Source organism: Desulfurispora sp. (genome assembly GCF_052744395.1).
Genome location: NZ_JBRAJI010000002.1, coordinates 56,732 through 103,525 on the forward strand (window position 1 = coordinate 56,732; position 46,794 = coordinate 103,525).

Annotated in this window: 43 protein-coding genes (1 of these 43 running past the window's edge); 26 read left to right on the plus strand and 17 right to left on the minus strand. The window is 56.8% G+C overall.

Annotated elements, in window-relative coordinates; all coding sequences use genetic code 11:
* The 6 genes from rodA to ACUVTU_RS01105 all read left to right on the plus strand — a co-directional run.
* Nucleotides 1-304, plus strand: the 3' portion of a protein-coding gene (rodA, locus tag ACUVTU_RS01080) for a rod shape-determining protein RodA (RefSeq protein WP_445888106.1). Its footprint begins 1,076 nt before the window's first position; only the last 304 of its 1,380 coding nucleotides appear in the window; its start codon lies off the left edge, out of view; its stop codon occupies nucleotides 302-304.
* Nucleotides 305-390: 86 nt separating this feature from the next.
* The gene (locus ACUVTU_RS01085; protein WP_445888107.1) at nucleotides 391-1,149 is read left to right on the plus strand and encodes a M23 family metallopeptidase; all 759 of its coding nucleotides are present in this window, start codon (nucleotides 391-393) and stop codon (nucleotides 1,147-1,149) included.
* A gap of 26 nt (nucleotides 1,150-1,175) precedes the next feature.
* Nucleotides 1,176-2,048, plus strand: coding sequence for a M50 family metallopeptidase (locus ACUVTU_RS01090; protein WP_445888108.1), 873 nt, complete (start codon nucleotides 1,176-1,178; stop codon nucleotides 2,046-2,048).
* A 94-nt stretch (nucleotides 2,049-2,142) separates the two neighbouring features.
* On the plus strand, nucleotides 2,143-4,023 hold the full coding sequence (locus ACUVTU_RS01095) for a TIGR03960 family B12-binding radical SAM protein (protein WP_445888109.1): 1,881 nt from the start codon (nucleotides 2,143-2,145) through the stop codon (nucleotides 4,021-4,023).
* A complete protein-coding gene (locus ACUVTU_RS01100; RefSeq protein WP_445888110.1) occupies nucleotides 3,998-4,672 on the plus strand; it encodes a TIGR03936 family radical SAM-associated protein in 675 nt (224 codons plus the stop codon). The genes ACUVTU_RS01095 and ACUVTU_RS01100 overlap by 26 nt, the downstream gene beginning before the upstream one ends.
* Nucleotides 4,673-4,721: 49 nt before the next feature.
* Nucleotides 4,722-6,401, plus strand: a complete 1,680-nt coding sequence (locus ACUVTU_RS01105) for an Rne/Rng family ribonuclease (RefSeq protein ID WP_445888111.1) — start codon at nucleotides 4,722-4,724, stop codon at nucleotides 6,399-6,401.
* Nucleotides 6,402-6,451: 50 nt separating this feature from the next.
* On the opposite strand, the gene ACUVTU_RS01110 is transcribed toward ACUVTU_RS01105, so the two are convergent.
* On the minus strand, nucleotides 6,452-7,123 hold the full coding sequence (locus ACUVTU_RS01110; protein ID WP_445888112.1) for a 4Fe-4S binding protein: 672 nt from the start codon (nucleotides 7,121-7,123) through the stop codon (nucleotides 6,452-6,454).
* A 252-nt stretch (nucleotides 7,124-7,375) separates the two neighbouring features.
* Here ACUVTU_RS01110 and ACUVTU_RS01115 point away from each other — a divergent pair, with 252 nt between their 5' ends.
* The 3 genes from ACUVTU_RS01115 (at nucleotide 7,376) to rpmA (ending at nucleotide 10,199) form a co-directional block, all read left to right on the plus strand.
* Nucleotides 7,376-9,475, plus strand: a complete 2,100-nt coding sequence (locus ACUVTU_RS01115) for a PAS domain-containing protein (protein WP_445888113.1) — start codon at nucleotides 7,376-7,378, stop codon at nucleotides 9,473-9,475.
* Between the two features lie 127 nt (nucleotides 9,476-9,602).
* Complete coding sequence (gene rplU / locus ACUVTU_RS01120) at nucleotides 9,603-9,914, plus strand: 50S ribosomal protein L21 (protein WP_445888114.1); 312 nt, start codon at nucleotides 9,603-9,605, stop codon at nucleotides 9,912-9,914.
* Between the two features lie 18 nt (nucleotides 9,915-9,932).
* Nucleotides 9,933-10,199 carry a 50S ribosomal protein L27 gene (gene rpmA / locus ACUVTU_RS01125; protein ID WP_445888115.1) on the plus strand — a complete coding sequence of 89 codons (267 nt, stop codon included), beginning with the start codon at nucleotides 9,933-9,935 and terminating at the stop codon, nucleotides 10,197-10,199.
* Nucleotides 10,200-10,710: 511 nt separating this feature from the next.
* Here rpmA and ald read toward each other — a convergent pair.
* On the minus strand, nucleotides 10,711-11,850 hold the full coding sequence (gene ald / locus ACUVTU_RS01130) for an alanine dehydrogenase (RefSeq protein WP_445888116.1): 1,140 nt from the start codon (nucleotides 11,848-11,850) through the stop codon (nucleotides 10,711-10,713).
* Between the two features lie 93 nt (nucleotides 11,851-11,943).
* Nucleotides 11,944-13,338, minus strand: coding sequence for an amino acid permease (locus ACUVTU_RS01135; RefSeq protein ID WP_445888117.1), 1,395 nt, complete (start codon nucleotides 13,336-13,338; stop codon nucleotides 11,944-11,946).
* Nucleotides 13,339-13,596: 258 nt separating this feature from the next.
* Between ACUVTU_RS01135 and ACUVTU_RS01140 the strand changes: the two genes are divergently transcribed.
* A complete protein-coding gene (locus ACUVTU_RS01140; protein WP_445888118.1) occupies nucleotides 13,597-14,664 on the plus strand; it encodes a helix-turn-helix domain-containing protein in 1,068 nt (355 codons plus the stop codon).
* Between the two features lie 717 nt (nucleotides 14,665-15,381).
* Here the strand turns inward: ACUVTU_RS01140 and ACUVTU_RS01145 are convergent.
* The 3 genes from ACUVTU_RS01145 to acs all read right to left on the minus strand — a co-directional run bounded on the left by ACUVTU_RS01145 (nucleotide 15,382) and on the right by acs (nucleotide 19,029).
* Nucleotides 15,382-15,594: a hypothetical protein gene (locus ACUVTU_RS01145; protein WP_445888119.1), complete on the minus strand. Its 213-nt coding sequence runs from the start codon at nucleotides 15,592-15,594 to the stop codon at nucleotides 15,382-15,384.
* 127 nt (nucleotides 15,595-15,721) lie between these two features.
* Entirely contained in the window at nucleotides 15,722-16,984 is a 1,263-nt protein-coding gene (locus ACUVTU_RS01150) for an L-lactate MFS transporter (protein ID WP_445888120.1), read from the minus strand.
* 98 nt (nucleotides 16,985-17,082) lie between these two features.
* Nucleotides 17,083-19,029, minus strand: a complete 1,947-nt coding sequence (gene acs, locus ACUVTU_RS01155; RefSeq protein ID WP_445888121.1) for an acetate--CoA ligase — start codon at nucleotides 19,027-19,029, stop codon at nucleotides 17,083-17,085.
* Between the two features lie 355 nt (nucleotides 19,030-19,384).
* Between acs and ACUVTU_RS01160 the strand changes: the two genes are divergently transcribed.
* The 8 genes from ACUVTU_RS01160 (at nucleotide 19,385) to ACUVTU_RS01195 (ending at nucleotide 27,157) form a co-directional block, all read left to right on the plus strand.
* Complete coding sequence (locus ACUVTU_RS01160) at nucleotides 19,385-21,130, plus strand: sigma 54-interacting transcriptional regulator (protein WP_445888122.1); 1,746 nt, start codon at nucleotides 19,385-19,387, stop codon at nucleotides 21,128-21,130.
* Between the two features lie 201 nt (nucleotides 21,131-21,331).
* Nucleotides 21,332-22,774 carry an OB-fold domain-containing protein gene (locus ACUVTU_RS01165; RefSeq protein ID WP_445888123.1) on the plus strand — a complete coding sequence of 481 codons (1,443 nt, stop codon included), beginning with the start codon at nucleotides 21,332-21,334 and terminating at the stop codon, nucleotides 22,772-22,774.
* Nucleotides 22,755-23,939, plus strand: coding sequence for an acetyl-CoA acetyltransferase (locus ACUVTU_RS01170; RefSeq protein WP_445888124.1), 1,185 nt, complete (start codon nucleotides 22,755-22,757; stop codon nucleotides 23,937-23,939). Before ACUVTU_RS01165 ends, ACUVTU_RS01170 begins: the two co-directional genes overlap by 20 nt.
* 6 nt (nucleotides 23,940-23,945) lie before the next feature.
* Entirely contained in the window at nucleotides 23,946-24,176 is a 231-nt protein-coding gene (locus ACUVTU_RS01175; protein WP_445888125.1) for a hypothetical protein, read from the plus strand.
* A gap of 34 nt (nucleotides 24,177-24,210) precedes the next feature.
* On the plus strand, nucleotides 24,211-24,648 hold the full coding sequence (locus ACUVTU_RS01180; protein ID WP_445888126.1) for a MaoC family dehydratase N-terminal domain-containing protein: 438 nt from the start codon (nucleotides 24,211-24,213) through the stop codon (nucleotides 24,646-24,648).
* Between the two features lie 32 nt (nucleotides 24,649-24,680).
* Nucleotides 24,681-25,106, plus strand: coding sequence for a MaoC/PaaZ C-terminal domain-containing protein (locus tag ACUVTU_RS01185; RefSeq protein ID WP_445888127.1), 426 nt, complete (start codon nucleotides 24,681-24,683; stop codon nucleotides 25,104-25,106).
* A gap of 26 nt (nucleotides 25,107-25,132) precedes the next feature.
* Nucleotides 25,133-25,960 (plus strand): SDR family NAD(P)-dependent oxidoreductase, encoded by an 828-nt coding sequence (locus tag ACUVTU_RS01190; RefSeq protein WP_445888128.1) that lies wholly within the window; start codon nucleotides 25,133-25,135, stop codon nucleotides 25,958-25,960.
* Between the two features lie 54 nt (nucleotides 25,961-26,014).
* The gene (locus ACUVTU_RS01195) at nucleotides 26,015-27,157 is read left to right on the plus strand and encodes an acyl-CoA dehydrogenase family protein (protein WP_445888129.1); all 1,143 of its coding nucleotides are present in this window, start codon (nucleotides 26,015-26,017) and stop codon (nucleotides 27,155-27,157) included.
* 46 nt (nucleotides 27,158-27,203) lie between these two features.
* Here the strand turns inward: ACUVTU_RS01195 and ldhH are convergent, their stop codons facing one another.
* From ldhH to ACUVTU_RS01215, 4 genes are all read right to left on the minus strand, one after another.
* Complete coding sequence (ldhH, locus tag ACUVTU_RS01200) at nucleotides 27,204-29,369, minus strand: L-lactate dehydrogenase (quinone) large subunit LdhH (RefSeq protein WP_445888130.1); 2,166 nt, start codon at nucleotides 29,367-29,369, stop codon at nucleotides 27,204-27,206.
* A 4-nt stretch (nucleotides 29,370-29,373) separates the two neighbouring features.
* Nucleotides 29,374-29,910 (minus strand): LutC/YkgG family protein, encoded by a 537-nt coding sequence (locus tag ACUVTU_RS01205; protein WP_445888131.1) that lies wholly within the window; start codon nucleotides 29,908-29,910, stop codon nucleotides 29,374-29,376.
* A gap of 98 nt (nucleotides 29,911-30,008) precedes the next feature.
* Complete coding sequence (locus ACUVTU_RS01210) at nucleotides 30,009-30,863, minus strand: phosphatase PAP2 family protein (RefSeq protein WP_445888132.1); 855 nt, start codon at nucleotides 30,861-30,863, stop codon at nucleotides 30,009-30,011.
* 226 nt (nucleotides 30,864-31,089) lie between these two features.
* Nucleotides 31,090-31,344 carry an FmdB family zinc ribbon protein gene (locus ACUVTU_RS01215; RefSeq protein WP_445888133.1) on the minus strand — a complete coding sequence of 85 codons (255 nt, stop codon included), beginning with the start codon at nucleotides 31,342-31,344 and terminating at the stop codon, nucleotides 31,090-31,092.
* A gap of 205 nt (nucleotides 31,345-31,549) precedes the next feature.
* Between ACUVTU_RS01215 and ACUVTU_RS01220 the strand changes: the two genes are divergently transcribed.
* The 7 genes from ACUVTU_RS01220 (at nucleotide 31,550) to obgE (ending at nucleotide 38,944) form a co-directional block, all read left to right on the plus strand.
* Nucleotides 31,550-32,089 carry an RNA polymerase sigma factor gene (locus tag ACUVTU_RS01220; protein WP_445888134.1) on the plus strand — a complete coding sequence of 180 codons (540 nt, stop codon included), beginning with the start codon at nucleotides 31,550-31,552 and terminating at the stop codon, nucleotides 32,087-32,089.
* Nucleotides 32,076-33,227, plus strand: coding sequence for an anti-sigma factor family protein (locus ACUVTU_RS01225; protein WP_445888135.1), 1,152 nt, complete (start codon nucleotides 32,076-32,078; stop codon nucleotides 33,225-33,227). Before ACUVTU_RS01220 ends, ACUVTU_RS01225 begins: the two co-directional genes overlap by 14 nt.
* Before the next feature lie 159 nt (nucleotides 33,228-33,386).
* Nucleotides 33,387-35,387, plus strand: a complete 2,001-nt coding sequence (locus ACUVTU_RS01230) for an oxidoreductase (protein ID WP_445888136.1) — start codon at nucleotides 33,387-33,389, stop codon at nucleotides 35,385-35,387.
* Nucleotides 35,388-35,469: 82 nt separating this feature from the next.
* Entirely contained in the window at nucleotides 35,470-36,087 is a 618-nt protein-coding gene (locus tag ACUVTU_RS01235) for a PadR family transcriptional regulator (protein ID WP_445888137.1), read from the plus strand.
* A 4-nt stretch (nucleotides 36,088-36,091) separates the two neighbouring features.
* Nucleotides 36,092-36,871, plus strand: coding sequence for an enoyl-CoA hydratase/isomerase family protein (locus ACUVTU_RS01240; RefSeq protein ID WP_445888138.1), 780 nt, complete (start codon nucleotides 36,092-36,094; stop codon nucleotides 36,869-36,871).
* A gap of 169 nt (nucleotides 36,872-37,040) precedes the next feature.
* Nucleotides 37,041-37,619 carry a Spo0B domain-containing protein gene (locus ACUVTU_RS01245; protein ID WP_445888139.1) on the plus strand — a complete coding sequence of 193 codons (579 nt, stop codon included), beginning with the start codon at nucleotides 37,041-37,043 and terminating at the stop codon, nucleotides 37,617-37,619.
* 44 nt (nucleotides 37,620-37,663) lie between these two features.
* A complete protein-coding gene (gene obgE, locus ACUVTU_RS01250; RefSeq protein WP_445888140.1) occupies nucleotides 37,664-38,944 on the plus strand; it encodes a GTPase ObgE in 1,281 nt (426 codons plus the stop codon).
* A gap of 115 nt (nucleotides 38,945-39,059) precedes the next feature.
* Here the strand turns inward: obgE and proB are convergent, their stop codons facing one another.
* Nucleotides 39,060-40,184 carry a glutamate 5-kinase gene (gene proB / locus ACUVTU_RS01255; protein ID WP_445888151.1) on the minus strand — a complete coding sequence of 375 codons (1,125 nt, stop codon included), beginning with the start codon at nucleotides 40,182-40,184 and terminating at the stop codon, nucleotides 39,060-39,062.
* Between the two features lie 110 nt (nucleotides 40,185-40,294).
* Complete coding sequence (locus ACUVTU_RS01260; protein WP_445888141.1) at nucleotides 40,295-41,857, minus strand: methyl-accepting chemotaxis protein; 1,563 nt, start codon at nucleotides 41,855-41,857, stop codon at nucleotides 40,295-40,297.
* A 325-nt stretch (nucleotides 41,858-42,182) separates the two neighbouring features.
* On the opposite strand from ACUVTU_RS01260, the gene ACUVTU_RS01265 reads away from it, so the two are divergent.
* Nucleotides 42,183-42,650, plus strand: coding sequence for an HPP family protein (locus ACUVTU_RS01265; protein WP_445888142.1), 468 nt, complete (start codon nucleotides 42,183-42,185; stop codon nucleotides 42,648-42,650).
* A gap of 35 nt (nucleotides 42,651-42,685) precedes the next feature.
* On the opposite strand, the gene ACUVTU_RS01270 is transcribed toward ACUVTU_RS01265, so the two are convergent.
* The 5 genes from ACUVTU_RS01270 to ACUVTU_RS01290 form a co-directional block, all read right to left on the minus strand.
* Nucleotides 42,686-43,396, minus strand: a complete 711-nt coding sequence (locus ACUVTU_RS01270; protein WP_445888143.1) for a FadR/GntR family transcriptional regulator — start codon at nucleotides 43,394-43,396, stop codon at nucleotides 42,686-42,688.
* Between the two features lie 102 nt (nucleotides 43,397-43,498).
* Nucleotides 43,499-43,729 carry a hypothetical protein gene (locus tag ACUVTU_RS01275; RefSeq protein WP_445888144.1) on the minus strand — a complete coding sequence of 77 codons (231 nt, stop codon included), beginning with the start codon at nucleotides 43,727-43,729 and terminating at the stop codon, nucleotides 43,499-43,501.
* 95 nt (nucleotides 43,730-43,824) lie between these two features.
* Nucleotides 43,825-45,660, minus strand: coding sequence for an aldehyde ferredoxin oxidoreductase family protein (locus ACUVTU_RS01280; RefSeq protein WP_445888145.1), 1,836 nt, complete (start codon nucleotides 45,658-45,660; stop codon nucleotides 43,825-43,827).
* Between the two features lie 70 nt (nucleotides 45,661-45,730).
* Nucleotides 45,731-46,312 (minus strand): 4Fe-4S dicluster domain-containing protein, encoded by a 582-nt coding sequence (locus ACUVTU_RS01285; protein ID WP_445888146.1) that lies wholly within the window; start codon nucleotides 46,310-46,312, stop codon nucleotides 45,731-45,733.
* Between the two features lie 102 nt (nucleotides 46,313-46,414).
* Entirely contained in the window at nucleotides 46,415-46,648 is a 234-nt protein-coding gene (locus ACUVTU_RS01290) for a DUF378 domain-containing protein (protein WP_445888147.1), read from the minus strand.
* Between the last annotated feature and the right edge of the window lie 146 nt (nucleotides 46,649-46,794).

Genomic DNA, 46,794 nt, shown 5'->3' on the forward strand with positions numbered 1-46,794 from the left:
GGGGGAAGAATTCGGGCTGCTGGGCGGCCTGCTGGTGCTGGCTCTTTTTGCCCTGCTGCTCTACCGGGGCAGCCGGGTGGTGCTGGTGGCCCGGGACAGCTACGGGGTGCTGCTGGCCACTGGTGTAGTGTGCATGTTTGCCTTTCACGTGCTGGTCAATATCGGCATGACGGCCGGAGTGATGCCGGTAACCGGCATACCGTTACCCCTGTTCAGCTACGGGGGCAGCAACATGCTGATGAACCTGGCGGCGCTGGGGCTGCTGATGAATGTCTATATCCGGCGCAAAAAACTCATGCTGTAAATCTGGCATAAGTAACCTCCCTGCCTCGTATTATTTGTAAAGGCGAGATGTACAAGCAATGCTTTTTCATGCAGGGAGGGATACCTTTGACCGGTCCGGAAGAGGAAAGAAACTATTATGATGCCTACTGGAAAATGGCCCGCCGCTACCCCCGCTCGCCGGGCTGGGATGGCTTTTCCGCCCCGCCCGGTCGCCGGGGAGGTCGTCTCTGGCTGAAAATTCTGGCCGCCGCCGGTGTGCTGCTGGTGCTGCTGTATGTCCGGCAGTGGGACAGCCCGGTGGGAGAACAGCTGCGGTTGGGGCTGCGCTACATTCTGACCACCGAGGTAAACCTGCAGCCGGCTCTGCAAAAGGCCGTGGAACTGGGCCTGCAGATGACCGGCACACCGGCACCCCAGGCTGGACCCGATGCTGCGCCGGCGGTGCAAACCATGGGTCCGGCCGGAGTACAGCTGCTGGTGCCGGTTTCGGGCCGGGTGGTGCGCCGTTTTGGCTGGCAGCAGGACTCGCTGGACAACCTGGAGAGATTTCATCCCGGTATTGATATTGCTGCACCGGCTGGCAGTGAAGTCAAGGCGGCCCTGAACGGCAAGGTGGAAAAGATTGCCGAGGACCGGCTGCTGGGCCATTATGTTTTGCTGGACCACGGTGGGGGTACTTATACCCTGTATGCCGGACTGGCCAATCTGCGGGTGGCGGTCGGGCAGTATCTGGCGGCCGGGCAGGTGCTGGCCGAGGTAGGGGACAAAAACGCTGCCGCTTCGGAACAGGGTTTGCATTTTGAACTGCGCCTGAAAGGCAAGCTGGTTGATCCGCTCACCTGCCTGCAGATCCCGGCCAGGTAGCGGCGCGGGGCGGGAGGTGGGTGCTGTTGTTTCTGGGCAGAATCTGGGGAGTCGGGATTTATGTCAATCCTTTCTTTCTGCTGCTGCTGGGCCTTTTTTTTGTGGCCGGGGTGCTGGCCAAAGGATTGATTGCTTTTGGTATCGTGCTGGTGCATGAGCTGGCCCACTGCCTGATGGCCCGGCGACTGGGCCTGCAGGCGAACGAAGTGGAACTTTTGCCCTTTGGCGGGGTTACCCGTATGGGCAGTGAACTGGTGCGGGAGCCCGGGCGGGAAATGCTGGTGGCGGTGGCCGGTCCGGCCAGCAATCTGGTACTGACCATGTTGGGGGTGGCGGCGAAAAATTACGGCTTCTGGCACCACGAGCTGGGGCCGTTTTTTTTGCAGTGCAATTTGCTGATCGCGGCCTTTAACATTTTGCCGGCCCTGCCTTTGGACGGGGGACGGGTTTACCGGGCCTTTCTGGCCCGCCGGCTGGGCGTGGCCCGGGCCCCCCCCCGGGCCCCCCCGGCCGGGCCCGGGGGGGGGGCGCTGGTGGGCCTGTGCGGTCTGGGCGGGCTGTGGCGGCGGTATAACCGGTTGGAGCTACCGGTAACGGGATTGTTTCTGTTTTACGCCGCCACCCGGGAGCTTACAGCGGCACCCTATGTTTACTTGCTGCAGCTGGAGAGCAAGCGTGAACAGTTTGCCAAATTGGCCGTCCTGCCCTGCCACGGGCTGGCGGTGCTGGAACAGGTGCCGCTGGGCCGGGTGGTGAGATGTTTTTTACCGGAACAATACAACCTGGTGCTGGTCTTTAACCGTACGGGCCGGCTGCTGGGCCTGCTGGGTGAGGAGCAACTACTCCAAAGTTTCTGGGCGGGAGAAGTGGACCGGGCGGTGGGTTCGCTGCTGAATTAGCCGCTCTGCTCCAAGGGAACCAGTTTTTGCTTTAAAAGATTTTGCCAGGTGGTTATAATAAAATTAATGCCCGAAAAACAGGAGTGAAAGAGTTTTGGATTTGTCGGAAAAATTGTCCGGGGTGCTGCCGCTGGTGGAAAAGCCCGCCCGCTATATTGGGGGCGAATGGAATTCCATTACCAAGGAATGGGAGCATACAGCCGTAAAAATAGTCTTTGCTTTTCCCGATGTCTATGAAGTGGGCATGTCGCACCTGGGCCTGCAAATTCTCTATCATGTGGTGAACCGGCGGGCCGATGCTCTGATGGAGCGGGTTTTCGCTCCCTGGCCGGATATGGAACGGCAGATACGCCAGCAGGCGATTCCCCTGTTCAGTCTGGAGAGCAAACGGCCGCTGCAGGAATTCGACATCATTGCTTTTACGCTGCAGTATGAGATGAGCTTTACCAACATTGTCAATATGCTGGATCTGGCCGGTCTGTCGCCCTGGGCGGCCCGGCGTTCCGGACGGCCGCTGGTGATTGCCGGTGGACCCTGTGCCTATAACCCCGAGCCGCTGGCCGAGTTTATCGACGCCTTTGTGATTGGGGAAGGGGAGGAAGTGCTGGGGGAAATCATCGATCTCTGCCGCGAAATGGGTCCGCCGCAGGGATCGGAGGACAAATTAAACCTGCTGCGCCGCCTGGCCGCCCTGCCCGGCGTATATGTCCCCGCTCTGTACCGGGAGGAGGAAGCACCGGATGGTGTACGCCATGTGGTGCCGGCCGATGCAGCGGCGCCGCCCCGGGTGGTGAAGCGGGTGCTGCGCGATATGGACGCCGCGCCCTATCCTTTAGAGCCCGTGGTTCCCTACCTGGCAGCCGTGCACGACCGGATGATGCTGGAGGTGCAGCGGGGCTGTACGCGCAGCTGCCGTTTCTGCCAGGCCGGAGTGATCTACCGCCCGGTGCGGGAGAAATCTCCGCAGGTGCTCACCGAACAGGCCCGCGCTCTGCTCAAGTCCACCGGCTATGATGAAGTGTCCCTGACCTCACTGAGCACGGCAGATTATTCCCACATTCGGCCGCTGGTGGATGAACTGCTGGGCTTTCTGGGGCCGTGCGGTGTTAATGTATCCCTGCCTTCCCTGCGGGTGGATGCTTTCAGTGTGGATCTGGCCAGAAAGGTACAGCAGGTGCGCCGTTCCACCCTGACTTTTGCTCCCGAAGCGGGTACCCAGCGGTTGCGCGATGTGATTAACAAAGGGGTAACCGAGCAGGATTTGCTCACCGCCGTGGACGCGGCCTTTGCGGCCGGCTGGCAGGCGGTGAAGCTTTATTTTATGCTGGGGCTGCCCACGGAAACCGCAGCCGACCTGGATGGTATTATTCATCTGGCCAGAGCAGTCCTGGAGCAGGGGAGAAAGCACCGCGTACCCAAAAATCGCTTGCGAGTAACCGTCAGTGTATCCTGCTTCGTGCCCAAAGCGCACACCCCCTTTCAATGGGAACCGCAGGACAGCCTGGAACTGCTGAAACAAAAGCAGGCTTACTTGCGGGAGAAATGCCGGGACAGGCAGATTACCCTGAACTGTCATGATCCATACCTGAGCATGCTGGAGGCTGTGCTGGCGCGCGGTGACCGCCGGCTGGGCCGGCTCATCCACCGGGCCTGGCAAAAAGGGGCGCGTTTTGACGGCTGGAGTGAATGGTTCAATCCGGAAATATGGCAGGAGGCCATGCAGGAGCTGGAGATAGATCCGGCCTGTTATGCCGGGCGGCGTTATCAATATCAGCAGGTGCTGCCCTGGGAGCACATTGATGCCGGGGTGAGCAAAAAGTACTTGATGGCCGAGCACAGGAAAGCTCTGGCCGGCCAGCTGACGCCGGACTGCCGCAGCGGGCGCTGTACGGGGTGTGGACTTTGCCCGGCTCTGGAGATTCGACCGGGTATATTGGGGGGCGAGCAGGTTGTACCGCTATCAGCTGATCTTTAATAAGGAAGGTTTGCTCAGGTATGTGTCGCACCTGGATTTGATGAAAACCTTCATGCGGGCGATGCGGCGGGCTGGACTGCCTCTGGCCTATTCCCAGGGATTCAACCCCCACCCCCGCTTCTCCATTGCGGCCCCCCTGCCGGTGGGCGGTGCCGGCCAGCGGGAGCTGGCCGAAATGGAACTGACCAGCTCTTTGCCGCCGGTCCAGATCAGAGATGAGCTGAACCGGACACTGCCGGAGGGTCTGCGCGTGCTGGCTGTGGAGCAGTTGCCCGACCGTCATCCGTCGCTGATGTCTCTGGTGGAGGCAGCCGAATACGAGGTTTATGTCCAACTGCCGGGCATGCTTCCTTCCGAACGGGTACAGGATGGGATCAGCAGCCTGCTGGAACAGGAGCAGGTGTTGATTATCCGGGAAAAAGAGGGCCAAAAGCGCCAGGTGGACATCCGTCCCGGTATCCGGGAGGTGGCGGTGGTCAAAAATGGGGATGGCGAGCTGGTTTTGCACATGCATCTGGCCCTGGGCAGCCGCCTGAATGTGCGGCCGGAAGAGGTGGTGCAGGCCCTGGCCGGTTTCTGGCAGGTGGACATTCCTCCGGGCAGTGTGCTCTGTACCCGCAAACGGCTGGATTTACGGGCGGACGTCTGAACAACTTTGCTCCGGGCCGACTTTTCTGTTTTTAAGGCAGGTTTTATTTATGTTGAAAGAAATTCTTATTAATGTTGGGGAAGAAGAAACCAGAGTGGCCGTGCTCGAGGACAGGCAGCTGGTGGAGATGTATATTGAGAGGGCGGTCAGCCAGCGCCTGGTGGGAAACATTTTCAAGGGTCGGGTGGAAAATGTTCTGCCCGGCATGCAGGCAGCCTTCGTGAATATCGGTTTGGAAAAAAACGCCTTCCTGTATGTGGAAGACGCTGTACCGGCCCGCGCTCCGGAAGGGCAGCCCGCCCTTTCGGGGGCCAACATCGGCGATATTTTAAGACCGGGACAGGAAGTGATCGTTCAGATCGTCAAAGAGCCCATCGGTACCAAGGGTCCCCGGGTGACCACGCACATCACCCTGCCCGGGCGCTATCTGGTGCTCATGCCCACGGTGGACTACATCGGCATCTCCCGGCGCATTGAAAGCGACCGGGAGCGGGAACGCCTCAAAGATATGGCCGCCCGGCTCAAGCCCGAAGGCATGGGCGTGATTGTGCGTACGGCGGCCGATGGTGTGGAGGAGGAAGAACTGCGCCAGGACGTGCAGCTGCTCAGCCGGCTCTGGCGCAAGATCCAGCAGCGGGCGTCGCACGGACCAGTACCGGCGCTGCTGCACCGGGATCTGGAGCTGGTGCAGCGCATTCTGCGCGATGTGTTTACCGAGGATGTGGCCCGGCTGACCATTGATTCGCGTCCGGAGTATGAAAAGGTGCTGGATTTGCTGGATATTACCGGTCCCAAGCTGAAATTCAAGGTCTTTCTGGATGAAAGGGATGATTTGTTCCGGCGGTACGGCATTGAGGCGGAACTGGAAAGGGCCCTCAAGCGCAAGGTTTGGCTGAGGTGCGGCGGGTATATTGTGATCGATCAGGCCGAAGCCCTGACGGCCGTGGATGTAAATACCGGCAAGTTTGTGGGCTCCACCAACCTGGAAGATACAGTACTGCGTACCAACCTGGAGGCGGCGGTGGAGATTGCCCGGCAGCTGCGCCTGCGCAATATCGGTGGTATCATCATTGTGGATTTCATTGACATGCAGCAGGAGGAACACCGGCGGCAGGTGCTGCAGGTGCTGGAAGAAGAAATCAAGAAGGATAAGACCAAAACCAACATTCTGGGCATTACCCAGCTGGGACTGGTAGAAATGACGCGCAAAAAGGTCAGGCCCAGCCTGAGTGAGGTGCTGCAGCGCCCCTGTCCGTACTGCGACGGGCGGGGCAAGGTACTCTCCGAGGAAACTGTGGGTATTCACTTCCGGAACTATATTTGCGATCTGGCCCGGCGCACCAGTGCCGATACCATCCTGGTAGAGGCCCACCCCCTGGTGGCGGCGCGGCTGATCGGTAGTGGCGGGGGCAACCTGCGCGATCTGGAGCACCGGACGGGCAAGAACCTGTACATTCGCGGTTGCCAGGGGCAGCACATTGAGGATGTTTCGGTGCGCCCGTTGTACGACCAGGCCGATATCCAGGCCAACACCCTGCCGGTAACACCGGGGCAGGTTCTGGAAGTGCGGATTGAAGAGCCGCATGCCGTCAACCTGCACGATGGTATTGCCCGTCTGGATGGTTTCATCCTGGATGTGGAGGGAGCCGGCTCCCTGGTGGGGGAAGTGGTGCCGGTGGAAGTGTCCCGGGTGCATCGCACCTACGCCCGGGCCCGCCTTTTGAAATAAAAAAGATCGCCTTTCCGCGGGGAAAGGGCGATCTTTTTTTGTGAGCTATATTATGCTGCCTGACAGCTGTCCCCCGGTTTGGCCTCAAAGCTGAGCGCTTTTTTCGGACACGCGGCCACACAGGATGCGCATTTGATGCAGTCGCGATCGCCCAGCACGCCCTCCTGGCGGAATTCGTAAGGTTTGAGCTGCATAGGACAGGCTTTGCTGCACAGCTTGCAGTTGACGCAGCTGGTTTCAATGCGCAAGGCTTTATCTTTTTTAGTCAGCAGATTGGCTATCGTGCCCATGGGGCAGATCAGGCACCAGGTGCGGGGGCTGTAAAGCACCGCCAGAATGATTCCCACGATGGTGGTGACAGTCAGGATGCGCACCAGGGCCAGACCCATGGCCGGCAGATCACCCCAGCTCAGGTACCACTGCAGGCCCATCATGGAAAAGATCATGACCACCATGAAGGCGCGCAGGGGCCAGCGGCGGAATAGGCCGGGTATCGGGCGTTTGGCGCTGAGCTTATCCAGGAGCAGGTCAAAGAAACTGCCCCGGGGACACATCCAGTTGCACCAGGCCCGGCCGTTGAACAGCGCGATGCCTACGGCCCCCACCATACAGCCCAGCAGGGCGAAGCCCAGCAGAGGCTGGAACCAGCCTCCAATGAGCACCAGGGGCAGGCCCAGCCAGGTGATTTTTGGCCATTGGCGCGATTTTGTTGGGGTAGACATAGTTTAACCTCCTTTTATAATTAAAATAAATTACGCTAACAATGTTAACAGCGAAGTTATTTATATATTAATTGCAAAATATTACGCTGTCAATATAAATAGAATAAAGATTTTTTCATACATGATAGATATTTTTGCTAATTCAGGTAGGTTACGGCAGGAATAATGATATATAATCAAGAAATAACAGACTAATGCCTCAATTAAAAATAATGGTAATATATCGGGGTGAGGAGAGTGGGAAACAGGCTTATGGGTCGATTTCCCTGGCATTTTGTGGGGATGGGCCTGATACCGGTGCTTGCTCTGGCCGTATTGACGCTTTATTTCGCCCGGCAGGGGAATTACTTTGATCTCCGCCTGATCTGGGGGCCGGTGATCAAGGGGCTGCTGATCTATACGCTGATCACCATACTCAGCGTCTGGCTGGTGGGCTGGCTTTTCTGGCGGGAGACCTGGCAAAGTGTGACCGCCTACCTGCCGGCCGGCTATCCGGCTGGCGGCCCACAGGTTAGCTCTACCCTGGAGCAGGAGGGAAAACTTTTTGACTACTCCTCCGGGTGGTATATGGAGAATATTGTGGATGATTCCAGCAGTGTGGTGGTGGTCCTGGACCGGGAGGGCCGGGTCAGATACCTCAATCACGCTGCCGCACAGCTGGCCGGCGTGACGCGTGAGGAAGCTGCCGGCAGGTCTTTTGCGGAGGTATTTCCTACCCTCTTGCCCGAACAGCAGCTGCCCCTGCTGGCCTTGCAAACCGGGCAGAATTTCATCCGGCACCAGCTGCTGGTCAACCTACAGGGTAAATTTATGGCCCTGGAGTGCGATTGCAGTTTACTGCCCAGCGGGGGCGGGGTGGTGTTCGTAGCGCGTGATTTTACCCAGCAGCGGCTGGTGGAAGAAGATCTGAAAAATATTGCGTTCTCATTTTCCCGCGACTTGAGTGCTTTGCGCGACGTGTTGAATAACCTGCCGGTGGGAGTGATTTCTTTTGATGAGGATCTGCAGATAAATTATGTCAACCGGCGCATGGAAGAATTGTCCGGCAGGAGTGGCCGCAGTTTGCTCCATGCCCCTTTGTACAGTTTGCAGGGGCGGATGTTTGCCGCTCCGGTGGTCCAGCAGCTTCTGGAGTGTACCGATGGCAACGGTAGCGTTTGCAATCTGCGGGTGCTGCTCTCCAGCAAAACCGCCGGACAGTTTCCGGCTTCGCTGAGCGCCCATCCCCAGTACAATGCTCTGGGGCGGCGGCAGGGCATGCTGCTGGTGGTGGAGGATTTGCGCCAGCAGGAAGCCTTTGCCCGGTTTGAGCGCATGGCGGAAGTCGTGTTGCATTCAGTGCAGTCGGTGGTGGTGGCTCTGGACAGTGCGGAAAGGATTATTTTCTTCAATCGGGCGGCCGGGCAGTTGCTTGATATGGACTGGAGGGAGGTAGCCGGAAAACCGGCCGGGGAGGTCTGGCCGCCGGCCTACCGGGTGCTGCTGGAACGCCTGCTGCATACCCTGCACCGGGGAGAGGCTGTTTCAAATGAAGAGGTAGTCTTGCGGCAGGAGGAAAACGAACAGCACCTGATTGTGCACACGGGAACAATTGAGGGAGAATACGGCCGCCAGGGTGTCACCCTGGTTGCACAGGATGTCAGCCAGTTGCGCCGCATGGAAAAGCTGGTGCACGAAAGGGAAAAGCTGGCCCTGATTGGTACTATGGCGGCCGGCATCACCCATGAAGTGAAGAACCCCCTCACTTCCATCCGGGGGTTTGCCCAGTTGATCATTGCCGGCAGGGATCAGGCCCGGGCAGCGGAATATGCCCGGATTATTCTGGAGGAAGCGGATCAGGCGGTACGGGTGGTGACCGACTTTTTGCAGGTGGCCCGGCCCAAAAAACCGGCCGTGCATCCGGTGAATATCAATGAACTGCTGACCGATGTTCTGGCCATTGTGGAACCCCAGGCTTTCCTGAGCAATGTGCTGACCTTTTTAAAGACCTGTCCGGTGCCCTGTCAGTGTCTGGTGGATGCCGGCCAGATCAAGCAGGTGCTGATGAATCTTTGTCAGAACGCCATCCAGGCCATGCCCCAGGGGGGCAGTCTGACCATATCTGCTGAAATCTGTGAACCGGGCCAGGTGGCTGTAAGCATTACCGACACGGGGGTGGGCATGACGCCCGAAGAAATGCAGAAGCTGGGCGTGCCCTTTTATACTACTAGAGAAAAAGGTACCGGACTGGGCCTGAGCATCTCCTACGCCATTGTGGATGCGCACGGGGGCCGGGTGGAGGTGAGCAGTGAAAAGGGGCGGGGAAGCAAATTCACGATAATTCTGCCCTGCCGGCAGGATGCCCTTGTGTAATCTGACCGGATGTGTTAAAATACCGTACTGTAGGTATATATCGACCGCACGGTCGGGGCGGGAAGAAAACAGGCGGCCTGCCTGTGCCCCGGGCCGGCGTGTCCCGCAATTAAAGGGGGTTTTGCTGATGTACGCAATTATTGAAACCGGCGGCAAACAGTACAGAGTACAGGAAGGCGATACGCTGTATGTGGAAAAACTGCCCGCCGAACCGGGACAGGTAGTTACGGTGGACAGCGTTCTGGCGGTGGAAAAGGACGGACAGCTGGTGCTGGGTAATCCTCTGGTGGAGGGAGCCCGGGTCAGCCTGCAGGTAGTGCGGCACGGGCGGGGCGCCAAAATTATCGTTTTCAAGTACAAGCCTAAAAAGAACTACCGCCGCAAAAAAGGACACCGCCAGCCGTTTACCCAGGTGGTAGTGGAGAAAATCCAGGCTTAATTGGGAGGTGTGATATAGATGGCACACAAGAAAGGTGTAGGTAGCTCCAGGAACGGCCGGGACTCCCGGCCCAAGATGCTGGGCGTGAAAAGAGCCGACGGGCAGTTTGTTACCGCCGGTTCCATCCTGGTCAGACAGCGCGGCACCAGGATCCACCCGGGCCGCAATGTGGGGCGCGGGGGCGATGATACGCTCTTTGCCATGATTGATGGCGTGGTTAAATTCCGCAGCCGGGGAGACAAAAAAGAAGTCTGCGTCCTGCCGGCGGAAACAATGGCTCTGTAAAAAAAGCAACCTGTCTGCTTAAAAGCGGACAGGTTGCTTTTTTGGTTCAGGTGGTTACCGATTGGGCCTGCGAATACTGTGGGGTGTCCCGCTTACTTGTTCCCGCCGTAAGGATAACCGTAGTAGGGCATGCTCAGCAACAGCAGGATCAGAATCAGAAAGAGCACGAAGGAATTGTCATAACCTTTGCCACCAAAGCCGTAACCCATTTTTTTGACCTCCTGAATAAATATTTTGGTTTTGCCGTGTTTACCTACTTCTCCTCGCTGCAGGGGCCATAGTAGGGCATACTGAGGAGCAGCAGGATCAGGATCAGGAAGACAATAAAGGTATTGTTGTAGTAACCACCGCAGCCGTAACCCATTACCGACACTCCTTTTTAATAATTTTACAGTTTCTGCTATATCTTATGGAGTAGACCGGGAAGTGGTGCATAGTGAAAAAAAAATTGCCCCCGGCGGGGGCAATCTATATATAAGGGTATGTGTGTGCTGTTGCAGCTTGGAGCGGTTTAGTCAACAAATCCGGCCGGTACTTTCAGCACCTGGCTGAGCGGTGTGTAAGGCAGTCCCAGGGATTCGGCCACCGCCCGGTAGGTCACTTTACCGTCAATAACGTTGACCCCTTTGGCCAGGGCGGCGTCTTCCTTGATCGCCTCCCGGTAGCCCTTGCCAGCCAGTTTTAAGGCATAGGGCAGGGTAACATTGGTCAGCGCGAAGGTGGAGGTGCGGGCCACAGCGCCGGGCATGTTGGCCACACTGTAGTGGATCACCCCGTGTTTGACATAGGTGGGCTGGGCATGGGTGGTCACCCGGTCCACGGTTTCAATGGAGCCGCCCTGGTCGATGGCTACGTCCACGATGACTGCGCCCGGCTTCATCTGTTTGACCATTTCTTCGGTGACCAGCTTGGGAGCGCGGGCACCGGGGATGAGTACTGCACCAATAAGCAGGTCGGCTTCCTTAACGGCAGCGGCAATGTTGTAGCTGTTGGACATCAGGGTTTTGATGCGGGAGCCGAAAATGTCGTCCAGGTAACGCAGGCGGTTGGCGTTTAAGTCTACAATGGTCACGTCTGCGCCCATGCCCAGGGCTATCTTGGCCGCATTGGTACCCACCACGCCGCCGCCAATGATGGTTACTTTGGCCGGCGGTACACCGGGCACGCCGCCCAGCAAGATGCCCAGGCCGCCGTGGTGTTTCTCCAGAAACTGGGCACCAATTTGCACAGCCATACGGCCGGCCACTTCGCTCATGGGGGTGAGCAGGGGCAGGGAACCGTTGGGCAGCTGGATGGTCTCATAGGCAATACCCACCACTTTTTTGTCCAGCAGGGCACGGGTCAGTTCCGGTTCGGGGGCCAGGTGCAGATAGGTGAAGAGCAGTTGCCCCTCTTTAAACAGCCCGTACTCCGGGGGCAGGGGCTCCTTAACTTTCATAATCATGTCCGCGGCGGCGAATACCTCGGCCGGTGTGGCCAGAATTTCCGCTCCGGCGGCAACATAGTCCTCATTGCTGATACCGCTGCCCACACCGGCGTTGTTTTCAATCACAACTCTGTGTCCGGCTTTGACCATGGCCTGTACACCGGCCGGGGTAATGGCCACCCGGTTTTCATTGCTCTTGATCTCCTTGGGTACACCAATAATCATTTCAGAAAACCTCCTCAAAATTTATTCCTGAACTTTACCCCTGCTGGTGGGCAGGGATGTACTTCCGGATGCAGCTTTCCAGCAGGCTGTTAGTTATTTTCTGGCGTAAGCCGGTCTGGTGATCCTTTCTTCCCTGTGGAACCCCAGTCCATAATATGATGCAATCAGCAGTCCGAACCACACCGGACCCACATAGAGAGCTACCCGGGTACCTTCACTGAAGGCCATCATCACCAGCACCAGGGCCAGGAAGGCCAGAGCCAGGTAGGAAGCCACGGGCCACAGCGGCATGGGATATTTGAGCCGGGCTATTTCGTCCGGTGACAGGGATTTACGGTAGCTGAGCTGGGCCAGCAGGATGACCGCCCAGATCCAGATGGCTCCGATGGTGGCCACACTGGTGACATATTCAAAAACTTTGGCCGGTACCAGGTAGTTCAGCACTACGCCGATCAGCAGGAAGGCGGCCGAAACAATGATGCCATTGACCGGAACGCTGGTCTTGCTCAGCTTGCCGAAAGCTGCCGGAGCTTTTCTCTGCAGGGCCAGATTATAGAGCATGCGGCCGGTGCTGAAGATGCCGCTGTTGCAGGAAGACAGGGCGGCAGTCAGCACTACGAAGTTGATGATGCCGGCGGCGGCCGGTATGCCGATTTTGTCGAAGGTAATCACAAAGGGGCTGCCTTTGGTGCCGATTTCATTCCAGGGGAACAGGGACATGATTACGAACAGAGCGCCCACATAAAAGATCAGGATCCGCCAGAACACCTTGTCAATGGCCGAAGGGATGGTCTTCTCCGGGTTCTGGGCTTCGCCGGCGGTGACGCCAATCAGCTCAATGCCCAGGTAGGCGAAGGCCACCATCACCAGGGCCAGGGCCGGGCCGGAGAAACCTTTGGCGAAGAATCCGCCGTGTGTCCACAGGTTGCTGATGCCGAGGGGAACGCCGTGGTTGCCAATGCCGAAGATAATCATGCCCAGGCCGACGATGATCATCAAGATGATGGTGACCACCTTGATCAGAGCGAACCAGAATTCAAATTCTCCGTAAGCTGCCACGTTGATCAGGTTGACAATGGTCATGATGGCCAGAGCTGCCAGGGCCCAGGCCCATTGCGGTGTGCTGGGAAACCAGTAGGTCATGTAGATGCCCGCGGCGGTGATTTCGGCCATGCAGGTGACCACCCACATGAACCAGTAAGTCCAGCCGGTGATGTATCCGGGCAGGGGTCCCAGAAAGTTGTAGGCGTAGGTGCTGAAGGAACCCGCTACCGGATAGGCTACAGCCAGCTCGCCCAGGGCCCGCATGATCACAAAGATGGCCAGTCCTCCCACGAAGTATGAAAGCATCAGTGCTGGACCGGCCGTTTTGATGGCCGTGGCGGAACCCAGGAACAGGCCTACACCAATGGCGCCACCCAGGGCAATCAATTGAATGTGTCTTTCCTGCAGGCCCCGGTGCAGACCTTCATTGTTTGGTGATGCCATTTTCGCTCCCTCCTGAATTGTTTGTTTATATTTTTTGTTGTAAATATAAATTCAATTATAAAGTTTACAAACCTCGGCAGAATTTATTTAATTAATGCCAATAATGAATGGTTATATATGGATAATGTGTTAATATTGCGAATACTACTCTGTATTATTTTGCTGCCGGTAAAAATATTGTAGAATAGATCTGGACCGGGGCAGATCGGGTGGGCCGGTTGCGCCGGCCGAGCAAAACCTGGGACGGGGTGGGAAGTCTTGTACAAGATCCTGCTGGCGGAAGATGAATTGCTGGGAGGACAGATTCTATACCGAACGATCAGGGAGAGCAACCTGCCGCTCCTGGTGGTAGGACAGGCTGGTAGTGGCGGGGTCTGCCTGAAAATGGCCCGGGAGCTGCTGCCCGATCTGGTGGTTGTGGACTATGGTCTGCCCGATCAGGATGGGTTGAGTGTGGCGGCAGAAATAAAAAGGCTGCTGCCCGGTACCGAGGTGATTATTGTCTCCGAGGTGGCCGGACCGGCCATTTACCGCCAGGCCATCCGCACCGGGGTGGCGGATTTTCTGCTCAAGCCGTTTCGCCCCTCTGAACTGACCGAGGCGGTGAGCGGGGCGCTGGACCGCATGAATCCCCTGCTGAAAGGTTGGCGGGGGGCGGACAACATTATCTGGCAGGCGCAGAACCTGAGCGATTATCTGCAGGCGGTGAAGAAACAGGACCGGGAGAAAGTGCGCCGGGCCGTGGACAAAATATTGCAGAACTTCTGTCAGGCGGCCAGCAACCCCTCGTCCGGGCAGCTGAAGGGTCTGGCTTACGATTTGTTGATCATCGGGGCTCATGCCCTGTTGGATGTGGGAGTGGATAACGGCACGCTGGAAAAGGAAGTGCGCCAGCAGATCAAACTGGTGGGTTCCATAGGCAGTGTGGAGGACTGGCAGAGCTGGGCCAGCGAGATGGTGGACATGCTTTGTACCTGCGGGGCGGAGAAAAATCCCGGTACGGAGCATCTGGCGCTGCGCCGGGCTCTGAAATATATTGAACAGCATTATACCGAAGATATCAATTTAAACGATCTGGCCCGCCATGTACACTTGAGCCCGGCTTACCTCAGCCGCATTTTTAAGACCAAGATGAATACCAATTTTATGGCCATATTGAGTGAGCTGCGCATCCAGCGGGCCAGGGAACTGCTGGTTTCTTCCGACCTGACCATTGATGATATCGCCTACGAGGTAGGTTTTAAAAACAGCGGATATTTCGCCCGTGTCTTCAAGAAGATGTCCGGCATGACCCCTTCGGCTTACCGCAACCGGCGGGGCGGCTAAAAGGAAAGGCAGCATCTAAAAACAAAAAGGCACTCCCCCAGGGGATGCCTTTTGCGTGGAGCAGTGACAGCAGAGCGGGTAAACTTTGCGGCTTAGGTCCGGTAGGATTTCCCGGGTGGTTACCTGTCGTTGCCGTACAGGCGGTTTCCCTTTCAAACCGCCCCCGGCCAGAGAGGCCGGAACCGGATTGCCACTTAGTCCGCACTTTAATTCCCGTTCTGCCCCGCCCTGATGGCGGACAGCCTAGAAGTTTTCCTTGACGGTAGGCCTTTTCCTAGCCTCTTTTGCAGCCAGGGTTTCAGGTAAGCTGACACCATCCCCCCTGCGCCACTTCAAGGCGGGCTACACTGCACGCAGTTGCTGCCACGTGCAGGTTCTTCCCGGGCGCAAGCCTTACTTTAGGTAAAGGCCTACCTCCCGGGTCTCCACGGAAATAGGGACATCCATACATGCCCTTGTATGTAGCCCTAAATCCTTAACTCCCAGTACCAGCCCCCGTTGGCATCGAAAGCCAGCACCAGGAACTTCATCGATGTGCCCTTGGCGGATTTTTAGCCCCGCCTTCAGAAAAGGCTTCCCGACTAGGATACTGCGTCACTGCTGTGATGGTTTTTTTCGCTGTGGTTATTATTATACCAGCCAGTTGGTGAAACAGCAAAGATTGCGCCGGGCTTTAGTGAGCCGAATTGGCAGCCGGCGGAGCATTAGCCGGTTTGCTCACTGCCGGCGCGCAGGCATGCTCGCCGGCACGCATTCTGGCACCGTGCTGGCATTGATCTGCCGGCGATACTCCTGCAGCAGGTATTTTTCAGTATCCAGGTCGACCAGAAGGTTTCCGGGCAGTGACCCGGTATAGCGGTAGCGGGGACGGTGCAGGTAATCCCGGAGCGCCTGCTGTTTTTGCTGCAAGCAGGGAAACAGTTCGGGCATAAAAAACACCTCACTGCCTGTTATATGGCGGCACCGGGCCGGTTATGACAGTGAGGTGGGTATTTTTATCCCCCGATTGTTGATAACTTATTAACAGTTGTGGATAAAGTTGTGGATATTTTTATTTTTATGTGGAAGTTTGGGCGGGAACAGTGTTTTTCCTGGCTGTCGGAGCTTTGGTGACAAATGAGAGCAGGGCGGCGATGAGCAGCAGAATTCCCGAGATGATATAGCTGGCCTGGTAGCCGCCGGTCAGGTCGGCGGCCCGGCCGCCAATGATGGGGCCGATCAGGGCGGCGGCTCCCCAGGCGCTGAAGACCAGACCGTAGTTCAGGCCGGCGTGTTTGAGTCCGAAGAAGTCAAAAGTGGTGGAGGGGAAGAGCGAGAGCAGCGAGCCGTAGGCCAGCCCGGTGAGCACGGAACCCAGCAGCAGGGTGAGCGGAGTTTTGTAGTGCGCGAACAGGAACATGTTCAGGGCCTGCAGGGAAAACACAATCAGCATGGTGTTGGTGCGGCCGATGCGGTCCGAAACCCAGCCGGCGATGATGCGGCCGCTGGCGTTGGCTATGGCCAGCACGGCCACCAGCAGGAAGCCCCAGTTGATGCCACCCTGGATCTGGGAGATCTTGGCCAGGTGACCGATAATCAGCAGGCCGGCCGAGGCGGCGAAGCAGAACATGAGCCAGAGCAGGTAAAACTGGGGGGTGCGGATCATTTCGGATGGAGAGTAGTCCGGCCGGGCGGCCACGGCCGCCGCTGCTGCAGCGCGCTTTTCGGGGGGCGGCCCGCCGAAGGGGACAAAGTTTTCCTGCGGCGGAAAGGCCAGCAGTTGGGCCAGCAGGACAATGACGGTGAGGAAAAATACTCCCTCAATGAAGAAGGCCCGCTGCACGCCGTAGGTTTTGATCAGGAAGTTGGTCATGGGGGCGATATAGACCGAAGCAAGGCCGAAGCCCGCTACTACCAGACCGGAAATCTGGCCTTTTTTGTGGGGCTGGAACCATTTCACCGCCGCCGGGGTGGGGGCGGCATAACCGAAGCCCATGGCCGCGCCCACAATTAGACCGAAGCCAATGGTGATCGTGGTGACCGAAGTGGAGAAACTGGCTAAAATCATGCCGCTGCCGGCCAGTATGCCGCCCACCGTGGCTACAATGCGCGGTCCGGCCCGGTCCAGCCAGCGGCCGGCGATAATCATGCAGATGGCGAAAACCACACAGGCCAGGGTGTAGGGAAGCTGGGAAGCGGTTTTGGTCCAGTGCAACTGGTCCACCAGTGCTTTGGCAAAAACGCTCCAGCTGTACAGCACGCCCAGAGCCAGGTTGATGCCCGTACCGGCAAAGGTTACGGCCCAGGCCCGGCCCACACCGGGTTGTTGGGGAGGGGACATATTGATCCATCCTTTCTTAACTTTAGGAATGGGGAAATGAGGCAGGGTGGACGGAAAAGTCGGGTCTGGCTTTTCCGTCCGGAATTAAATGCCGTGCCTTACTCGCTGTACTGTTGTTTCAGTGCGGCGACAACCGAGGGATCGGCCAGGGTGGTGGTATCGCCCAGAGCGCGCCCTTCGGCGATATCCCGCAGCAGACGGCGCATGATTTTACCGCTGCGCGTCTTGGGCAGTTCGGCTGTGAAATAGAGGTCCTCCGGACGGGCCAGGGCGCCGATTTTCTTCACCACATGGGCCCGAATTTCTTCTTTCAATTGATCGGTGCCGGCAATGCCCTCCTTGAGGGTGACAAAAGCCGCCACGGCCTGCCCTTTCAGTTCGTGGGCCTTGCCGATCACCGCCGCTTCGGCCACGGCCGGGTGATCTACCAGGGCGCTTTCAATTTCCATGGTGCCCAGGCGGTGGCCGCTCACATTGATCACATCGTCTACGCGGCCGATGATCCAGAAGTAGCCGTCCTCATCCCACTTGGCTCCGTCGCCCGTAAAGTAGACCTTTTCGCCAAAGCGGCTGAAATACTGGTTGACGTAGCGCTGAGGGTCGCCGTAAACCGTACGCAGCATGGCCGGCCAGGGAGACTTGAGCACCAGGTAGCCGCCGCTTCCCAGGGGAACCGGATGGCCGCTGTTATCTACAATCTCGGCTTCCACACCCGGGAAGGGTACGGTGGCCGAGCCCGGCTTGAGCGGCGTGACTCCGGGCAGGGGAGAAATGAGGATCATGCCGGTTTCGGTTTGCCACCAGGTATCCACAATGGGACATCTTTCTCCGCCAATGTGTTTGTAGTACCACATCCAGGCTTCCGGGTTGATCGGTTCACCCACAGTCCCCAGCAGGCGCAGGCTGGACAGATCGTGTTTTTCCGGCCACTGTGGGCCCCACTTCATAAAGGCGCGGATGGCGGTGGGTGCAGTATAAAGGATGTTAATCGCGTATTTTTCAATGATGGCCCAGAAGCGTCCCCGGTCGGGCCAGTCCGGGCTGCCTTCGTACATGACCGTGGTGCAGCCGTTGGCCAGCGGTCCGTAGACAATGTAGCTGTGTCCGGTGACCCAGCCGATATCCGCCGTGCACCAGTAAATATCGTCGTCTTTAATGTCAAAAATATATTTGTGGGTGGTGCTGACGCCCACCAGGTAGCCGCCCGTGGTGTGCAGCACGCCTTTGGGTTTGCCGGTGGAACCGCTGGTATAGAGGATATACAGCGTATCTTCGGCGTCCATGGGCTCGGCCGGGCAGCCAATGGGCGCCTGTTCCATCAGTTCATGGTACCAGAGATCCCGGCCGGGCTGGAAGTTGATCTCATTGCCGGTTCTTTTCACCACGATGACTTTCTCTACGGTGGGACACTTCTCCAGGGCATCGTCGCAGTTTTTCTTCAGGGGTACAATGCCGCCTCGCCGCCAGCCGCCGTCGGCAGTGATCACCAGTTTGGCCTGGCAGTCGTTGATCCGGTCGGCCAGGGCCTCGGCGCTGAAGCCGCCGAAGACCACGCTGTGCGGGGCGCCGATGCGGGCGCAGGCCAGCATGACGATGGCCAGTTCAGGAATCATGGGCAGATAAACAGTAACCCGGTCGCCTTTTTGTACGCCCAGGTTTTTGAGCATATTGGCGCATTTGGTAACTTCCCGGTACAGCTCCTGATAGGTGAGCACGCGGCTGTCACCCGGTTCGCCTTCCCAGATGATGGCTGCCTTGGTGCGCCGCCAGGAATTTAAATGCCGGTCGATGCAGTTGTAGGAGACGTTGAGCTTGCCGCCGGTAAACCATTGGACAAAAGGCGCTTCCCATTCCAGCACCTTCTCCCATGGGGCAAACCAGCTGACATTTTCCGAGGCCATGCGGGCCCAGAAGGCCAGGCGGTCGGCTACGGCCTCCTCGTAGAGAGACCGGTCCCGGACGGAGGCCCGGGCGGTGAAGTCTGGTGGGGGAGGAAACACGCGGTCCTCCTGGAGCAGTGCGGCAATGGTGGTTTGTTCACTCATTTTTTCAACCTCCCGGTAGTGTGGATTATGTGCCCCCGAATTAAAATAGATATCATAATACCCTGTAGTAAATTATAAGTGCGGCAACTCAAAATGTTTATAATATTCAGATTAGTTACAATATTTTGATGGTGAATGGCTATTCTTTTTGTGTAGACTAGGGAGCAAGCGGCTCCAGGTTGCTGGTGTCCTGAACACGACCATCCGGAGCTGATTTGTAGCCACCGGGCGGATGCTCTGCTCACCAGTGACCCGGCCGGTGAATAGATCGTGAAATAATTAATGATCCCCCTGTTCAAGCCGTCCTCTGCTATAATCAAATTAACAGGCCCAATGGTGCGGGGGTGGATGAACGTTGTATCTTAAAGACATGATTAGAAAAGATGTGCCCTGTCTGCAAAGTGACGACACACTGCGCACCGCGCTGCTGCATTTTCGTACTGCCCGGGTGGACAGCCTGCCGGTGGTGGATGAGGGTGGTAAACTGCTGGGCGTGCTCACACGCACCGATCTTTTTGATGCCTTGCTGGGAGGGGCGGAACTGGAGCAGCCGGTGGAGGGTTATTTCCGCCGCGATGTGGTGGCCGTGCCGGGTCACCTGCCCTATGAAGAGGTCAAGGAGATAGTCCGTACCAGTCCGGTCGGTTCAGCTCCTGTATTGGATGAAAGCGGCTGTTTTCTGGGTATGTTCACCAAGACCAATATGGTGCTGACCCTGCTCAGACAGTCCGACCTGCAGAGTGCCCGGCTCAGGGCCATCCTGGACGCCCTGCCCAATGCCGTGCTGGCGGTGGACAGGTGGCAGCGGCTGACCATGCTCAACCGGGCGGCGGAAACCGTGCTGGGCCTGGATGCCGCCCGGCATACCGGAGAATATGTGCAGGCATTTCTGCCGGGACTGCCAGTGGAAAAGGCGCTGCAGGGACAGCCCTGTCTGGGCCAGCGCATCAACCTGGGGCAGCTTACCCTGCTGGCCAACATCCTGCCGGTACTCGGTGGCGACGAGGCGGGAGCCGTGGTCGTGCTGCATGACCTGATTGAGCTGGAAAAAATGGCTCACGAGCTGGATTTTTGGAAAGATATGCTGGTGGGCGAAAGCACGGTCATGCGACAGCTCAAGGAGGAGATTTACCGGGTGGCTCAAACGGCTTCTACCGTGCTGATCACCGGCGAGTCGGGTACGGGCAAGGAACTGGTGGCCCGCGCCATTCACCGCCTGAGTCCCCGGACCAGGGGACCATTTGTGACGGTTAACTGTGCGGCTATACCCGAAGCGCTGCTGGAAAGCGAAATGTTCGGCTATGCGCCGGGGGCCTTTACCGGGGCCGACCGGGCGGGCAAACCGGGGCGTTTTATGCAGGCTGACGGAGGGACGTTGTTTTTGGATGAGGTGGGCGATATGACCCTGGCTCTGCAGGCCAAGTTGCTGCGCGTACTGCAGGACCGGGAGGTCATCCGGGTGGGTGATACCCGGCCGCGCCGGGTGGACGTGCGGATTATTGCGGCCACCAATCAGGACCTGGGTGCCCTGATTAAACAGGGTCGTTTTCGGGAAGATCTGTTTTTCCGCCTGAATGTGATTGGACTGCAGGTACCACCATTGCGGCAGCGCCGGGCCGATATTGATCTGCTGGTGCGCTATTTTATAGACCGCTGCAACCAGACGCTGGGTGCGGCGGTTACCGGGATCAGCCTGCAGGTGAGGCAGCTGCTGTATGCTTATCACTGGCCGGGCAATGTGCGCGAGCTGGAAAATATAGTGGAAAGGGCCGTGGTATATGCCCGCAGCGGCTGTATCGGCCTGCAGCACCTGCCGGACTATCTGCTGAGCGGGACCGGGCCAACAAAAGGGTTGGCGGAAGATGAGCAAATTGCCGGGGCAGGCGGCAATCGTACCGGCCGTGCCCCTGCCGTACCGGAGCTGGCGGGTCCGGCGTCCTACCGGGAAAAACTGGAGCAGGCGGAAAGGGAGATGATTCTGGCCGCGCTGCGGCGTACCGGTGGCAATAAGGCCCGGGCGGCCCGTCTGCTCAATATGAGCCGCTCCCGCCTGTATACCCGTCTGGAGCGTCTGCAGATCGGCGATAATGTCCTTGAATGAGTACACTATCGTCCTGATTATAATACAAAAGTGTAAGTCAGAATGAATGTTAAAATCTGAATATTTTATATTAACAAAATTGACCGAACCGTCCCGCCTGCTCCGGCGGGATGCTGTTTTTTCAGGCACACTTTGTGCAAATATTTTACTGCCGGAAAGTGGCAGTGGATGTGCAATCCTCAAAAAGGACGGTGAGTAAAATTGTCCGGTATTGTGGCCTATGGCGCTTATGTGCCTTTAGGACGCCTGCCGCGCCGTAGCATTCAGCAGGTGACCGGAGAACCGGCAGCGCCGGGAGAAAAGGCGGTGGCCGGTTATGACGAGGACAGCCTGTCCATGGCCGTGGAAGCGGGCTGGGACTGTCTGGCTCCCCTGGGAGCTGTAACCCCGGGAGTGGTTTATTATGCCACGACCACACCGGCCTATCTGGAAAAACAAAGTGCCGCCACCCTGGCGGGAGCGCTGGATCTGCCGGCCAGCGTGCGCACAGCCGACATCACCGGTTCGCTGCGCTGCGGCAGTAATGCGCTGCTGGCGGCACTGGATGCCGTGCAGGGCGGGGTAGAAACCGCGCTGATAGCGGCGGGTGATTGCCGGCTGGGTGCTCCGCAGGGTGCCTGGGAGCAGGTCAGCGGTGACGGAGCGGCGGCTTTTTTACTGGGCGGGCAGAATGTGCTGGCCGAGTACCTGGGCGGGGTGAGCCTGGCCGAGGATATTTTATCCCAGTGGCGTACGGCGGATGACCGGTTTGTGCGCACCTGGGAGGAACGTTTTTTTATCAGCAAGGGATACAACCGCCTGGTGAAAAAGGCCGTGAGTGCACTCCTGGGACAGCAGGGTTTGCAGCCAGCCGATGTACACCGGCTGGTGCTGTACGGACCCAATCCCCGCTATCAGATGGCTCTGGCCCGCCAGCTGGGTTTCGACCTGTCCCAGGTGCAGGATAGCCTGTTTGCGGCAGTGGGCCTGGCTGGCTGCGCCGGACCGCTGCTCATGCTGGTGGGAGCGCTGGAGGAAGCCCGGCCGGGCCAGCTGATTCTTTTGGTGACTTTCGGGGAAGGGTGTGACGCCCTGTTGTTCCGGGTTACCGAGGCCATCGAAAAGTTCCGGCCCCGTCGGGGGCTGCGCGGCCACCTGGCTTCCCGGCGGGAGATTGGCTACCACACCTATTTGAAGTGGCGGCAGATTATTACCCAGGAATCGCCCCGCCGACCCGATCCCGGCCGGCCATCCGCACCGGGCATGTGGCGGGGAGGCAAACAAAAGCTGGCTTTTTACGGCAGCCGGTGCCAGGAGTGCGGCACACCGCAGTTTCCACCCCAGCGGGTGTGTGTGCACTGTCAGGCTGTGGATAAAATGGTGCCTTACCGCTTTCTGGATCGCCCGGCCAGTATTGTTACCTACACGGTGGATTATCTAACTTTCTCGCAGGATCCGCCGGCAGTATTTGCCGTGCTGGATTTTGAAGGGGGAGGTCGGATGATCTGTGAACTGACCGATTGCGATCCGGCAAAGTTGTTCATCGGGATGCCGGTAGAGATGACCTTCCGTAACTATTACCGGGCCGACGGCATTGCCAACTATTACTGGAAAGCCAGACCCAGGCGACAGGAGGTGCAGCAAGATGGCCGGCAGGGGAATTAAGGACCGCGTGGCCATTGTGGGGATGGGTTGTACCCGCTTTGGCGAACACTGGGACAAGAGTCTGGAGGACCTGATGGTGGAGGCGGCCTACGAGGCCTACGCCAGTGCCGGTGTGGAACCAGGGGACATTGAGGCCTACTGGTTTGGCACCTGCAATTCAGGTTTTTGCGGGATTACGCTCTCCGGTCCGCTGAAAATCCAGTACAAGCCGGTAACCCGGGTGGAAAACTTCTGCGCTACGGGCACCGATGCCTTCCGCAACGCCTGCTACGCCGTGGCCAGCGGAGCCTATGACATCGTGCTGGCCATTGGTGCGGAAAAGCTAAAGGATTCGGGATACAGCGGGCTGGTGATTCCCCATCTGCTGGACGACGGGATGAAGCCCAATTATTCCGCACCGGCTGCCTTTTCCCTGCTGGCACCGGCCTATTTCAAAAAATACGGCCTGGATGAAAAGCAGGGCAAGGAGGTGCTGGCCCGCATCGCCTGGAAAAACCATAAAAACGGCGCCTTGAACCCGCGGGCCCAGTTTCGTCAGGAAGTGAGCATGGAGCAGATCCTGAAGTCCCCTATTGTGGCGGCACCCCTGGGCATTATGGATTGTTCCGGGGTAGCTGATGGGGCGGCGGCAGCGGTAATTGTGCGGGCGGAAGATGCGCACAAATACACAGACAAGCCGATTTATGTCAAGGCTTTGTCCATTGCCTGCGGTCCGGGACACGGCAGCATGCACCAGGACTACGATTTCACCACCATCCGGGAAACCGTGCAGGCGGCCCGGGATGCCTACCAGCAGGCGGGTGTGACCGATCCGCGCCGTCAGATCAGCATGGCCGAAGTGCATGACTGCTTCACTCCTACCGAACTGGTCATTTATGAAGACCTGGGCTTCAGTGAGCGGGGGCAGGCCTGGCGCGACGTACTGGAGGGAGTGTTTGATCTGGGCGGGGCGCTGCCGGTCAACCCGGACGGCGGCCTGAAATCCTTCGGCCACCCCATTGGCGCCAGCGGGCTGCGCATGCTCTTTGAAATGTTCCTGCAGCTGCGGGGAGAGGCTGGACCGCGTCAGATCAAGGATCCGGTGCTGGGTTTGACTCATAATCTGGGGGGATTCCCCTGGCAGAGTGTGGCTTCAGTGTGCATTGTGGGCCGGGAGCTGGGATAAACCGCCATGTGGCTGGAAAGCAGGCAGACAATTTTCTGTTCGCGCCGGGGGATGATGGTGGAAATAACCGAACTGATTTACGGTCAGGGTACCCGCACCTGCCAGGTAGACCGGCAACCATTTCACTGGCAGTGCAGTGAACAGGCCGGTTGCCCGCTGGACGACTGTCCGCAGTATATCAGTTTTTTAGTGCCACCGGAGGGAGCAGAGGGATCGGGAAAGGAACAGGGTTTCTGACATTTTGCAGTGATGTGGCAGGAGGTGCTGGAGTATGGAACAAAAGGGGCTGGTGGGAAGTAAACTGCCGGCATTCACTTTCCAGGTGGAGAAGGTGAAAATTGGCGAATTTGCCCGGGCGGTGGGTGACACGAATCCGCTCTATCTGGACAGCGCGGCGGCCAGACAGGCCGGATACCGGGATGTGCTGGCTCCCCCCACCTTTGGTATTTGTGCCGACTTCTGGGGCAGTATGGACTTCATGTCCCTGTGCCAGTTTTTGCAGATGAACCCGGTACGGGTGCTGCACGGTGAACAGGAATTCATCTATCATGCTCCGGTTTGCGCCGGCGATCAGCTGACTGTGGAGACCGTGGTGGAGAGCGATACAGTAAAAAAATCCCTGCGCCTGGTTGTTTTGTGCAGCACATATGTCAACCAGTTTGGGGAAAGGGCGCTGGAAAGCCGCAAGCTGATTATTGAACGGCTTTGACCGGGACACAACTTTCGGGTGAGGTGAGAATTATGGCCGAGCTCAATCTGGCCGCGTTGCAGCCGGGTGATCCGCTGCCGCCGCTGAGCAAGCCGGCGGTCAGTGAAGTGCAGCTGGTGCGCTATGCCGGCGCTTCGGGCGACTTCAACCCGCTGCACTTTATGGACAGCGTGGGGAAAATGGCCGGATTCGACGGGGTAATTGCCCACGGTATGCTGATCATGGCTTTTGCCGGGCAGGCGCTGACGCAGTGGTTTGGTCCCGGCGCCTTGCGGCGGTTTAAAGTGCGTTTTGTGGGAGTTACCAAATCGGGCGATGTAATTACGGTACAGGGACAGATCGGTGAACGGCAGGAACAGGACGGCCGGCTGCAGCTGCAGTGCGTGTTGACTGCTGTCGGACAGGACGGACAGCCGCGCCTGCAAGGTGAATGTCTGGTGGATGTTCCACTGGATTGAAGTATGAAGATGGGAGGAATCAAGATATGGATCAGATGCTCAAGGATAAAGTAACGCTGATTACCGGCGCCGGCCGGGGCATCGGCCGGGCTACCGCTCTGCTTTTTGCCCGGGAGGGAGCCCGGCTGGTGCTCAGTGACATTGATCCGGTGCCGCTGGATGAGGTGGTGGCCGAGATCAGACAGCAGGGGGGTCAGGCCGTGGGGCTGGCCGGTGATGTGACTGATGCGGAGTTTCCCGCCCGGCTGGTGCAGGTGGCAGTGGATAACTTCGGTCCCTCCATAGACATTCTGGTCAACAATGCCGGCTACACCTGGGACGCAACCATTCACAAAATGACCGACCAGCAGTGGCAGGCCATGCTGGATGTGCACATCACCGCTCCCTTTCGCCTGATCCGGGCCGCCGCACCCTATATGCGCGATGTGGCCGCGCAGGAGAAGCAAACCACCGGACAGGCGCGGGCGCGCAAGATCATCAATATTTCCTCTATAGCCGGGCTGGACGGTAATTTCGGTCAGGCCAACTATTCCAGCGCCAAGGCGGCTGTGGTGGGTCTGACCAAAACCCTGGCCAAGGAGTGGGGACCCTACAATATTCTGGTCAACTGTGTCGCTTTTGGCTTTATTGAAACCAGGCTGACCCAGGCCAAGGAAAAAGGCGAGGTGCTCAAGCAGGGAGACAAAGAGGTAGCCATTGGGGTGCCGGAAAAAATCCGTCAGATGTTCAAGATGATGTGCCCGCTGGGCCGGGCGGCCACCCCCGAGGAAGCGGCAGCCAGCATTCTGCTGGTGGCATCGCCGCTGGCCGATTATATTACCGGTCAGGTGATTCGCGTTACCGGAGGCATTTGATGCCCCAAAGTCCATCCATTCCGGGGGCGCGTGAAGGGAAGGGGATGATCAGCCATGGCCCTGGATCTGTACAGCGGGGACTATCAGATTTTTCGCCAGGCTTGGCGCAAGTTTATTCAGACTGAAATATTGCCTTACTATGAGCAGTGGGAGAAACAGGGGTTGGTGCCTCGCCAGGTGTGGCGGCGGGCGGGCGAACAGGGCTTTCTGTGTCCCTGGTTGGAGGAAGAATACGGGGGCAGTGGTGCCGACTTTGGCTACTCGGTGATTATTGCCCAGGAACTGGCCCGGGCAGGCACCCATGTAATGTTTCCCCTGCACAGCGATATCGTAGTGCCCTACATTCATGCCTACGGCAACGCCGAGCAAAAGCGCCGCTGGCTGCCCGGCTGTGCCAGTGGGGAAATAATTGCCGCTGTGGCCATGACCGAACCCGATGCCGGATCGGATCTGGCGGCAATCAAAACCACGGCCGTCCGGCAGGGGGACCAGTATGTGATTAATGGCAGCAAGACCTTTATTTCGGGGGGCGAAAACTGCGATCTGGTGATTGTAGCCTGTAAAACCGCTCCCGGGGCGGCCAATGCCCGTGCCGGAATCAGTCTTCTGGTGGTGGAAAGCGGTACGCCGGGTTTCAGTCGGGGGCGGCGGCTGGAAAAAATGGGGCTGAAGAGCCAGGATACTACCGAGCTGTATTTTGACGACTGCCGGGTGCCGGTGGAAAATTTGTTGGGGCAGGAAAACCGGGGCTTTGTGTATTTAATGGAAAAGCTGCAGCAGGAACGGCTGGTGGCCGCTGTAGGCGCCCAGGCCCTGGCGGAGAAGATTTTGGAGCAGGTTCTGGAATACAGTAAAACCAGAAAGGCTTTCGGTCAGCCCATCGGCCGGCTGCAGCACAACAGCTTCAAACTGGCGGAAATGGCCACCGAGGTGGAACTGGGACGTGTTTTTGTGGAGCGGCTGGTGGAGGAACACATGGCTGGCCAGCGCATTGTCAAACGGGTATCCATGGCCAAGTACTGGGTAGCCGAGATGCTCAACCGGGTGGCCTATCAGGCGGTGCAGCTGTACGGTGGCTACGGCTATATCGAAGAATATCCCATCTGCCGCGATTACCGGGATGCACGCATCCAGACCATTTTTGCCGGTACCAGCGAGATCATGAAACTGATTATTTCCCGGGAACTGGGCCTTTAGCCCGGTTCCCGGGATTCTATATGGGCTTGCAGCTTGCTCTGGAAGGTCACCACCGTTCCGGGCAGCATTCAATGGCTCTGGCCAGCAGTTCGGCTGTATGCAGGGCTTTTACCGGCAGGCCGGCGCGATCCATTCCGCCGCTCAGCTGCATTGTACAACCCGGGCAGTCACTGGCCACTGTACCGGCGCCGGTTTCACCAATCCACTGCAGCTTCTTGCGCAGCATGCCCGCCGATAGTTCGGGGTACTGCAGGGAGTAGGAGCCCCCAAAGCCGCAGCAGACATCAGCAAAGCGCATTTCGACCAGTTTGTAACCGGCAGCCTGGAGCAAACGGCGGGGAGCGTCCGATACTCCCAGCGTGCGTTTCAAATGACAGGATTCATGATAAGTTAGTTCTTCGCTGGCCGGCGGACAGGTACTTAGCAGCTGCTCTCCTCCGTGTTCCAGAATAAAGGAGCTGACATCGTAAACCCTGTTGGCCAGTGTGGCGGCTGTTCTGGCCAATTTGCCGTCATTGGCCAGCAGCTCGGGGTAGATCTTTTTCCAGGCTGCGGCGCAGGTGGGACAGGGGGTAATGATATACTGGGCCTTTGCATCAGCAAAAGCGGCGATGTTCTGCCGGGCGGTTTGGCGGAATGTGTCGGTGAATCCCGCTTCCCCTGCCGGATAGCCGCAGCAGGTTTGCTCCGCCGGGAACACCATTTCCATCTGCAGGGCGGCCAGTATCCGGGCGGTGGCCACGCCAATGCCGGGGTAGACGAAGTCCGTCAGGCATCCGGCAAAAAAAGCCACCCGGCTTCGGGTCTCGCCCCGGGGTCGGATCAGAAGGTTGGTTTGATCCCGTAGTGGTCTGTCGGCCAGGGCCGGCAGGCTTTTTTCTTTGGTCAGACCGGCCAGGAACAGGGGCAGGTGTCGCACCATGCCATCCTGGGTAAAGGGTTTCTGAGCGGCGGCCGCTGTACGTAACAAGCGGTGGAAAAGCTGCCGGTTGCCCAGCACTTTTCCCAGCAGCAATCGCTGCGCCGGGCCGGGTTTGTTCTGACTGAGGGTGCGCTGGCGCAATTTTTCCAACAGACCGCTGATATCTATCTGGCCCGGACAAAAATCCCGGCAGCGTCCGCACTGGATGCACAGCGTCTGCAATTGGGCAGCTTTTTCCCGGTTCTGCCCCAGGAAAGCAGTTAAAATGGTCCCGATGCCACCAGTATAAACATCGCCGAAAACATGCCCGCCAATCAATCGGTATACCGGGCAGACATTGAGACAGGAGGCGCAGCGGATACACTGCAGGGCTTCCTGGAAATCCGGGTCATCGCGCAGAGCGGTACGGCCGTTGTCCAGAAGAATTACATGGTATTCCTTGGATGTCTGGTGACCTTCCAGATCCACGGCGGGCACCGGCCCGGTGATCATGGTTACATAGCTGGTGATCTGCTGTCCGGTAGCACTGCGGGGCAGGGCCTCGATAATGGGCAGAGCGTCCTGAAAGCTTTCCACTAGTTTTTCCAGTCCTACCACGGCCACATGTATGGGAGGCAGAGTGGTGACCAGGCGGGCGTTGCCCTCGTTGGTCAAAAGCACCAGGGTGCCGGTTTCGGCAATGGCGATGTTGGCGCCGCTGATGCCCATGCCGGCGCTCAAAAATTGCTGGCGCAGGTTTTCCCGGGCCACTTTTACCAGGCGGGCGATGTCGGGCGGCAGCTCCTGCCCGGTGGCCCGGGAAAACACTTCGGCCACCTGCTGGCGGGTCATGTGGATGGCCGGCATGACCATGTGGGAGGGGCGCTGCTTACAGAGCTGGATAATCCATTCGCCCAGGTCGGTCTCGTGGACTGCAATACCTGCAGCCTGGAGGTGGTGGTTGAGGTGGATCTCCTCCGAGGCCATAGACTTGGATTTGACAACTGATTGGACGTTTTTTTCCCTGGCCAGGCGGATGATGTAGTCTACAGCGGCCTGGGCGTCCCGGGCCAGAAAGACCTTGCCGCCCCGCTCCTCCACCCGGGCGGCAAACTGTTTGGCCAGCTCATGCATATTTTTTGCCGCGCTGCCCTTGACAGCCTTTATTTTTTGGCGCAGGGCCTGAAAATCCCGGTTGGCGTAGGCTCTTTCCCTTGATTTAACATAATCATCGGCAAAATTGCCCAGAGCGGTATGCAAATTGGGATTACCCAGAGCGGTAGCAATATCTTTTTTCAGATAATCAACCATCTTGTTAGCCCCTTTCCCACCGATCAATAAATAAAATGATTAATCGTTCCGGCCCGTGTACGCCGATGGTAAGAACCCTTTCAATGTCGGCGGTGCGGCTGGGTCCGGAAACAAAGGCCAGGTATCCGGGTAGTTGCTCCGAGTTTCGGGCCAGATGGGTGAATACATCAACCAGGGATGGGACCAGCCCGCTGGTGGGTACCAGGGCCAGATGTATGGGAGGGAGGGTGGCGGCCAGACGGCTGTCAAGGGATGTGGCATTTTGCACCAGGGTGCCGGTGTCAGCGATGGCCAGATCGTAACAGGCCATGCCCAGATTAGCCCGGGCGGCCGCCTGGCGGTCGCAGGGGATCGTCAGTTCGGATATAGAGGCAGCAATTTGGCCTGTCATGGGATGGGAGTCGACCACTACTGCCGGCTGATTAAGTTCGGCGGTGAATTGCCGGCAAAAGGAAACGGCTTCCTGAGGGTCGGCGACACGGTTTACTTCGGCCGACAGAGCGGCAGCGGCCTGCTTGAACTGATCGTAGAGCTGTAGCATGGCTGATTTCTTCCTCTCTGCGCTGTCTTACTGCTCACAAAGGGGAACCTTGCCCGGAATGGATATGTGACCAGTAAGACTGATGGTCTTACCATGTATTATAACTGTATGTTGAATTTTCGTAAACATCTGATGGTAAGACCAAGGCAGATATTGGCGAAAAGCAGTCCGGCCAGTACATCGGTTACCCAGTGAATGCCCAGGTAGACAGTGGAAAAAACGATGGTCAGATTGACCGGGATCACCAGGGCCAGCAGGCGCTTTTCCCTAATGTGTGCCGCCACCAGAGTGACCGTGGTGGAAATAGAGGTGTGCAGGCTGGGAAAATTGTTATTCAGACCGCTGAAGAAGCGATAAGTGTGATTGAAGGCCGGATAGACCTGCTCAATGAGCAGCTTGACCTGGGGGTTGTAATACCAGGTCTCGTATACCGGCGTGAGCAGATAAAATGGCACTGCCAGCAGATAATTCGTTCCCACAGCGCAGAGCAGGAACAGGGCCAGCCCGGTCCGTTCGGTGAGCATTAAGTAAAGGTACACACCCAGGATCAGAGCCGGAAAAACAAAAATGTAAAAGAAGCTGAGTACACTGGTTAAGAAAGGATTGGCCAGGCTCTGTACCAGAGCCGGCAAATTTCCTTCTACAGCGGCAATCAGGCGGGTTAATTGCCAACCGGCGGGGAAAAATTGTTCAAACCAGGCTACCAGATAGTGCAATCCCAGGTTGTAAAGCATAAAGACCAGCAGCCAGAAGATAATTCGTAAAGGCCGGGGAAAGCTGCCCACATTGACGCTGGGCATGTTGATATTGTTGTAATGATAGCGCAGGTTTATGCTGCCGTTCAGGACGGGTATATTCCCGGCGCTGGCCAGTAGAAAGATCAATCCGCTGGTGAGCATAAAGGTGAGCAGCATAGTAAAAGGAGAGTGGTATATGAGCTGGCTGAGCTGCATAGGACTCGCTCCTTTTCGGCTATGTTATATAAACCGGAAACCGGGGCAATTTCCTGGTTTAGTACCGGCAGTGACATTGCCGGATATTATTATGGGCGGTTGCCCCTTTTTTTACCCAGCACAAAAAAGCCCGGTATATGCAGGTAGACTATACCGGGAAGTCAATGCTCCGTTGGCTGAATAACGATTTTCTATAACTACAGCATTGTTTGCTGTCGGGTTCGCCTCAGTGAACCGGCCCCTGGTCGGCACAGCAGGCACCGGGTGTACATTCTCCGGCATCTTTTTTTCCGGCACAGCAGCGCAGTTCATCATTGGCCGGTTTGCCCACCGCACTGGGGATAAAGGGTGCCGAGATCAGTTTTTGTACCTGATTGCTCTGACACTGCGGGCAGGTCTGTGGTGTATCGGACTGGCTGGTCAGCAGTAGTTTTTCAAAAACATGGTTACAGGACTGGCATTTGAATTCAAATATGGGCATGTAATCTGGCCTCCCTGTAGTTATACTGGTTTGATCGATATGGAAAATACAGGTATCAAATTTTTATTCATAATTATAGCACGCTTTGGTGAGCTTTACATTTAAAGCAGCTAAAAAAATTTTAAGAAGCAGAATGTCAGGCATTAAACCAAATAGTCAACCGCAGCGTCAATTACTTAAAAGATTATATGGCGGGTGACAGTAATTGGCGGATGTTGCCGTGGTGGAAAAGGCCAGGGCGGGAGACGAGGAAGCATTCACCCGGCTGGTGGAGGACTATTCGGCCAGCGTTTACCGCACTGCTTACATGATCCTGCGCGATCATGGAGCGGCGGAAGACGTGGTGCAGGAAGCCTTTATCATCTGTTACAGAAAGTTAGCCGGTTTTCAGGGCAGGGCTTCTTTTGCCACCTGGCTTTATAAAATAGTGGTCAATCTTTGCCGTGATAAAATGCGAAAAAATAAACGAGAGGTGGCTTTGCTGGAAAAGGTGGTGCAAAACGATACCTGGTCCGGTGATGAGGCCTGTACCGATCTGGATCTCAAGCTGGAACTCAAACAGGTGATTGATTCACTTAAACCCGAGCACAGGATTTTGCTGACGCTTTATTATGGTCTGGATATGAGCGTCAAACGGGTGGCCGAAGTGTTAAACCTGCCCGAGGGTACGGTCAAATCCAGGTTGAGCACGGCACGGGCCCTGGTAAAAGAACGTTTGGGAGAGATGCCTTATGCATTGTCATGACTTCAGGCGGCTGATTCAGGAGCAGCTTTCGGGCACACTGGACACTTCCCTGGAAAAAGATTTTCAGCAGCACCTGGAAAACTGTGCCAGCTGTGCCCGGGAGTGGCAGCACTGGTACCGGGCCGAGTTGCTGCTCCGGCAGGGGGTTAAAGAAATAATGGCGGAAATTCCCGTGCCCGGGGAACTGAGCCACCGGGTGCTGGTGGCCTGCCGGAATGTGCCTGCCGGGCAAGCGCCGCGCCAGCGCTCTAGCAGTTTCGCCGGCTGGGTTCCCTATGTGGCGGCGGCAGCTTTGCTCCTGGTGCTGGCTCTGGGCGGGAGTTATGATTGGTTGAAAAAGGAGCTGGTTACCGGTCCCCGGTTGGCCGCCGGACTGATGACCGCCCGAACGACCGGGTCTGAGCAGCAGGTGGACCTTTCCGCGCCGGTGGAAAAGTCATCTCTGACCGATGAAAAACTGGCCGGTCGCCGCCACCAGATCCGGGAGCAGGCGGCAGATGCAGCAATTGGCAGGGAGGAGGGCCGGGACGGCGGACCGGTTGTGGCGGCAGTAACCGGGGGCCCCCAACGGGAGCTGTCCGTTGCTTCCGGGGAGGTGGTGGCCCGAAAACTGCCGGCGGAGACCGGAACCTTCCGGTTGCCGGTGAACCAGGATGCCGGACAACAACCGGTCGCCCTGGCGGTGCAGGAGAAGGCTGTCGTGCAGCGTGGAGCGGTGGCGCGGCCGGTGCAGGCCCTGGCAGCGGCACCGGACCCGGAGGAAGTGGCCCGGCAGCAGGCGGCACCGGAAAGTGAGCAGGTTGGATCGACCGGGGTTCTGCCGGTACCGCTGCGCCAGGAGATTGGTAAGGGAGCCATATTTAAAGTATATCTGGTTCAGGACCAGACAGTTGTCTGGGGCAAACAAACTCTGGCGGCAGCCGGTGCAGCGCCGCTATCCCTGCACCGGGGGGACCAGTTGACTCCGGAGAGGGCCCGGGTATGGCAGTACAACCAGTACCGGGGGGTGCTTTGGGAACTGGATGATGGCTATACCGTGCTGAACTGGCAGCGGGGAGGATTTGTCTACAGTTTGGAAGGTACCCGTTTGGCTGACAGTCCGGGCGAACTGCTGGAGTTCTTCTGGCGGCAGGAGTAAGGATATGGTTAGTGGCCACCGCCTGGCGGTGGCCTTATTATTGTGCCGGGTAAATATTTATTGTGCCAAAGTATTGACTTGTCAGTCAATTTATTGCATGATTATTCTAAACATAGTACAGTGTTATATATTAATAAGTACTGGTAGGGAGTGGTTCAAGTGCAGTATAAATATCTTTTCCAGCCCATTCAAATCGGCCGCCTGGAACTGAAAAACCGCATTGTCATGCCGGCCATCCACCACGCCTATACGCCGGACGGGTTTGTCAACCCGCGCCTGGTGCGCTATTACGCTACCCGGGCGGCCGGGGGAGCGGGGTTGATCATTGTGGGGGGCTGTGCGATTGACCGGCTGGGGCCGGGGCCCATGATGATCAGCCTGCAGGACGACAAATTCATCCCCGGTTTAAGCGAGTTGACCGGGGCCGTTCACGCAGCCGGGGCGAAGATAGCCGCCCAGCTCTACCAGTCGGGACGCTATGCCCACTCCATGGTCATCGGCCAGCAGCCGGCGGCTCCTTCCGCCGTGGCTTCCCGCTTTACCGGGGAGACGCCGCGGGAAATGACCAGGGAAGATATTGCCGCCGTAATTGAGAGCTACGCCGCCGCGGCCGACCGGGCCAAACGGGCCGGTTTTGATGCGGTGGAGGTGATTGCCAGCGCCGGCTATTTGATTTGCCAGTTTTTATCCCCCCTGACCAACCTGCGCACCGATGAGTACGGGGGCTCCTGGGAAAACCGCTGCCGCTTCGGCATTGAAGTGGTACGGGCCATCAAGGAACGGGTGGGGGCCGACTACCCGCTGCTGGTGCGCATCAGTGGCAATGATTTCATGCCCGGCAGCAATACCAACAGGGAGGCGGCGGCCTTTGCCCGCGAGCTGGAAAAAGCGGGCGTGGACTGCATCAATGTCACGGGCGGCTGGCATGAGACCAGGGTGCCCCAGATTACCGGTGAGTTGCCGCCCGGCGGTTTTTCCTACCTGGCAGCCGGAGTGAAACGGGCGGTCTCCATACCGGTGATTGCCAGCAACCGCATCAACGATCCGCGTCTGGCCGAGCAGCTGTTGTGCATGGGAGTAGCCGACCTGGTGAACATGGGGCGTCCGTTGATTGCCGATCCCGATCTACCCCGCAAGGTGCAGGAGGGACGCGAGCGGGAAGTACGTAAGTGCATTGCCTGCAACCAGGGCTGCATGGACCGGGTTTTCAGCATGCGGGATGTACTTTGCGCGGTCAACGGTCTGGCCGGGCGAGAACACGAGCTGGAAGTCCGAAAGGCACAGGTAAGCAAAAATGTACTGGTCATTGGTGGTGGCCCGGCCGGCATGGAGGTGGCGGCGCTGGCTGCCGAGCGGGGACACCGGGTGACACTTTGGGAAAAGAGCCACCGCCTGGGCGGCCAGGTGCACTATGCAACCAAACCGCCGGGCAAGGCCGATTTCGCCAGCCTGATTGAGTACCAGTCCCACCGCCTGCAAAAAGCCGGGGTGGAAGTGGTTCTGAACAGGGCGGCCACAGTGGAGGATGTGCTGGCCGCCGCCCCCGATGTGGTGGTGGTAGCCACCGGTGCGCGGCCCATACCGGCACCTTTCCCGGTTGCGGAAGGTATCTGTGTGCACCAGGCCAACGATGTGCTGGACGGGGTGGCCTGCGCCGGCCGGCGGGTGGTTGTGGTAGGCGGCGGTGCCGTGGGCTGTGAAACGGCCATTTTCCTGGCCGAGCAGGGTACCATCAGTGCGGAGACGCTGAAGTTTTTGGTGGTGCACCAGGCCGAGGAGCCGGCTGTGCTGCAGCAGCTTTTGAACCAGAGTGTGCGGGAAGTGACCATTGTGGAAATGCTCAAAGGGATTGGACGGGATATCGGCCTGAGCACGCGCTGGGGAGTGATGAAACAGATCAAGCGCCTGGGTATCAAGGTGCTGGACCAGAGCAAAGTGGTGGGTGTGTCACTGGAAGGCGTATTGATAGAAACGCCCGAACAGCAGGTTACCCTGCCGGCCGACACTGTGGTGCTGGCCCTGGGGGCGCGGTCGGAAAACAGCCTTTATGAAGGCCTGCGGGGCCGGGTGCAGGAGCTTTACCTGATCGGGGATGCCGTCAAACCGCGCAAAATAACCGAGGCCATCGCAGAAGCCTGCGAACTGGGGATAAAGTTATAGTCCTGTGGATAAAATTGTTGATAATGTTGATAATTTCGCGCCCTGCAAGGTTTGACAAATTTCTATCTCCACGGCGCGACCTGTGGATAATGTCGAAAGACAGAATTTTGTGGTGATGCAGATGTCGCTGGCCTATGCTATTATGGGCTTGCTCAGCTACCGGCCCATGACGGGCTACAACTTGAAAGAGGTTTTCGACAACTCGGTCAACCACTTCTGGCATGCTCACCTGAGCCAGATTTACCGCGAACTGGCCAGGATGGAAGAGCAGGGGCTGGTGGTATCGCAGATTAAGCAGCAGGAGGGCAAGCCGGACCGGAAGGTTTACAGCCTGACGCCGGCCGGGGAGGAAAAGTTTCTGGCCTGGCTGCACAATTTTCCTCCCCGCCTGACCCTGCGTTACAATGACGAATTTTTGCTGCGCATATATTTTGCCGGACGTATGCCGGTGCGGGAGGTTCTTTACCAGTTAATCAGGTATCAAAAAGAAGTACAGGCCAAATTGGAAAATTTTCAGGCACTGATTGCGGTAGTAGAGAACTACAGTCGTTATGTTAATCGTCCGCAGGATAAGCTGTACTGGTTGATGACCCTGGAACTGGGCATTGAACTGATGCAAACCAATTTGCGCTGGGCCGGTCGAGCCATTGAAAAGCTGGAGAGTATGCTGGCTGATGAAAAAAGCGCCGGGAAGGAGTAGGATCATGTCGGAAAAGACTGTGCTGCTGGAAAAACAGGGGGCGGTGGCCCTGGTAACGCTGAATCGTCCGGCGGCTCTGAACTGCTTCAATGAAGAAATGTGGCAGGAAATGGAAAGAGTGTTGAGCGAGCTGGAGCAGGATCAGTCGGTGCGGGCAGTGGTGCTGAAAGCGGCAGGCGACAAGTTCAGCGCCGGGATTGACCTTTCCTTGCTGGGCAGGCTAGACTCGGACTTTATCTGGCGTAACCTGCCCCGCATGCAGCAGTTGAACAACCGCTGGGAAAATCTGTTGCAGCCGGTAATCGCGGCTGTGCAGGGGATCTGTTTTGGTGCGGGCACCGAACTGGTGCTGGCCTGTGATATTCGCCTGGCTTCCACCAGAGCGGTTTTCGGTATTCAGGAAGTGCAGTTCGGTCTCTCGCCCGACATGGGGGGCAGCCAGCGTTTGACGCGGGTAGTGGGGGCCAGCCAGGCCAAGCGGTTGATCCTGACCTGCGATACTATCGACGCCCGGGAAGCCCTGCGCATTGGCCTGGTGGACCTGGTCTACGAACCCGAGGAACTGCTGCCCGCGGCTCTGGCCATGGCCGAGAAGATTGCCTCCCGGCCGCCTCTGGCGGTGCGTTTTGCCAAGAAGGCCGTCAATGTCGCTCAGGAGAGCTCTTTGTATGCCGGTCTCCTGTTTGAGCAGGCCCAGTCCATCCACTGCCTGGGAACCCGCGATAAAAACGAAGCTGTGGCGGCTTTTTTTGAAAAGCGCTTGCCGGAATTTCAGGGAAAATAACAAATAATACCATGTGTATGTAATTGTGTGATTGACAAAAAACCCTGTTTGCTTATTTCAAGCAGGGTTTTTGTTTATTTGTCTAGAAAATATTGACAAAATTTATATTTCAAGTTAATATTAACATTCCAGAGGGCCATATTAATTTGTGCCGGGGAGGTGTAGAACCGTGCAAACCGAAAAGATGCTGGAGCTTTTGTCGGTGCTGCGCCATGACTTTTTAAATCACCTGCAGGTGATTTCCGGTCTCCTGCAGCTGAACAAACCGGAACGGGTGATGGACTACATCAGGGAAGTAAGCTCGCATATCGCCAGCCTGAGCAAGATTGTGCATCTGAAAAACAGCGAGGCGGCGGCGGCCATGCTGGTGGGCTGCCATGAGGCGGCCAAAGAACAGGTGGAACTGCACTTCCATGTCAAGACCGACCTGGCACAGATTGACTTGCCCGATGACCTGGTGGGTGAAGCGCTGCTCACAGCGGTGAGTGCAGCGGTAGCCTGTTTGGTCAAAGACCGGCTGTATGACCGTCATCTGGAAATTAACCTGTTGGAACACTCCCGCTGGTATGTCTGCCGGGTGGGTATTCCGGTGGACGAGGCGGCCTGTTTGAGCTGGTGGCAGGACAGGCTGGGTGTGCTGGATCAAAAGCTGCGCGCCCGGGGCGGCCGCGTTAAAGTGGTTTTTGCGTCCGGTGCTACCGAATTGGTGATCAATTTACCCCGGCGCCTTTCACATGCCGTGGGATAAAACAAGGCAAGCTATTGTAAAAAGAGCGGGAAGAGGATGACGTAATGTTTTACGATTATGCCAAAATTTATGTTAAGGGTGGCGATGGCGGCAACGGTTGCGTGGCCTTTCGCCGGGAAAAATACGTGCCCGACGGTGGACCCTGGGGTGGCGACGGCGGCCGGGGCGGCAGTGTGATTTTGCAGGCCGATGAGGGATTGCGCACCCTGGTGGATTTTCGCTATCAGCGCCACTATAAGGCCGGACGGGGTCAACACGGTATGGGTAAAAATATGCACGGTCGCGGTGCCGAGGATCTGGTGCTGCGGGTGCCCGTGGGCACTGTGGTGCGCGATGGGGATAGTGGTGCTGTACTGGGCGATCTGGTGGAGCATGGGCAGCGGCTGGTGGTGGCCCGGGGGGGGCGGGGAGGCCGGGGCAACGCCCGCTTTGTGACCCTGCAGAATAAAGCTCCGGCTTTTGCCGAAAAAGGTGAACCGGGACAGGAAAGGTGGCTGGAGCTGGAACTCAAGCTGCTGGCCGATGTGGGACTGGTGGGGTTTCCCAATGTGGGCAAGTCCACGCTCATTTCCCGCGTTTCGGCGGCTAAACCCAAAATCGCCAACTATCACTTCACCACTGTGGTACCCAACCTGGGCGTGGTGCGGGTGGACGAGGGTGATAGTTTTGTCATAGCCGATATTCCCGGCTTGATCGAGGGGGCGCACAGCGGGTCTGGTCTGGGCCACCAGTTTCTGCGCCATGTAGAACGCACCCGGATTCTGGTGCACGTTCTGGATATCGCCGGCTCAGAGGGGCGCGATCCATTGCAGGATTTTGCGATTATCAACCGGGAACTGGCCCTTTATGATCAGCGTCTGGCCTGCCGGCCCATGCTGGTGGCGGCGAACAAAACTGACCTGCCGGGAGCGGCAGAAAACCTGGAACGCCTGCAACAGGCGCTGGGAAATGATTATGAAATTTTCCCCGTATCGGCCGTCAGCGGGGAGGGGCTGCAGCCCCTTATTTATCGTTTGGCCGAAATGTTGCGCGATCTGCCGGCCATTCCTCCGGCAGAACCGGCCCCGCCGGAGGAGGAACGATATGTGGCCGAAGATCCCGGGCCCCGCTTTACGCTGCACCGGCAGGATGGGATCTTTTTTATTGGCGGTCGGGAGATCGAAAGGCATGTGGCCATGACCCAGGTGGAAAATGAAGCAGCTCTGGAACGCCTTTATTCCATCATGAAGCTGATGGGCATAGATCAGGCGCTGCAGGAGGCCGGAATCAAGGACGGGGACACGGTAGTCATTGGCAACTACAGTTTTGAATATGTAGCGGATTAACGACTGGGCAGGCGCGGCATTTGCCGCGCCTTTTGTTGCCCGGTGGTGGCTGTTTGCCTGGCACAAGGGTGCAGCGGCATGATCAGCCGGGCGATGACACTCTTCCGGAGTCCTTTTACAGCAGGGCCAGGTTGTTGCGATGTACGACTTCGTCGTAGTCTTTGTAACCCAGGATGCGTTCAATGTCGCCGGTTTTGTGGCCCATGATCAGCCGGACATCTTGAGAACTGTAGTTGACAATACCCCGGGCCAGTTCTTTGCCCTCCGGGTCGATAATGGATACGGTATTGCCCAGCTCGAACTCCCCCCGCACGGCAGTGATGCCCGAAGGGAGCAGGCTTTTGCCGCGTCGGGTGATGGCTTCCGCCGCGCCGGCATCCACGTGCAGCGCGCCCTGTACCGCCGAGCCGTAGGCGATCCAGCGCTTTTTGTTTTCCAGCCGGGAACAGGGCCAGAACACCGTGCCCACATTTTCGCCGGCAACAATGCGGCGCAGAACGTTGTCAGCGGCGGCGGCGGCCAGTACCATGGGCATGCCCGAATGCATGGCCAGACGGGCGGCCGATAGTTTGGTGATCATGCCTCCCGTGCCAAAACGGCTGCCCGTTCCGCCGGCCAGGCGTTCCAGTTCGGGTGTGATTTCGGTCACTTCGCCAATCAGGCGGGCATGCGGGTCGGTCTGGGGATGGGCCGTGTACAGGCCGTCAATATCAGACAGAATGATCAGTAGATCGGCGTCTACGGCACTGGCCACCATGGCGGCCAGGGTATCGTTGTCTCCCAGTTTGATTTCTTCAACAGCCACGGTATCGTTTTCGTTGATCACCGGGATGATGGCCAGGGATAGCATGGTATACAGGGTGTGGCGGGCGTTGAGAAAGCGGCTACGGTGGGTGAAATCCTCCCGGGTGAGCAGCACCTGCCCCACAGTAATGCCATATTCCGCAAAGAGCTTTTCGTAAAGGTGCATCAACAGCCCCTGGCCCACAGCGGCAGCGGCCTGTTTTTCCGGTATATTGCGGGGCCGGCGAGAAAAACCCAGGCGGCTGAGTCCCATGCCTACCGCTCCCGATGTAACCAGAATGACCTCCAAGCCCCGGTTGTGCAGGTCGGAAAGCTGGCGCACCAGCGCTTCCAGCCGGGTCAGGTTGGGTTTACCGGTGCTGTAGGTCAGAGAGGAAGAGCCGACTTTGACCACAATGCGGTGGGCGCTGGCCAGTTTGCTGCGGCAATCAATCATTTTGTCCACAAACCCCTTGTTGGTGATGATTTGTTTTACTAAATTATACCACGCCGGGACATATAAAAGCGATGTATACACGCCGGCGCGTGGATACATCGCTGTATGTTTTACACCTGGAAGCTGCTAACTGATTTTTCCATGGACTGTCCCATGGCGGCCAGTTCCTCGGCCAGGGCGGATACTTCTTCTACAGCGGCGCTCTGCTCCTGGCTGATCTGGGAAATGTTCTGGATGCTGGCTGACATCTGCTGGGTGGCGGCGGCCACATCCTGCATCTGTTCACCCAGGCCCTGGATCTTGCTGATTATGTTCAGGAAATAATCTCCCACCTGCTGGATGATGTGCTGCCCCTGCTGGAATTCCTGGCTGCTGCGGTTCATGATTTCCACGGAGCGTTCGGCCTGGGTCTGCAGATCATGGATCAGGCGGTAGATTTCACCGGTGGCCTGGGCCGATTGTTCGGCCAGCTGGCGCACCTCTTCCGCCACCACGGCAAAGCCCCGCCCCTGGTCGCCGGCCCGGGCCGCCTCGATGGCGGCGTTTAAAGCCAGCAGGTTGGTCTGGCCGGCAATATTTTTAATGATATCCACCACTCGGGTGATTTGCTGCGCCGCCTGACCCAGTTCTCCGATGGTCTGCAACGATTGGGCGGTGGTGTCATTCAGCAACTGCATCTGCCGGGTAATATTGTCAATGCCTTCCCGGCCCCGGGCGGCCAGTTGGGAAGTTTCGGCTGCCGCTGCGGCCACCTGACCGGCGTTGTGGGCAACCTGATCCACCGCTTTGCCCACTTGCTCGATGACGCCCGCTGTATCCTGGGCATGGGCGCTGGTTTGCTGGGCGGTGGCGGACAGGGTTTGTACCGCGGCCGCCAGCTGGGAGGCCATGTGGCTGATTTCCTGTACCAGTCCTTTTAAGCTGTTTTTCATCTGGTTGAAGGTTCTGGTCAGAGTGCCGGTTTCATCGGCACTGCGCACAGGTAGATCCGGCCCACTCAGGTCACCCGTGGCAATAGAACTGGCTTTCTGCTGCAGGGCCACCAGGGGCCGGGAAATGATCTCAGCCAACAGGAAGGAGAGCAGGAGGCCGATGAGCAGGGCCAGAGCTATGGCCACGCGGGTGGACAGGATGATCCTTTTCACCAGGGCGTTGTTCCGGGCCGTGGCCTCTTCCATGATGGCCTGCTGCTGCTGGCTGAGCTGGTTGCCGGCCTGTATAATGTTGTTAATTGTGCCTTTCTTGTTTATGGTAAAATCTATCACTGCCTGCATCCCGGTGGTTTGCTTCAGCTGCATGACCTGGTTGGCATAGTCCTGGTATTTGCTCAAGTTTTCCTGCATGCCGGCCACCAGTTTTTGCCCCTCTGTATCGGTAACCAGGGTGGCCAGCTCCCGGACATCGTGGGAAGATTTCTGCAGTGCCTGTTCGTACTTCTGCCGGTAATCGTCATAGCCGGTCAGCAGGTAGGAGCGCAGGTACAGGGCGCTGTACTCAAAGTCAGTCACTACGTTTTTGGCCAGCAGGGCAATGCGGGCCTGGGTCTGGACCAGGCGGGAATAGGAATCGTTAATCCGGCTGATCTGCATCTGGCTATATATACCGATGAGCAGGACGAAAAGCAGGATGGCGGCGGCCATCAACACCAGGCGGGTGCGCAATCTTTTAATCACAGGCGACCAGCTCCTTTGTAGTGATAAAGAATGAGAAAACTATCACATAAATTTAAACACATTACCTCTTAAAAAATACTACCATAGTTGGCTGGGTGGTGCCAATACCTGAATGGCAGAAAAAAGTACAGATACTTTTTATTTACTTGGCCGAGTAGAAGTGCTATCATAATTAATAAGGATATATTTTATCTCATATGTATATAAAGGCAGGAGTGAGTATATGTCCGGGGAAAGTATGATTCAAACCAGGAAACATACGTCTGGAAGGAACAATCTGCTGCTTGCTTATTTGTCAAAAATGAAAGGTGGAAAACTGCAATGCATGCCGGTGCCCTCCGGGCGGGAATTGCTGGTCACTGCAGCAGGCAGTCTGCTGGGCATTGGTTTGGTAACATGGCTGGCCTACCTGTACAGTTTACCTCTACTGGTACCATCCTTCGGGGCATCGGCGGTTTTGCTCTATGGGGCCTGTCATGTACCCATGGCTCAGCCCCGCAATGTGGTGGGTGGGCATGTCGTGTCGGGCCTGACCGGGGTGATGGTATCTGCTCTGCTGGGAACTTCCTGGGTGGCAATAACCATTGGAGTTAGTCTGGCCATTGTGCTGATGGCTTTGACCCGCACGTTACATCCTCCCGGTGGGGCGACAGCATTTATGGCCGTCAGCACCGGGCAGGGGTGGAAATTTGTGTTCATGCCGGTGGCCGTCGGGGTGCTGTGTCTGGTGCTGATGGCCATTCTGGTGAACAATATTTCTCCCGAGCGCCACTATCCCCAGTACTGGTATTAGTTGTTAGTATGATTTGATAGTTGAGCTGATTGCTTCTAGTGGTTCAGTTGCTGAAGGGATTGCAGAACGCTGGTCAGGTGGAAATGCATATTCTGGCGGGCCAGCTCTTCATCGCCGGCGAGAATAGCTTCCAGAACGGCAATGTGTTCTTTTATTGATTGCCTGATGCGTCCCGGAATAGCGTGGGTATATTCCCTGGCTTCAGTGAACAAGTCCAGCATGTTTTTCATCAGCCGAACCACAACCGGGTTGGCGGACAGTTCTGATACCAGCAAGTGGAATTGCTGGTCGGATTGGGCTTGCGCTTCGGCAATACGATCATGAGGCAGGTCGAGCAAAGCTCGATTTTGGGCAATAGCCTGCCTGATTTTATCCAGATCCGGTGCTTGTCGGCGCTGGGCCGCCCAGCCGGCAGCAGCAGTTTCCAGTACCAGGCGTACCTCAAAAAGGTGCTCAACGGTGTCCTGGTCGCCTACCAGCAGGTGGGATAAATGTTTGGCCAGTTTCTGACCATCGAGGTGGGACACAAAAATACCTATACCGTGCTTTACTTCCAGGATACCCTCTCCGGCCAGAGTTTTTACGGCGTCACGTACTACAGTCCGGCTGACGCCGAATTGTTCGGCCATTTCTCTTTCCGGTGGAAGGCGGTCACCGGGGCTGAGACGTCCGGTACGGATCAGTTCCTTGATATAACCTGCAACCTTGTTGCGCAGAGGTTCGTTATCGCCAATACGTGGAAACATGTTTATGCACTCCCCGGCCGTTTATTGTATTGATATGAGGTAACACCACAAGCCACATAAATAATACTAATGCTTTTTCTTTGAATTTTCAATATCCTGAAATTAGCCGCCCCAAAAATGGGGCCAGATTTCCACCCTGGCCGGAGGAGTGATAATATCTTCCAGAGATATTTTGCGCCCATCTGCTGTGATCAGGCCAATTTCCCGGTCATTTATGCCCAGAAATTTTATTAACTGTTTTGCCGGTGCAGGTTGCCATTCCGGGATAATCTGTCTGCCCCTTTTTTCGGGTGGGCAGCTGGAAAAACTGCTGCTCACATATACTTCCAACATAAACGAACACTCCCTGATTTCTGGTTTGCTCAGCAGGTGTGCACAATGATAGGGCCGGGGGCACTGGGCACCCCGGCCGTCTTTGGGGCAATGCTTCAGCTCTGGACAATGTTGATGAACTCTTCCAGCTCCAACCTGGTGAGAGTTTCCGGCGTGGGTTTTCCTTCCCTGTCCCAGCCCATAACCGCATAATATTCATCCAGCATGGTTTCCAAATTGATTGTCTGGTTCTGGCAGGGGCCTACCCGGGGAGATTCCTTGAGCATGCGCGGGGGCAGGGTATCATCCTTGCGTCCAAAACCTTCCCGGATGTTAAAAAGTTTTTCCAGGGTGATAATGCGGTCACCGATTTCCATGGCTTCCTGTTCACTGATCTTCCAACCGGTAATCGCTTGAATCATATCCAGCTGCATGCCTAGGCTCAAGGCAAAGCGCATGGAAGAGCACAGGCTCATGGAGTCAACAATGGCCATATAAGCCTGGGTTTCTTTGACCAGGGCTCCTTTTCCTTGTTCTGCAAAACGGTTGTTTTGAGCCAGCTCCACACCAAAAGTGGGCGCAAACATGTGGTGTGCCCCTTTGGTCGAAACAGCGTAAGTTAAACCCATCCCCTTGGCACCGCGCGGGTCATAAGCAGCAAAGCTCATCCCCTTGCTGTGCATGGCCAGTTCGGGTACGCCCAGTTTTTCGGCAGCGGTTTTTAATCCCTCGGCCAGCAGATCACCGATCCCTTCCCGCCGGCCAATCATTTCTACTAACTGGCAAAGAGCTTCGCCGTTACCAAAATTCAGCGCCAGCCCGCCAGTTTCTTGATCGGTAATAATACCCTTTTCATAACATTCCATGGCCAGGGCGATTGTACCACCGCAGGTAATGGTATCCATACCGTACTGGTCAATTAAGTCTACCGCACGCAAAATATATTCCCAGTCAAATACACAGGTATTTGTGGCTACCAGGGCCATGGTTTCAAATTCCGGACCTTCTATTTTAATGTTACCGTATTTTTCAGATTTAACCAGGCAGTTCTTGCCACACACAATGGGACAGGCAAAACAGGAAACATCGCCGAAAACATAATTCTTTCTCATTTCCGGGCCGGAGACCTGTACCGCCAGCGGTGAAGCGCCGTCCTGGAAGTTGCGCACCGCCAGGAAACCTAATTCGTTAATACCGTTCACCATCTCGCAGGTACCCTGTTCCTTGCGGGCATTGGCTTTGGGGTGCCTGGCCAGGATATCGTATACTTGTTGGGTCAGTTCGGTCAGAGCGGCCTGATTGGCTACCGATACAGTGTTCTTACCGCGTACGGCGATGGCCTTCAGGTTTTTGGAACCCATCACCGCTCCGCAGCCTCCCCGGCCAAATTCCCGGTGGTAATCATGCTGGATACAGGCAAAGCGGTTCAGGTTTTCACCTGCCGGTCCAATTACAGCCAGCTTGACGGAGTGGTCTTTCAGCTCGGCTCTCAGGGCATCTTCAGTAGCGTGGGTAAGTTTACCCCAGAGATGTTCGGCAGAGCGAAGCTCCACTTTATTGCCGTCAATCCACAGGTAACTTGGTTTTTCGGCTTTTCCCTCTATAATAATACCATCGTAGCCGGCAAATTTGAGTTCCGGTCCCAGTGATCCGCCGCACAGCGCAAAGGAGTATGTGCCTGTGAGCGGGGATTTAAATGTTACTGTTATTTTGTTGGCACCTGGAGCCATAGTTCCCTCAGCCGGGCCGGTCATAAAGATTAACTTATTGTCCGGACCCAGGGGATTGATGCCGGCGGCAACTTCATCAAGCAGCAGTTTGGCTGCCACTCCCCGGGCACCAATATATTTTTTGAAATAATCCACATTGGTGTCCTCGGTTGTGATAACACCGCTGGACAGGTTAACGCGCAAAATTTTACCGGTTAATCCTCCCATTTGGGGCATCGACATCGTGCATACTCCTCTCACAGAAATCTCATTTTATAAGAAGCCGGTTTTCAATTAAGTGACCGATGATGCATTACAACATTTTTTCCAGGGCCGGGCGGTGGGCATAGGCAATGTCTATATACTGAATAGCACCCATAGGGCATTTTTCTGCACACACTGGATTCCCCCCACAGGTGTCGCAAGTCAAGGCCTTGCGGGTTTGCGGGTGGAAGGAGATAGCTGCATTGGGGCAAGCCCGCAAACACTTGCGACAACCAATACATTTTTCGTAATCCACAATGATTCCCCCGGTCTGGCTGTCCTGTTGCAGGGCCTGTTTGGGGCAGGCGTCCAGGCAGGCCGGTTTGGCGCACTGGGCACAGGTTACAGGTTGGCACAGGTAGCGAGCATGATCCCGTAAAATTTTTACGCGGGAGTAAGCCGGATTGGCTACCTGTTCATGTCCAAGGGAGCACCAGAGTTCACAGATTCGGCATCCAGAACACTTGCTGGGATCGACAACCAAGGTTTTCATGATTCCACTCCTCTGGCCAAAAATATGAATTTTTTGTAAAGAAAACAAAAAGACCTGACATAAAAGTTTAAATACTTTTATCGTCAGGCCATATACAGCGGACGGTGCAACAGCTTGTAAAACAGTCAGCTTGTTCACCAGGCTGTAACGCTAACGTTACATATTAACTTTTTCAAATTACTACTCATTTCAAGTATAATTCAGTGTGCTGAAAACGTCAAGGTCATGCCAGCTGTTAACTTACTGGTGTTGTTCACTGGTAACTCTTTCTCTGTCCCGCAGCAGGCTGGGTATCAAGTAGATGCCTCCCAGGCCTACCAGAGTATAGATTATTCTGCTGAACCAAGATGATTGCCGCATTACTTCACCGCCGAACAGAGCTGTTACCAGGTCCCACTGAAACAGCCCGACCAGCAGCCAGTTGATGGCGCCAATAATCACCAGGGCCAGAGACAGTTTGTACAGCCAGGCCATGACAAATCACCTCCTTGTGGTAATAAAGGTAAATACTGCATATTTATTTATTGTCAAAAAAATCAAGTATTATACATGATGCAGCTATTTGTGTGTTGATTGTCAACAGAATTGACCCACTATGTGCAAATAAAATTGATCCACAG

Coding starts and splice junctions, on each gene's coding strand:
- ACUVTU_RS01105 (WP_445888111.1), top strand. CDS start 4,722: ATGTTGAAAGAAATTCTTATTAATGTTGGGGAAGAAGAAACCAGAGTG.
- ACUVTU_RS01110 (WP_445888112.1), bottom strand. CDS start 7,123: ATGTCTACCCCAACAAAATCGCGCCAATGGCCAAAAATCACCTGGCTG.
- ACUVTU_RS01115 (WP_445888113.1), top strand. CDS start 7,376: ATGGGTCGATTTCCCTGGCATTTTGTGGGGATGGGCCTGATACCGGTG.
- rplU (WP_445888114.1), top strand. CDS start 9,603: ATGTACGCAATTATTGAAACCGGCGGCAAACAGTACAGAGTACAGGAA.
- rpmA (WP_445888115.1), top strand. CDS start 9,933: ATGGCACACAAGAAAGGTGTAGGTAGCTCCAGGAACGGCCGGGACTCC.
- ald (WP_445888116.1), bottom strand. CDS start 11,850: ATGATTATTGGTGTACCCAAGGAGATCAAGAGCAATGAAAACCGGGTG.
- ACUVTU_RS01135 (WP_445888117.1), bottom strand. CDS start 13,338: ATGGCATCACCAAACAATGAAGGTCTGCACCGGGGCCTGCAGGAAAGA.
- ACUVTU_RS01145 (WP_445888119.1), bottom strand. CDS start 15,594: ATGCCCGAACTGTTTCCCTGCTTGCAGCAAAAACAGCAGGCGCTCCGG.
- ACUVTU_RS01150 (WP_445888120.1), bottom strand. CDS start 16,984: ATGTCCCCTCCCCAACAACCCGGTGTGGGCCGGGCCTGGGCCGTAACC.
- acs (WP_445888121.1), bottom strand. CDS start 19,029: ATGAGTGAACAAACCACCATTGCCGCACTGCTCCAGGAGGACCGCGTG.
- ACUVTU_RS01170 (WP_445888124.1), top strand. CDS start 22,755: ATGGCCGGCAGGGGAATTAAGGACCGCGTGGCCATTGTGGGGATGGGT.
- ACUVTU_RS01175 (WP_445888125.1), top strand. CDS start 23,946: ATGTGGCTGGAAAGCAGGCAGACAATTTTCTGTTCGCGCCGGGGGATG.
- ACUVTU_RS01180 (WP_445888126.1), top strand. CDS start 24,211: ATGGAACAAAAGGGGCTGGTGGGAAGTAAACTGCCGGCATTCACTTTC.
- ACUVTU_RS01185 (WP_445888127.1), top strand. CDS start 24,681: ATGGCCGAGCTCAATCTGGCCGCGTTGCAGCCGGGTGATCCGCTGCCG.
- ACUVTU_RS01190 (WP_445888128.1), top strand. CDS start 25,133: ATGGATCAGATGCTCAAGGATAAAGTAACGCTGATTACCGGCGCCGGC.
- ACUVTU_RS01195 (WP_445888129.1), top strand. CDS start 26,015: ATGGCCCTGGATCTGTACAGCGGGGACTATCAGATTTTTCGCCAGGCT.
- ldhH (WP_445888130.1), bottom strand. CDS start 29,369: ATGGTTGATTATCTGAAAAAAGATATTGCTACCGCTCTGGGTAATCCC.
- ACUVTU_RS01205 (WP_445888131.1), bottom strand. CDS start 29,910: ATGCTACAGCTCTACGATCAGTTCAAGCAGGCCGCTGCCGCTCTGTCG.
- ACUVTU_RS01210 (WP_445888132.1), bottom strand. CDS start 30,863: ATGCAGCTCAGCCAGCTCATATACCACTCTCCTTTTACTATGCTGCTC.
- ACUVTU_RS01215 (WP_445888133.1), bottom strand. CDS start 31,344: ATGCCCATATTTGAATTCAAATGCCAGTCCTGTAACCATGTTTTTGAA.
- ACUVTU_RS01225 (WP_445888135.1), top strand. CDS start 32,076: ATGCATTGTCATGACTTCAGGCGGCTGATTCAGGAGCAGCTTTCGGGC.
- ACUVTU_RS01240 (WP_445888138.1), top strand. CDS start 36,092: ATGTCGGAAAAGACTGTGCTGCTGGAAAAACAGGGGGCGGTGGCCCTG.
- obgE (WP_445888140.1), top strand. CDS start 37,664: ATGTTTTACGATTATGCCAAAATTTATGTTAAGGGTGGCGATGGCGGC.
- proB (WP_445888151.1), bottom strand. CDS start 40,184: ATGATTGATTGCCGCAGCAAACTGGCCAGCGCCCACCGCATTGTGGTC.
- ACUVTU_RS01265 (WP_445888142.1), top strand. CDS start 42,183: ATGCCGGTGCCCTCCGGGCGGGAATTGCTGGTCACTGCAGCAGGCAGT.
- ACUVTU_RS01270 (WP_445888143.1), bottom strand. CDS start 43,396: ATGTTTCCACGTATTGGCGATAACGAACCTCTGCGCAACAAGGTTGCA.
- ACUVTU_RS01275 (WP_445888144.1), bottom strand. CDS start 43,729: ATGTTGGAAGTATATGTGAGCAGCAGTTTTTCCAGCTGCCCACCCGAA.
- ACUVTU_RS01280 (WP_445888145.1), bottom strand. CDS start 45,660: ATGTCGATGCCCCAAATGGGAGGATTAACCGGTAAAATTTTGCGCGTT.
- ACUVTU_RS01290 (WP_445888147.1), bottom strand. CDS start 46,648: ATGGCCTGGCTGTACAAACTGTCTCTGGCCCTGGTGATTATTGGCGCC.